The sequence below is a fragment of the Pseudoclavibacter sp. 13-3 genome (assembly GCF_021168475.1).
Taxonomy (GTDB): Bacteria; Actinomycetota; Actinomycetes; order Actinomycetales; family Microbacteriaceae; genus Pseudoclavibacter_A.
The window spans coordinates 57672-112559 of sequence record NZ_JAJOZT010000003.1; the positions used below are offsets into that span (position 1 = coordinate 57672).

At 68.8% G+C, this 54888-nt stretch carries 53 protein-coding genes, 3 tRNA genes and 1 pseudogene (2 of these 57 running past the window's edge); 32 read left to right on the forward strand and 25 right to left on the reverse strand.

Features of this window, described 5'->3' with window-relative positions:
- The 4 genes from LRX77_RS06275 to LRX77_RS06290 all read right to left on the reverse strand — a co-directional run.
- Positions 1-594 carry the 5' end (the start) of an ATP-binding cassette domain-containing protein gene (locus LRX77_RS06275; protein WP_231832065.1) on the reverse strand. The gene continues 1959 nt to the left of window position 1, outside the view, so 594 of the gene's 2553 nt are visible here — the first part of the coding sequence; its start codon is at positions 592-594; its stop codon lies beyond the left edge, outside the window.
- A gap of 65 nt (positions 595-659) precedes the next feature.
- Positions 660-1529, reverse strand: a complete 870-nt coding sequence (locus LRX77_RS06280) for an NADPH-dependent oxidoreductase (RefSeq protein WP_231832066.1) — start codon at positions 1527-1529, stop codon at positions 660-662.
- A 40-nt stretch (positions 1530-1569) separates the two neighbouring features.
- Complete coding sequence (locus LRX77_RS06285) at positions 1570-2760, reverse strand: MalY/PatB family protein (RefSeq protein WP_231832067.1); 1191 nt, start codon at positions 2758-2760, stop codon at positions 1570-1572.
- Between the two features lie 282 nt (positions 2761-3042).
- Entirely contained in the window at positions 3043-3774 is a 732-nt protein-coding gene (locus LRX77_RS06290; protein WP_231832068.1) for a winged helix-turn-helix domain-containing protein, read from the reverse strand.
- A gap of 431 nt (positions 3775-4205) precedes the next feature.
- Here LRX77_RS06290 and tadA point away from each other — a divergent pair, with 431 nt between their 5' ends.
- Positions 4206-4667, forward strand: coding sequence for a tRNA adenosine(34) deaminase TadA (gene tadA, locus LRX77_RS06295; RefSeq protein ID WP_231832069.1), 462 nt, complete (start codon positions 4206-4208; stop codon positions 4665-4667).
- 112 nt (positions 4668-4779) lie between these two features.
- Entirely contained in the window at positions 4780-5643 is an 864-nt protein-coding gene (locus tag LRX77_RS06300; protein ID WP_231832070.1) for a universal stress protein, read from the forward strand.
- A 164-nt stretch (positions 5644-5807) separates the two neighbouring features.
- On the opposite strand, the gene LRX77_RS06305 is transcribed toward LRX77_RS06300, so the two are convergent.
- The gene (locus tag LRX77_RS06305; RefSeq protein ID WP_231832071.1) at positions 5808-6770 is read right to left on the reverse strand and encodes a cation diffusion facilitator family transporter; all 963 of its coding nucleotides are present in this window, start codon (positions 6768-6770) and stop codon (positions 5808-5810) included.
- A 63-nt stretch (positions 6771-6833) separates the two neighbouring features.
- Between LRX77_RS06305 and proC the strand changes: the two genes are divergently transcribed.
- On the forward strand, positions 6834-7769 hold the full coding sequence (gene proC, locus LRX77_RS06310) for a pyrroline-5-carboxylate reductase (protein WP_231832072.1): 936 nt from the start codon (positions 6834-6836) through the stop codon (positions 7767-7769).
- 13 nt (positions 7770-7782) lie between these two features.
- Here the strand turns inward: proC and LRX77_RS06315 are convergent, their stop codons facing one another.
- Together LRX77_RS06315 and LRX77_RS06320 are read right to left on the reverse strand one after the other, a co-directional pair.
- Positions 7783-8451 (reverse strand): potassium channel family protein, encoded by a 669-nt coding sequence (locus tag LRX77_RS06315; protein WP_158030343.1) that lies wholly within the window; start codon positions 8449-8451, stop codon positions 7783-7785.
- Positions 8444-9895 (reverse strand): TrkH family potassium uptake protein, encoded by a 1452-nt coding sequence (locus LRX77_RS06320; RefSeq protein WP_231832073.1) that lies wholly within the window; start codon positions 9893-9895, stop codon positions 8444-8446. The genes LRX77_RS06315 and LRX77_RS06320 overlap by 8 nt, the downstream gene beginning before the upstream one ends.
- Before the next feature lie 162 nt (positions 9896-10057).
- Between LRX77_RS06320 and LRX77_RS06325 the strand changes: the two genes are divergently transcribed.
- Positions 10058-10561, forward strand: coding sequence for an ArsR/SmtB family transcription factor (locus LRX77_RS06325; protein WP_231832074.1), 504 nt, complete (start codon positions 10058-10060; stop codon positions 10559-10561).
- 86 nt (positions 10562-10647) lie between these two features.
- On the forward strand, positions 10648-10746 hold the full coding sequence (locus LRX77_RS06330; protein WP_003792170.1) for a 30S ribosomal protein bS22: 99 nt from the start codon (positions 10648-10650) through the stop codon (positions 10744-10746).
- A gap of 127 nt (positions 10747-10873) precedes the next feature.
- On the opposite strand, the gene LRX77_RS06335 is transcribed toward LRX77_RS06330, so the two are convergent.
- A complete protein-coding gene (locus tag LRX77_RS06335) occupies positions 10874-11578 on the reverse strand; it encodes an HAD family hydrolase (RefSeq protein ID WP_231832075.1) in 705 nt (234 codons plus the stop codon).
- Between the two features lie 80 nt (positions 11579-11658).
- Between LRX77_RS06335 and LRX77_RS06340 the strand changes: the two genes are divergently transcribed.
- A complete protein-coding gene (locus tag LRX77_RS06340; RefSeq protein ID WP_231832076.1) occupies positions 11659-11928 on the forward strand; it encodes a glutaredoxin family protein in 270 nt (89 codons plus the stop codon).
- On the opposite strand, the gene LRX77_RS06345 is transcribed toward LRX77_RS06340, so the two are convergent.
- The 4 genes from LRX77_RS06345 to aspS form a co-directional block, all read right to left on the reverse strand.
- Positions 11907-13526, reverse strand: a complete 1620-nt coding sequence (locus LRX77_RS06345) for an MDR family MFS transporter (RefSeq protein ID WP_231832077.1) — start codon at positions 13524-13526, stop codon at positions 11907-11909. The two genes, LRX77_RS06340 and LRX77_RS06345, sit on opposite strands and share 22 nt — an antisense overlap.
- 54 nt (positions 13527-13580) lie before the next feature.
- Positions 13581-14084: a MarR family winged helix-turn-helix transcriptional regulator gene (locus tag LRX77_RS06350; RefSeq protein WP_231832078.1), complete on the reverse strand. Its 504-nt coding sequence runs from the start codon at positions 14082-14084 to the stop codon at positions 13581-13583.
- Between the two features lie 97 nt (positions 14085-14181).
- Positions 14182-14682 (reverse strand): flavin reductase family protein, encoded by a 501-nt coding sequence (locus LRX77_RS06355; RefSeq protein WP_231832079.1) that lies wholly within the window; start codon positions 14680-14682, stop codon positions 14182-14184.
- Positions 14683-14859: 177 nt separating this feature from the next.
- On the reverse strand, positions 14860-16683 hold the full coding sequence (gene aspS, locus LRX77_RS06360; protein WP_231832080.1) for an aspartate--tRNA ligase: 1824 nt from the start codon (positions 16681-16683) through the stop codon (positions 14860-14862).
- 215 nt (positions 16684-16898) lie between these two features.
- On the opposite strand from aspS, the gene LRX77_RS06365 reads away from it, so the two are divergent.
- From LRX77_RS06365 to ccsB, 5 genes are read left to right on the forward strand one after another with little or no spacing between them, the layout of a single operon-like run.
- Positions 16899-17594 carry a histidine phosphatase family protein gene (locus tag LRX77_RS06365; RefSeq protein WP_231832081.1) on the forward strand — a complete coding sequence of 232 codons (696 nt, stop codon included), beginning with the start codon at positions 16899-16901 and terminating at the stop codon, positions 17592-17594.
- Positions 17591-18235 carry a TlpA family protein disulfide reductase gene (locus tag LRX77_RS06370; protein WP_231832082.1) on the forward strand — a complete coding sequence of 215 codons (645 nt, stop codon included), beginning with the start codon at positions 17591-17593 and terminating at the stop codon, positions 18233-18235. The genes LRX77_RS06365 and LRX77_RS06370 overlap by 4 nt, the downstream gene beginning before the upstream one ends.
- Positions 18236-19048, forward strand: coding sequence for a cytochrome c biogenesis CcdA family protein (locus LRX77_RS06375; protein WP_231832083.1), 813 nt, complete (start codon positions 18236-18238; stop codon positions 19046-19048).
- Positions 19032-20840 carry a cytochrome c biogenesis protein ResB gene (resB, locus tag LRX77_RS06380; RefSeq protein WP_231832084.1) on the forward strand — a complete coding sequence of 603 codons (1809 nt, stop codon included), beginning with the start codon at positions 19032-19034 and terminating at the stop codon, positions 20838-20840. Before LRX77_RS06375 ends, resB begins: the two co-directional genes overlap by 17 nt.
- Before the next feature lie 11 nt (positions 20841-20851).
- On the forward strand, positions 20852-21739 hold the full coding sequence (gene ccsB, locus LRX77_RS06385) for a c-type cytochrome biogenesis protein CcsB (RefSeq protein WP_231832085.1): 888 nt from the start codon (positions 20852-20854) through the stop codon (positions 21737-21739).
- On the opposite strand, the gene LRX77_RS06390 is transcribed toward ccsB, so the two are convergent.
- Positions 21736-22749, reverse strand: coding sequence for an o-succinylbenzoate synthase (locus LRX77_RS06390; protein WP_231832086.1), 1014 nt, complete (start codon positions 22747-22749; stop codon positions 21736-21738). The two genes, ccsB and LRX77_RS06390, sit on opposite strands and share 4 nt — an antisense overlap.
- 172 nt (positions 22750-22921) lie before the next feature.
- Here LRX77_RS06390 and LRX77_RS06395 point away from each other — a divergent pair, with 172 nt between their 5' ends.
- A complete protein-coding gene (locus tag LRX77_RS06395; RefSeq protein WP_231832289.1) occupies positions 22922-24448 on the forward strand; it encodes a DHA2 family efflux MFS transporter permease subunit in 1527 nt (508 codons plus the stop codon).
- Here LRX77_RS06395 and LRX77_RS06400 read toward each other — a convergent pair.
- A complete protein-coding gene (locus LRX77_RS06400) occupies positions 24445-24897 on the reverse strand; it encodes a hypothetical protein (RefSeq protein ID WP_231832087.1) in 453 nt (150 codons plus the stop codon). The two genes, LRX77_RS06395 and LRX77_RS06400, sit on opposite strands and share 4 nt — an antisense overlap.
- Before the next feature lie 65 nt (positions 24898-24962).
- The gene (locus tag LRX77_RS06405; RefSeq protein WP_231832088.1) at positions 24963-26462 is read right to left on the reverse strand and encodes a PspC domain-containing protein; all 1500 of its coding nucleotides are present in this window, start codon (positions 26460-26462) and stop codon (positions 24963-24965) included.
- Positions 26463-26666: 204 nt separating this feature from the next.
- Between LRX77_RS06405 and LRX77_RS06410 the strand changes: the two genes are divergently transcribed.
- Positions 26667-27992, forward strand: coding sequence for an ATP-binding protein (locus LRX77_RS06410; protein ID WP_231832089.1), 1326 nt, complete (start codon positions 26667-26669; stop codon positions 27990-27992).
- Positions 27989-28657: a response regulator gene (locus LRX77_RS06415; RefSeq protein ID WP_231832090.1), complete on the forward strand. Its 669-nt coding sequence runs from the start codon at positions 27989-27991 to the stop codon at positions 28655-28657. The genes LRX77_RS06410 and LRX77_RS06415 overlap by 4 nt, the downstream gene beginning before the upstream one ends.
- A 25-nt stretch (positions 28658-28682) precedes the next feature.
- On the opposite strand, the gene LRX77_RS10390 is transcribed toward LRX77_RS06415, so the two are convergent.
- Positions 28683-29228: an FAD-dependent oxidoreductase gene (locus tag LRX77_RS10390; protein ID WP_331716143.1), complete on the reverse strand. Its 546-nt coding sequence runs from the start codon at positions 29226-29228 to the stop codon at positions 28683-28685.
- A gap of 103 nt (positions 29229-29331) precedes the next feature.
- A pseudogene (locus LRX77_RS10590) lies at positions 29332-29907 on the reverse strand (FAD-dependent oxidoreductase); the annotation flags it as partial.
- A gap of 415 nt (positions 29908-30322) precedes the next feature.
- On the opposite strand from LRX77_RS10590, the gene LRX77_RS06425 reads away from it, so the two are divergent.
- Genes LRX77_RS06425 through LRX77_RS06435 form a run of 3 tightly spaced genes read left to right on the forward strand, consistent with a single transcriptional unit; the run spans position 30323 to position 33493 of the window.
- Positions 30323-31189 (forward strand): 1,4-dihydroxy-2-naphthoyl-CoA synthase, encoded by an 867-nt coding sequence (locus LRX77_RS06425; protein ID WP_231832290.1) that lies wholly within the window; start codon positions 30323-30325, stop codon positions 31187-31189.
- Positions 31177-32526: an AMP-binding protein gene (locus LRX77_RS06430; protein WP_231832091.1), complete on the forward strand. Its 1350-nt coding sequence runs from the start codon at positions 31177-31179 to the stop codon at positions 32524-32526. Before LRX77_RS06425 ends, LRX77_RS06430 begins: the two co-directional genes overlap by 13 nt.
- A gap of 58 nt (positions 32527-32584) precedes the next feature.
- Complete coding sequence (locus tag LRX77_RS06435) at positions 32585-33493, forward strand: 1,4-dihydroxy-2-naphthoate polyprenyltransferase (RefSeq protein ID WP_231832092.1); 909 nt, start codon at positions 32585-32587, stop codon at positions 33491-33493.
- Positions 33494-33504: 11 nt separating this feature from the next.
- Here the strand turns inward: LRX77_RS06435 and LRX77_RS06440 are convergent, their stop codons facing one another.
- Complete coding sequence (locus tag LRX77_RS06440) at positions 33505-33852, reverse strand: DUF4229 domain-containing protein (RefSeq protein ID WP_231832093.1); 348 nt, start codon at positions 33850-33852, stop codon at positions 33505-33507.
- A 112-nt stretch (positions 33853-33964) separates the two neighbouring features.
- On the opposite strand from LRX77_RS06440, the gene LRX77_RS06445 reads away from it, so the two are divergent.
- Genes LRX77_RS06445 through LRX77_RS06455 form a run of 3 tightly spaced genes read left to right on the forward strand, consistent with a single transcriptional unit; the run spans position 33965 to position 36818 of the window.
- Positions 33965-34402, forward strand: coding sequence for a PLD nuclease N-terminal domain-containing protein (locus LRX77_RS06445; protein ID WP_231832094.1), 438 nt, complete (start codon positions 33965-33967; stop codon positions 34400-34402).
- Positions 34399-36054, forward strand: coding sequence for a 2-succinyl-5-enolpyruvyl-6-hydroxy-3-cyclohexene-1-carboxylic-acid synthase (gene menD / locus LRX77_RS06450; RefSeq protein WP_231832095.1), 1656 nt, complete (start codon positions 34399-34401; stop codon positions 36052-36054). The genes LRX77_RS06445 and menD overlap by 4 nt, the downstream gene beginning before the upstream one ends.
- Entirely contained in the window at positions 36051-36818 is a 768-nt protein-coding gene (locus tag LRX77_RS06455) for an IspD/TarI family cytidylyltransferase (RefSeq protein ID WP_231832096.1), read from the forward strand. Before menD ends, LRX77_RS06455 begins: the two co-directional genes overlap by 4 nt.
- A gap of 6 nt (positions 36819-36824) precedes the next feature.
- On the opposite strand, the gene LRX77_RS06460 is transcribed toward LRX77_RS06455, so the two are convergent.
- A complete protein-coding gene (locus LRX77_RS06460) occupies positions 36825-38114 on the reverse strand; it encodes an isochorismate synthase (protein WP_231832097.1) in 1290 nt (429 codons plus the stop codon).
- A gap of 92 nt (positions 38115-38206) precedes the next feature.
- Here LRX77_RS06460 and LRX77_RS06465 point away from each other — a divergent pair, with 92 nt between their 5' ends.
- Genes LRX77_RS06465 through LRX77_RS06475 form a run of 3 tightly spaced genes read left to right on the forward strand, consistent with a single transcriptional unit; the run spans position 38207 to position 41377 of the window.
- Complete coding sequence (locus LRX77_RS06465) at positions 38207-38917, forward strand: demethylmenaquinone methyltransferase (protein ID WP_231832098.1); 711 nt, start codon at positions 38207-38209, stop codon at positions 38915-38917.
- Complete coding sequence (locus LRX77_RS06470) at positions 38917-39951, forward strand: polyprenyl synthetase family protein (RefSeq protein WP_231832099.1); 1035 nt, start codon at positions 38917-38919, stop codon at positions 39949-39951. The genes LRX77_RS06465 and LRX77_RS06470 overlap by 1 nt, the downstream gene beginning before the upstream one ends.
- 28 nt (positions 39952-39979) lie before the next feature.
- A complete protein-coding gene (locus LRX77_RS06475; protein WP_231832100.1) occupies positions 39980-41377 on the forward strand; it encodes an FAD-dependent oxidoreductase in 1398 nt (465 codons plus the stop codon).
- 28 nt (positions 41378-41405) lie between these two features.
- Here LRX77_RS06475 and LRX77_RS06480 read toward each other — a convergent pair whose 3' ends face one another.
- A complete protein-coding gene (locus tag LRX77_RS06480; RefSeq protein ID WP_231832101.1) occupies positions 41406-41897 on the reverse strand; it encodes a DUF4190 domain-containing protein in 492 nt (163 codons plus the stop codon).
- 143 nt (positions 41898-42040) lie between these two features.
- On the opposite strand from LRX77_RS06480, the gene LRX77_RS06485 reads away from it, so the two are divergent.
- The gene (locus LRX77_RS06485) at positions 42041-43162 is read left to right on the forward strand and encodes a hypothetical protein (RefSeq protein WP_231832102.1); all 1122 of its coding nucleotides are present in this window, start codon (positions 42041-42043) and stop codon (positions 43160-43162) included.
- 52 nt (positions 43163-43214) lie between these two features.
- Here LRX77_RS06485 and LRX77_RS06490 read toward each other — a convergent pair whose 3' ends face one another.
- Genes LRX77_RS06490 through LRX77_RS06500 form a run of 3 tightly spaced genes read right to left on the reverse strand, consistent with a single transcriptional unit; the run spans position 43215 to position 44798 of the window.
- Positions 43215-43469, reverse strand: a complete 255-nt coding sequence (locus tag LRX77_RS06490) for a hypothetical protein (protein WP_231832103.1) — start codon at positions 43467-43469, stop codon at positions 43215-43217.
- The gene (locus LRX77_RS06495) at positions 43466-44299 is read right to left on the reverse strand and encodes a tetratricopeptide repeat protein (RefSeq protein WP_231832104.1); all 834 of its coding nucleotides are present in this window, start codon (positions 44297-44299) and stop codon (positions 43466-43468) included. Before LRX77_RS06495 ends, LRX77_RS06490 begins: the two co-directional genes overlap by 4 nt.
- Positions 44300-44309: 10 nt before the next feature.
- Complete coding sequence (locus tag LRX77_RS06500) at positions 44310-44798, reverse strand: YajQ family cyclic di-GMP-binding protein (protein WP_192496571.1); 489 nt, start codon at positions 44796-44798, stop codon at positions 44310-44312.
- Positions 44799-44898: 100 nt separating this feature from the next.
- On the opposite strand from LRX77_RS06500, the gene LRX77_RS06505 reads away from it, so the two are divergent.
- The 3 genes from LRX77_RS06505 (at position 44899) to LRX77_RS06515 (ending at position 45338) form a co-directional block, all read left to right on the forward strand.
- Positions 44899-44980, forward strand: a tRNA-Tyr gene (locus tag LRX77_RS06505).
- 129 nt (positions 44981-45109) lie between these two features.
- A tRNA-Thr gene (locus LRX77_RS06510) sits at positions 45110-45181 on the forward strand.
- An 83-nt stretch (positions 45182-45264) separates the two neighbouring features.
- Positions 45265-45338, forward strand: a tRNA-Met gene (locus LRX77_RS06515).
- A gap of 282 nt (positions 45339-45620) precedes the next feature.
- Here the strand turns inward: LRX77_RS06515 and LRX77_RS06520 are convergent.
- The gene (locus LRX77_RS06520; protein ID WP_231832105.1) at positions 45621-48440 is read right to left on the reverse strand and encodes a cation-translocating P-type ATPase; all 2820 of its coding nucleotides are present in this window, start codon (positions 48438-48440) and stop codon (positions 45621-45623) included.
- Positions 48441-48510: 70 nt separating this feature from the next.
- Here LRX77_RS06520 and LRX77_RS06525 point away from each other — a divergent pair, with 70 nt between their 5' ends.
- The 4 genes from LRX77_RS06525 to LRX77_RS06540 all read left to right on the forward strand — a co-directional run bounded on the left by LRX77_RS06525 (position 48511) and on the right by LRX77_RS06540 (position 53505).
- On the forward strand, positions 48511-49398 hold the full coding sequence (locus tag LRX77_RS06525) for a helix-turn-helix transcriptional regulator (RefSeq protein WP_231832106.1): 888 nt from the start codon (positions 48511-48513) through the stop codon (positions 49396-49398).
- Between the two features lie 101 nt (positions 49399-49499).
- Positions 49500-50384, forward strand: a complete 885-nt coding sequence (locus LRX77_RS06530) for an ABC transporter ATP-binding protein (protein WP_231832107.1) — start codon at positions 49500-49502, stop codon at positions 50382-50384.
- On the forward strand, positions 50381-51436 hold the full coding sequence (locus LRX77_RS06535) for an iron-siderophore ABC transporter substrate-binding protein (protein ID WP_231832108.1): 1056 nt from the start codon (positions 50381-50383) through the stop codon (positions 51434-51436). The genes LRX77_RS06530 and LRX77_RS06535 overlap by 4 nt, the downstream gene beginning before the upstream one ends.
- Positions 51433-53505, forward strand: a complete 2073-nt coding sequence (locus tag LRX77_RS06540; RefSeq protein ID WP_231832109.1) for an iron ABC transporter permease — start codon at positions 51433-51435, stop codon at positions 53503-53505. Before LRX77_RS06535 ends, LRX77_RS06540 begins: the two co-directional genes overlap by 4 nt.
- Before the next feature lie 30 nt (positions 53506-53535).
- Here LRX77_RS06540 and LRX77_RS06545 read toward each other — a convergent pair whose 3' ends face one another.
- Entirely contained in the window at positions 53536-54423 is an 888-nt protein-coding gene (locus LRX77_RS06545) for an alpha/beta fold hydrolase (RefSeq protein ID WP_231832110.1), read from the reverse strand.
- 45 nt (positions 54424-54468) lie between these two features.
- Between LRX77_RS06545 and LRX77_RS06550 the strand changes: the two genes are divergently transcribed.
- Positions 54469-54888 carry the 5' portion of an FAS1-like dehydratase domain-containing protein gene (locus LRX77_RS06550; protein WP_231832111.1) on the forward strand. It continues 72 nt past the right edge of the window, so only the first 420 of its 492 coding nucleotides appear in the window; its start codon is at positions 54469-54471; its stop codon lies beyond the right edge, outside the window.

Here is a 54888-nt window from a genome sequence, read left to right on the forward strand (position 1 = left end):
GGCCGATGCATCCGGCTGCGACTTCGGCGGCTGCGTCTGGGGTGGGTGCTGCACCTGCGCCTGGTGCTGTCGCGGAGGCGGGGCCTGCGGCGACGGCGAATGCAGTGGTCGCGGCCGCTGCGCGGACGGCATTCTCGGCGGCAGTGGCCCCGACGCGGCGGGCAGGCCTCTGGCCTTGACGGTGGGCTCGCCCGGCGTCGACGTCTCTGGCGCCGGGTTGGTGCCGTCGGCGCGAATCAGACGGATCGACACGACCGGCCCCTGCACGGCGTTCCCCAGACGAACGACCGTGTCTGCGGCGATGCCCTCGCGAGAGATGCGCCGGCCGTTGATGTAGCTGCCGTTGCTCGAGCTCAGGTCTTCGACGTACCAGCCGCCGTGGAAGCCGATGAGCAGCTGTCGACGAGAGACCAGCGGGTCGCGAACGGTGATCTGCGCGGCGACGCCTCGACCGATGATCGCGAACTCCTGCGGCTGCAGCGTCACCGTGCGGTCGCCGGCCGTCACGACCAGCGATCCTGATGCCACGTCAGTCGTGGCTGCGACGACACCATGCTGTTCGCCGGTGTGCGCGCTCGATTGGTGTGCCAGCATCCGCCCCCCTCAGGCCTCAGCCAGTCTACCGGAGCCGCCAGTCGGCGAGCACCAGACCATAGCGATCAGTCAGAGGGCAGCCCGAGGTCGCGCAGGGCCTCGCGCAGTCGCTCGCGGCCGAAGAAGTCGGCGTCGTCGGCGAAGTGCTCGGTGATGTAGGTCTGCCAGTCGAACTCTCGCCCGTATTCGGCGAAGAAGGCGTTGATGCGCTCGGCGTAGGCGTCGAGCCCGGGCAGCACGTCGGCGTCGTACTGCTCATGATGCACGACGATCTCGGGCAGAGGCCGCGGGCGGATCTTCGCGCGATCGGTCGGACTCGGCCACCCCAGCGTCATGCCGAAGGCGACGGCTGTGTGCGGCGGCAGCGCGAGGGCGGCGGCGGTCTCTTCTGGATGGTTTCGCGCACCGCCGATGTAGGTGATGCCCATGCCCAGCGACTCAGCGGCGACCGTGGCGTTCTGCGCGGCGAGGGCGGCGTCGACGAAGGCGACGAGGGTGGCCTCGAGCAGCGCACCGCCGGCGAACGGCCGTTCGGCGCGCTCTGCCAGCGCCGCGGAACGGTGCAGGTCGGCGATCCAGAAGAGCAGCACCGGCGCCTTGTCGATAAAGGGCTGGTTGCCGATCAGCGGCTTCAGCTGCTCTTTGCGGGCCTGGTCGCGCACGACGATGACGCTCCACGAGTGCTGATTCGAGCTGGTGGATGCGGCCTGTGCGGCCGTCAGAATGGCGCGCAGCTGGTCGTCGGTCACGTCTCGGTCGCTGAATCGGCGCACCGAGCGATGCTGCAGCTGTCGCAGGATCGTCGGGTTCACGGCGTCGAACGCCGGTGCCCCGTCGCCGCCGAAGCGCACGCGCAGGGCCTCGACGAGCTCGTCGCGCGTCGGCTGGTGCAGGTCGGGGTTCTGACTGGTCGGTGCGTCTGCAGCTTCGCTCATGCAGTCATGCTATCGGTCGCCGCAGACATGCGCGCCCGGCTCAGTGCGACTCGGCGTTCACCGCAGTGCCGATGCGTTCGAAGATCTCGGTGAGAATCGGCAGCGGCGTGGCGAAGTTGACGCGGATGAAGTCGGCTGCGGCTGGTCCGGTGGCGGCGCCGTCGGTGATCGCGACGCCGGCCTGCTCGAGCACGAAGTCTCCGAGGGGCCGCGGCAGGCCGTAGTCGCCCAGGTCGATCCAGGCGAGGTAGGTGCCCTCGGGGCGGCGGTACCGTGCTCGGGGCAGGTGTGTGGCGACCAGCTCGTCGATCGCGCTGCGATTGCGGTCGAGGTAGGCGACAAGGTCGTCGAGCCATCCGCGACTCTCGTCGTAGGCGACGGTGTTCGCGACGACGCCCAGGGGGCTCACCGCGTCTTCGGGCCAGTAGCGCACCTGCTGCCAGGTGTGCAGATCGTCGTCGTTCGAGAACAGCACCTGGGCGGTCTTGAGCCCCGCGAGGTTCCACGCCTTCGACGCACTGGTCACCGTGACGGTGTGCGCGGCCGCGGCCTCGTTCACCGAGGCGTAGGGCACGTGACGGTTGGGGGCGTAGACCAGGGGAGCGTGGATCTCATCGGCGAACACCCGGCCGCCGTGGCGCTCGACGACCTCGCTGATGGCCACGAGTTCGTCTCGAGTGTAGACGTGCCCGGTGGGGTTCTGCGGGTTGACCAGCACGAGCACCTCGCCGCCCGCGCGAAAGGCCTGGTCGAGCGCGTCGGGGTCGAGACGCCCGTCGGCTTCGAGCGGCACCTGCACGGTGTCACGCTGCCAGGCCTGCTGCGGCAGAAAGAGGAAGGGCATGTACGCCGGCGTCGGCAGAATCACTTTGCTGTCCGAGCTGCGTGTGAAGTGCTGCAGCGTCACCTCGAGGCCGCTGACCACGTCGGAGAGACGGCCGACGTGCTCGGCGTCGATCTGCCATCCGTAGGCGTCGCCGTACCACTTCGCCGTTGCCTCCTGCATCGCCAGCGCCTGGTGCGGCACCAGGTAGCCGAAGCGGCTCTCGCGCACCCAGCGCTCGAGCACCGCCGTGATCTCGGGTGCCGCACCGAAGTCAGACTCGGCGATGAACGCGCCCACGGCATTCGGATAGTGCGCCCACTTGCGGCCGCCGATGGCGCGCAGCCGGTCGATCGTGATGGCGTCCCAGCGGGCGGTGAGCTCGGCGAAGGCGGATGCGTCGGTCATGTGGTTCCTCTCGGGTGCAGTGCTCGGTCTGCTGCGGATCTCAGTGCGGTACACGTTCAATGATGCGCCCGACACGACGTGACTCGATTCGATGAGAGGGGTGGCGCTGCGAGATGAGGTGGAATGAGCCAGCTGCCCCAGGGGAAGAGGGCAGCCGGCCCGCACTCAGAAGAGTGCTGCGCCACAGCAGGCGCTGTGCGTCTCCGCACGCCCACAGCACTTGCAGATCGTGGTGTGGACTCCACCAAAGATACCGATCGGCAGGGTGTCAGAGCAAGCGATTCAGTCGGCTTTGACCGCCACGTCGGCGTGTCGGTCGAAGCGGTAGCCGATGCCGCGCACGGTGCGCACGATCTCTTGGTAGTCTCCCAGCTTCGCGCGCAGTCGCCGCACGTGCACGTCGATGGTGCGCTCGTTCGGCACGCCCTCGGCCTCTTCGTCCCAGAGGTCGGCGAGCAGGTCGTTGCGGTGCACGGTCTCGCCCTCATGCTCGACGAGGTGCCCGAGCAGATGGAACTCCTTGTAGGTCAGCGCGACCTCTTGGCCGTCGACGAGCACGCGCTGGCGAGAGAAGTCTATGACGACGCCGCGGCGCTGCGTCTGGCGCTCCTGCTGGCGAGCACGCTGGGCCGCGGGGTCGCGCAGGGCCAGGCGCACGACATCCACATCGCGGCCGCCGGCGCCGCGCGGGGCGATCGCGAGCGTCGCATGCGTCTTGATGGCGGGCACCAGCGCCTCTGCCGTCTCTTTGAGGGCCGCGACGAGCTGCTGCAGGCTGACGCCGCTGGCGGCCGCGCTGACCTCGTCGAAGCCGACGTAGAGCGCGAAGCCGCGAGCCTCGACGTTCTCGTCGCGTCGTGCGTGCGGATGCTGCCCTCGACCCGCCTGGCGGGAGGCCGGTCGGGTGGTGTGCGCGCTCTGGGTGTGTGCGCCGGCGGCGGGAGCGCCGTCGTGTGCAGCGTCGGTCTGCAGGTCGTCGGCTGCGAAGCGGTGGTGGTCGTATGAAGTGGTCATGAGTGAGTCCTCGGTGTCGTGAGCGATGTCTGCATGCGGGTGGTCGCGCGCTGCCGTGTGATCGGGCGCGGGATGCTCTGCAGAGTGAGAGCCGTTGTGGTGTGACCGATGAGGATGCGTGGCCTCTGACGGTGTGTCAGGTCGCGCGTCGAAACGGTCGGGCTGCTCGGAAGGGTGCCGGGTCAACGACACATTCGGGACGTATCGGCCGTCGTGCGCATCATCGAACGGCAGCCTGCTGCCACCTCGATGTGTGCTGCGCGGGTGCGGTCGAATGTGCTCATAACGAACAGTCTGCGATATCGGCAGGGGCGAGTCAAGGCTGGGGCGCGTCGAAGCCTCGGACATGACGAAACATGACGACTGTGACGCTGCGGTAAGTTGGACGTGGCGCCGCCCAGTCGACCATGAGTGAGGAATCTTTCGTGAACATGCCTGTCTCCCCCGTTTTCGAGCAGTGGATGGACGCAGCACTCGAGGAGTCGCATGGTGCGCTTGAGACCGGCGACGTGCCGGTCGGGGCGATCATGCTCGATGCGCTCGGCAACGTCATCTCGGTGGCGCACAACGAGCGCGAGAAGCTCCAAGACCCGACCGCTCACGCTGAGGTGCTGGCAATTCGCCGTGCGGCGAAGGCCTGGGGCAGCTGGCAGCTGCCGAACACGACGCTTGTCGTGACGCTTGAGCCCTGTGTGCTCTGCGCCGGTGCGATTCTCTCGGCGCGCATCCCGCGTGTCATCTTCGGCGCTTGGGACGACAAAGCGGGTGCTGCAGGGTCGGTCTACGATCTGCTGCGCGATCGTCGGCTCAATCATCAGGTCGAGGTCATCGGCGGCGTCTGCGAGCGGCGCAGCAGTGGGCTGCTGCAGGATTTCTTCCAGCCCCGCCGTTGATCTCCGATCGTTTATCTTTTCGACGCAGGCTCGAAGCGTCAGCGGAAACAGGTAGCCTGAGTGTGAAGGCGGGGGCAGTTGGCTCCGTCGAACTTTGAGGAGGCAGGCCAGAATGACTAAGAAGATCGTGATCGGTGTCGACGGCTCAGAACCGGCTCGCGCAGCGCTGCGCTGGGGCGTCGGTTACGCCCAGCGGGCGAAGACCGAGGTCGAGCTGTTCTACGTGATCGACCTCACCCCGTTCTCTGACACCCCGGTGTTCGAGAGCGAGGCGCTTGCTGAAGGGCAGAAGCTGCTCGATCAGGAGGTCGCATACGCGAAGTCCGTCGCACCCGATGTCACCTACACCACCAACCTCGCACCCGGCACGCCGACGGCCGTGTTCGAAGAGGAGTCGAAGGGTGCCGAGCTGATGGTGGTCGGCACGCACAAGGGCAGCAAGCTGCCGAACGTGATCTTCGGCTCGAAGCCGATTCGTCTGGCCGCGTCGGCGCATTCGCCCGTTGCCGTCGTGCCCACCTATGAGCTGGGCGAGCGCCACGGGGTCTACGTCGCTGTCGACGGCAGCCCCACCGCCAACGTCGCTCTCGAGTACGCGGCTCGGGCTGCAGACGCGCTGGGCGAGACCCTGCACATCGTCTCGGCCTGGACGATTCCCGCCATGCCGGCGACCGATGTCGCGTGGAGCGCGCAGATCATCGAAGAGGTGCGCAACGAGTCGCGAGCCGTGCTTCAGGGGGCGAAAGATCTCGTGTCGGGCGTGCTGCCCGATCTCAAGATCGAGACGCAGCTCATCGAGGCCGAGCCTGTGCGCGGCATCGTCGAGGCCGCCAAGCATGCCGCGCTGCTCGTTGTCGGCAATCGTGGGCGCAAGGGTCTGACGCGTCTGTTCCTCGGCTCGGTCAGCCATGGTGTGCTGAACAACATCCCTGCCCCGGTCATCATCGTCCGCGCTGACGAGAACCTCGACAAGTAGTCGGTTCTGCAGCGCCTTCGGGCGCTCTCTGAGAACGGGCCGCCCCACATGCGTGGGGCGGCCCGTTCTGCGTCTGACCCGGAGCGGGCTTCATCTCTCTGCCGCCGCGTCGCATGGGTCCACGCGATCAACCCGGGACAGAATCGCTCGAACGGCTGCTACGCCTATGCCGACGCGCGCAGGATGTCGGGTTCGATGAAGATCGTCGTGGCGATCGGAACCTGTGCGCGAATGCGTCCTTCGATCGCATCGATGGCCCGGGCCAGCTCGCGAGCCGACTCCGTCGGGGGCACCGCCACCTTCATCGCCACGAGCAGCGCGTCGGGTCCGAGGTACAGGGTGCGCAGATGGATGATCTGGTCGACGTCGTCGCCCGCGAGCACGGCGGTGCGAATGCGCTTCAGGTCGGCGTCGGTCGCGCCTTCGCCGATGAGCAGGCTGCGGGTCTCGGCACCGAGCACCAGCGCCACCACGACGAGCAGGGTGCCGATGGCGATCGTTCCGACGCCGTCCCAGACGCCGTCGCCGGTGAGCACTGTGAGCCCGACGCCGAACAGCGCGAGCACCAGGCCGGTCAGCGCGGCGGTGTCCTCCAGAATGACCACGGGCAGCTCCGGAGCCTTCGCTCGTCTCACGAACTCGAAGACGCTTCCGTCGCCACGTGCGGCTTTCGACTCGCGCAGTGCGGTGCGCAGCGAGAGCGATTCCAGCACGATCGACACCACGAGCACCGCTATCGGCAGCCACCAGTTGTCGAGCGGATGCGGATGCATGATCTTCTCGAAGCCCTCATAGACGGCGAAGAGCCCGCCGAGGCTGAACAGCACGATCGACACCACGAATGCGGCGACATAGCGTTCGCGCCCGAAGCCGAAGGGATGCTCGGGCGTGGGCTCGCGGCGCGCCTTGCGCCCGCCGATGAGCAGCAGCAGCTGGTTGCCGGTGTCGGCCAGGGAATGCACGGACTCGGCGAGCATCGAGCTGGACATCGAGATCAGGTAGGCGACGAACTTCGTGACGGCGATGCCGAGGTTGGCCAGGAGCGCCGCGATGATCGCGCCGGTGCCCTCCTGGTGCGGCTCGGGCGTGCGGGCGGATGTGCGGGTCGCTGACGCGTTCGTGCTCATTCGCCCAGAATACTCGCCGTGCCGCGTCAGGCTGTGGGCTCATGCGCTACTACACTGACGACCATGACTGAGCGTGCACCTGAGACCCCGCATCCGACATCTCCCGCGACATCTGACACGAGCCTGCCGTCGGCATCCGCGCCGACCGAGTTTCCGGCCATCGCCTTTCTCGGCGTCGGCTCGATGAACGGAGCGATTCTGCACGGTCTGGTGGCCTCGGGCCTGTCGGTGGCCGGCGGCGCCGGTGACGGCATTCGCGCGACCAACCGCTCGGCGGCGAAGGCCGACGCCCTGGCCAGCGAGTACAGCGGCCTGGTGCACGCGCTCAGCGGTGAACGCGAGGCTGACGCCAACTCGACGGCGGTGCGCGGGGCGGGCATCGTCGTGCTCGGCGTGAAGCCGTACCAGGTGTCAGAGGTGCTGCGAGACATTCGCGGCGAGCTCGCGCCCGGCGCGATCGTCGTGAGCGTTGCCGCGGGGGTGACCATCGCCTCCATTGCCGGTGCGCTGCCGAACGGCACGGCAGTCTTCCGCGCCATGCCGAACACCCCGGCTCGGGTGGGGGCGGGCGTGACGGGACTGGCCGCCGGCCCCGGCGTGACCGACGAGCAGCGAGCGCTGGTGAAGTCGCTCTTCGAGACGGTGGGCGCGGTGCTCGAGCTGCCCGAGTCGCGCATCGACGATCTGTCTGCGGTCTCGGGGTCGGGGCCGGCGTATCTGTTCGCCTTCGTCGAGCAGTTCGAGCAGGCGGCGCAAAACATCGGCTTCACCGCCGATGAGGCCCGGCTGCTGGCCGACCAGACCGTGATCGGCGCCGCGCGACTGCTCGACGAGAGCGGGCAGACCGCCGAGCAGCTGCGCATCGCGGTGACCAGCCCGGGCGGCACCACGCAAGAGGCGCTCGCGGTGATCTCGCGCGGCGGCCAGGTCGAGAACCTCACCGAGGCGCTGCGCGCCGCGATCGATCGGGCACACGAGATGGCGGCCGATAACGCCTGACGACCGCTGAGCCTCAGCGGTCGAGGTTGGCGAAGCGCTCGATGTCGGCGACGCGCCCTGAGACGATCACGAGATCGTGATTGGTGATCACGGTGTTCTCGGTCGCATAGGTGAACTCCTTGCCCGGCGACTTCACCCCCACGACGGTCACGTGATACTTCGACCGCACGATCGAGCGTCCCAGCGGCTTGTCGCGGATGATCTTGGGCGGGTACAGCTTCACGATCGCGAAGTCGTCGTCGAACTGGATGAAGTCGAGGAGTCGACCGCTGACCAGGTGCGCGACGCGATTGCCGGCCTGCGCCTCGGGGTAGACCACATGGTTCGCGCCGATGCGCGCGAGGATCTTGCCGTGCGACTGCGTCGACGCCTTGGCCCAGATCTGCGGCACTTTCAGGTCGACGAGATTCGCAGTGATCAGCACGCTCGCCTCGAGCGTGCCGACGGCGACCACGACGATCTGAAAGTGCCCGATGCCGATCTGCTTGAGCGCTTCGGGGTTGCGGGCGTCGGCCTCGACGGTGTGCGTGACGCGCTCCGACCACTTCTGCACCAGAGACGGGTTCGTGTCGACCGCCAAGACCTCGCGATCGAGCCGGTTGAGCTGACCGGCGGTGGCGGCGCCGAACCGCCCCAGGCCGATCACGGCCACTGGTGCGTCGACGGCGATTCTCTCAACCAACGATCGGCCTCTCTTCCGGGTGCTTGTACAGCTGGCGACGTGACGAAGACGCGATCGCCGCTGCCAACGTCACTGTACCAACCCGGCCGGCCCACATCGTCGCCGAGAGCACGACGATCGCCGGCGTCGGCAGGTCTTGCGTCACGCCGGTGGAGAGCCCGCAGGTCGCGAACGCCGAGATGACGTCGAAGAGCACGTCGGCCAGTGGCCGTTCGGTGAAGGGCAGAATCATGAGCGTCGAGGCCAGGACGATGGCGGTGCCCCACAGCACGATGCTCACGGCGACGCGCAGCACGTCGTTGGGGATGCGGCGGTCGAAGGCCTGGATCTCGCCCTGGCCGCGGGCCTCGGCCAGCGCCGCCAGCAGCAGCACCGCGACGGTGGTCACCTTGATGCCGCCGGCGGTCGAGGCCGAGCCGCCGCCGATGAACATGAAGAGCTGACTCACCAGCAGACTCGAGTCGTTCAACTCGGCCGGGTCGAAGAGTGCGAACCCGCCCGAACGGGTCATGGTGGTGTAGAAGAGCGCTTCGAACGGACGGCTCCAAGCGGCGTTCTCGCCGAACGTCGCGGGGTTGCTCCACTCGGTGAGTGAGAACGCCAGCGTGCCCAGCAGCGCCATGGCCGCCGTGGCGACCAGCGTGAGCCGCACGTGCAGGCTCCAATGCGGGTGCCGGGTGTCGCGCTTCAGCACCGCGCGCAGGTTGCGGATGATGGTGTAGACGACCGGGTATCCCAGCGAGCCGGCGAACACGCCGAACACGAGCATCCCCATCAGCCATGAATTCGACTCATGCACTGCCAGGCCCTCGGCAAACGGCGTATACCCGACGTTGTTGAACGCGCTGACAGACAGGTAGATGCTGTCATAGACGGCCGTGCCGAACGAGGCACCGCCGATCAGCAGGTTCGGCAGGATGCCGAGGAAGAGCACGAACTCGACGATCAGCGAGGTGAAGAGCACGGTGGTGAGCAGCCCGCCGACCTCGCCGAGGCGGATGGCCTGGCCCTCGCTGACCGGGCCGGCGTGCGTGCGCAGCGGGTTGGTGTCGCTCGCCGCGATGAGTCGCTGGCGCAGGCTGAGCCGCCGCGTGACGACCATGCCGAGCATCGAGGCCATCGTGAGCACGCCGATGCCGCCGATCTGCGCGCCGATCAGAATCACCGCGTTGCCGAACGGAGACCAGTGTGTGGCCATGTCGACAACCGACAGCCCGGTGACGCAGACGGTGCTGGTCGCCGTGAAGAGCGCCTCGTGCAGGGGCGTCCAGGTGCCCGTCGCGCTGGCCATCGGCGTGCTGAGCACGATCGTGGCGACGAAGATGATCGAGGTGAACGCCAGGATCGCAAATCTGGAGGGGGAGCGACCCGCGTAGGTCTTGAGGCGGTCGGTCAGCCGACGCAGGCGGGTCTGCCCCGCACCGATGCCGGCTTCAGCGGCCATGTCTGCTCCCGTGGTTCGTGATCGGCCGCACTGAGCCGATGCCACCCAGCCTATCTCTCATGTCGCAGCGCAGACGTCTCGTCTGTGTGGGGCTGCGACCTGATGCCCGGGCCGTGCCCGGGATCGGTGTCGCAAGCGCGGCCGATTGGCTAGCCTAGAGGCATGAGCTCGGTATTCGAAGCCGTCAGCGAGCAGACTCGACGGCGCATCCTCCAGACCTTGCACGATGCAGGGGCAGAGTTGAGCGTCTCCGAGCTGGTCGACCAGCTCGAGGTCAGCCAGCCGACCGTGTCGAAACACCTCAAAGTGCTGCGCGACCACGACCTGGTCGAGGTGCGCGAAGAGGGCCAGCGGCGGCTCTACCGCATCAACGTCGAGGCGCTCGGGCCAGTGCGCGAGTGGGTTGACGAGTTCTTTCCCGAGCCTGAGCCCACGGGCCTGGCAACGGTGACCGTCGGCGCGACCGGCTCAGGCGAGGCGGCATCCCCATGCCCGCACGACGCTGCGCAGTTCAAAGGCGACGACCCGCTGGCCGCACGTCTCGGCACGACCGAGCACCCGATCGAGCGCGGGGTGGCGCAGACGGTGGGGCAGGTCGCCGCTGCGGTCGCATGGCCGTTCATCGCCGGTGCGCGGCGCCTCGGCCGGGCGTTCGGGCGCCGCTGAGGTAGTGCCGGCGTGCTGCTGCTGGTAGAATAACCGGGTTGAGCAAAAGGTCGGCACCCGACCAGAACATTCAGTGAGGTTTCCCTATGGGTTCAGTGATCAAGAAGCGCCGCAAGAGGATGGCTAAGAAGAAGCATCGTAAGCTTCTGCGCAAGACGCGCCATCAGCGTCGCAACAAGAAGTAGGTCGCAGGCTTCGCGATCGGTCGTCGACCGCGCGGAAGCGTGTCGATCAGGGCGTCAGGATTGTCTCCTGGCGCCCTTCTTCGTGCCCTGCCCGTGCGATGGGGCGCGTGCCCGGGCTGCGGGGAGGCTAGGCTTCGGGGCGCTGCCGGCGGGCGAACCGGCGGATGCCCCATCCGCTCTGCACGGCCAGCGTGCGCAGGTGGGCGTCGGGATTCACCGCCACGGGATGCCCGACGAGCTCGAGCAGGGCGCGGTCGTTGATCGAGTCGGTGTAGGCGTATGACGCGGCGAGGTCGTAGCCGTGCGTCTCGGCCAGCTCGCGCACGGCGACCGCCTTCTGCGCGCCGTGACGCACCGGGCCGGCGAAGCGCCCGGTGAGCTCGCCCGTCGGCGTGAGCTCGAGCTGCGAGGCGATGGCGCCGGCGCAGCCGAGCCGCTCGGCGATGTAGTCGGCGATGAGCGACGGGGATGCTGTGGCGACCCAGACGTCGCGTCCGGCCGCCTTGTGGCGTGCGATCAGGGTGGGGATCTGCGGCCAGATGCGCTTGACGATGTACCGGTCGTAGATCGAGGGCATGAGCGCGCGCAGATCGCTGAGACGGTGCCCGGCCGCGATGCCCAACGCGCGATCCTGGATGTCGCTGAGCTTGCCGGTGTTCTCGCCACGATGAGAGAAGCGGAACTGCTGCCAGGCGAACGACCAGATGTCGCGATAGCGGATGACGCCCTGTTTGACGGCACCCTGCCCGAAATGGAAGACAGCGGAGCCGCGCACGATGGTGTTGTCGAGGTCGAAGACGGCGATCTCGGCAGAGGGGGAGGCGGATGACATCACCGCATATCCTACCTGTCCGTGCCGGGATGAGACGTGTCGAAGCCTCGATGACTCGCCGAGATTCCTAGAATCGAGACATGACCATCGACGTGTTGCTGCTCGGCCGACCAGGATGCCATCTCTGCGACGACGCCCGCACGATCGTCTCCGACGTGATCGAGCAGGCACGGGCCGCGGGCGAGCCGGTCGCACTGCGCGAACAGAGCATCGTCGATGACGACGACCTGCGGCGGCGCTTCGGCGAGCTGATTCCAGTCGTCTTCGTCGGCGACCGGCAGGTCGCGCAGTGGCGCGTCGACCCGGTGCGACTGCGAAGGCAGATCGATCAGGCGGTCTCAGGCTCCTGAAGGTCCAGGGTCTTGCGCAGCGGCCGGTTCGGAATGAACAGCACTGCGACGACGGTGAGCACCGACAGGCAGGCGGAGATCAGGAAGATGCGGCCGGTGGCATCGCCATAGGCGCCGGTGACGATGTCTCGCGCGAAGTCGGGCAGCTGAGACAGGTCGAGCCCGGACGGCGTGCCCGAGGTCGCACCCGACGCCTGAGCGTCGGGGCCCAGAGCTGCGAAGCCGCTGCTCACCAGGTCGCTGACCCGGTTCGAGAGCACGGTGCCCAAGACGGCGACGCCGGTCGCCCCGGCGAAGGTGCGGATGAAGGCGACCATGCTGCTGGCCGCGCCCACGTCGCGCACGCTCACGGTGTTCTGCACGACGAGCACGAGGTTCTGCATCAGCATGCCCATGCCGAGGCCGAGCACCGCGATGCGGCATCCGGTCTGCCACATCGGCGTCTCGTGCGTGGTGAAGGCGAGCATGGTGAGTGCGGTCGTCACCAAGAGGCTGCCGACGATGAGGAACACCTTCCAGTGACCGGTGCGGCTGATGAGCACGCCGGTGCCGATGCTCGCGGTGATCATGCCGATGACCATCGGCAGCTGCAGCAGGCCTGCAGCGGTCGGGGTCTGCTGCAGCGCGATCTGAAAGTACTCGCCCAAGTACGTCGACGCGCTGAAGAGTGCGACGCCGATCGGAATCGAGGCGATGAGCACCAGCGCTGTGGCACGGTCGCGCAGCAGACCGAGCGGGATGATCGGCTCGGCGACCTTCGACTCGACGAAGAGCGTGGCGATCAGCAGCAGCGCCCCGCCGCCGACCATGGCGAACGAGGTCGGCGACACCCAGTCGAACGAGCCCTTCGGGCCGACGAACGAGATCCAGATGAGCAGCACACTGACACCTGAGGTGAGCAGCAGCGAGCCGGCCCAGTCGATGTGCACGCGGCCGGTGCGCACACTCGGCACTCTCAGCGTGAACTGCAGCAGAATCAGCGAGGCGATCGCGAAGGGCACGCACACGAAGAACGTCCAGCGCCAGCCGAGCGCGCTGTCGACGATGAGCCCGCCGACCAGCGGCCCGCTGGTCTGCGCGACGGCGATGACCGCGCCGATGAGACCCGTGTAGCGCCCGCGGTCTCGCGGAGGGGTGATGGTGGCGATGATGGCCTGAGCGAGGGCCATCAGGCCGCCCATGCCGAGGCCCTGCAGCACGCGGGCGCCGATCAGCCAGGGCATTCCAGGTGCGAACCCGCAGGCGACCGAGCCAAGCGTGAAGATGATGATGGCCAGCTGAACCAGCGTCTTCTTGTTCAGCAGGTCGGCGAGCTTGCCCCAGATCGGGGTGGAGGCGGCGTTGGCGAGCAGGGCTGCGGTGATGACCCAGCCGTACTGCGACTGCGACCCGTGCAGGTCGCCGACGATCTCGGGCAGCGCGTTGGCCACGATGGTGGTGCTGAGCATGGCCGTGAACAGCGCGAGCAGCAGGCCGACGATGACCTTCGCCACCTGCCTGAACGTCAGGTTCTGCGTGGCGCTGTCGGGCACGGCTGCATCGGTGCGGGGTGCGGCGGATGCCGTGGAGCCGCCGGGTGCGTCGGGTGTGAGAGACAAACAGGCCTCGGTTCGGGGTTCGGGGGTCGTGTGGCGTCGTGGTGCAGATGCGGGTCAGTCGTCGTCTCGACGCGGGGTGTCGTCACCGGATGTCGGGGTGGTGGCTCGGGGTGCCGCTGCCTCTGACCCGCCGCGTTCGAGCCGGTCGCTGACACGACTGAGCGCCTGCACCGCCCCGGCGGCCTGTGCTTCGTCCCAGACTCCGATGCGGTCGATGAGGCGCTGCGCTCGGAGCCGTTGCGACTCGTGCAGGCGCGTGCGACCGCGCTCGGTGACGGTCACGATGCGGGCTCGGGCATCGTCGGGGTCGGCGATGCGCTCGACGAGGCCGTGCTCTTCGAGTTCGGCGATGTGTCTGCTCAGTACCGAGGGGGTGAAGCCGATCTGCTCGCCGACCTCTGCGGCTCGGCAGCTGCCATGAGTCATCAGGGCGTCGAGCACGAGGCTGAGGGGCACGTTGAGCGCCCCGGCCTTGGTCGCCTCGTACGACACCGCGCGGGCGTTGCGCATGAAGCGAGCGGTCTCATGCACAAGCGCGATGGCGGTCTGGTTCTGCATGGCTCTCAGTATAGAAAGTTGGTTGCAGAATGCAACTAATTGCCTGTGAGCTGTCGTCCTGAACCATGATCCGGTCGCCGGCGTGGCGGCGCGGTGTTCAGGAGCGCGCGACGGCTGCGGTGTCGGCGAGCGTGAAGTAGCGCCGGTCGCGATACATCAGCGGCCCTGCCTCGGGGCCGTCGTAGACGCCGAGTACCTCGGCGACGATGAGCTGCGACTGTCCGACCGTGAGCGTGTCGAGCGCTCGGCTGCGCAGAGCGACAGGGGCGTCGACCAGCACCGGCTCGCCGGTGGGCAGCGTGCCCCAGTGCTGCTCGGGAGTGAAGCGGGGCTCTCCGCTGCGGGCGAAGGCGTCGGCCACGTCGGCCTGGCCCTCGCCGAGCAGGTGCACGACGAAGGTGTCGGCGCTGAGGATCTGCCCGGCCGACCCGCTCGACTTCGTCACCGAGAAGACGAGGGCCACGGGGTCGACCGAGACCGAGGCGACGCTCGAGACGGTCAGCCCGAAGCGTCCGTCAGCCGATTCGGCGGCGACGATGGCGACGCCAGCCGGATGCTGGCGGAAGGCATTCTTGAAACCCTGGACGAGATCGGTCATGAGCGGCTCCTTCGTAAGACGTCTGCCCGCTGTGACGACCGGCTGCTCTGCCGCGCCCGGGCTCGTGCTGTCTGCTCGGCACAGTACTCGCCGACTCTAGAACACGAAAGGGCCGGAGTGGAACGTCTCGGTCATGAGGCGCAACACTCCGGCCCGTCGGGTCACCGCCGAACTGTGCTACTCGGCGGCAGCCTGCTTCTCGCCGCCCTGCGTCGCCTCGCCCTTCTTCTCGGGCTTCGCGTCGACGCCGGCCTCCTTGCGCTGCTGGGCCGAGATCGGGGCCGGGGCACCGGTCAGTGGGTCCTGGCCGTTGCCCGACTTCGGGAACGCGATGACGTCGCGAATCGAATCGGTGCGCGAGAGCAGCGCGTTGATGCGGTCCCAGCCGAAGGCGATGCCCGCGTGCGGCGGGGCGCCGAAGGAGAAGGCGTTGAGCAGAAAGCCGAACTTCTCCTGTGCGTCTTCGGGCGTGATGCCGAGGAACTCGAAGATGCGCTCCTGCACATCGGTGCGGTGGATGCGCTCGGAGCCTCCGCCGATCTCGTTGCCGTTGCAGACGATGTCGTAGGCGGTCGAGAGCGCGTGTGCGGGATCCTCCTCGAAGCGGTCGATCCACTCGGGGGTCGGCTTCGTGAAGGGGTGGTGCTCGCTCGTCCAGGCGCCGGCGCCCACGGCCACGTCGTCATCGCCCTCTTCGCCGACGCGCTTGAACATCGGGAAGTCGACGATCCAGACGAACGAGAACTCGTCGTCGTTCAGCAGACCGTTGCGACGGGCGATCTCGACGCGCGCAGCGCCGAGCAGCTCCTGCGACGGCTTAATCGATCCGGCGGCGAAGAAGACCGCATCGCCGGGCTTCGCCCCGACGGCGGCGGCGAGGCCCTCGCGCTCCGACTCCGAGATGTTCTTGGCGACGGGGCCGGCCAGGGTGCCGTCTTCTTTGAACGTCACGTAGGCGAGGCCGCGCGCACCGCGCGAACGGGCCCAGTCCTGCCAGGCGTCGAACTGACGACGCGGCAGCGAGGCTCCGCCTTCGTAGACCACAGCGCCCACATAGGGGGCCTGGAAGACCCGGAACGGCGTGTCTGCGAAGAAGTCGGTCAGCTCGGTGATCGGGTTTCCGAAGCGCAGGTCTGGCTTGTCCGAACCATAGAGGCGCATGGCATCGGCATAGGGCAGGCGAGCGATCGGACGGGGAATCTCGACGCCGATCTCGGCCCAGACGGCGGCCAGCACATCTTCGGCCAGGGCGATGACGTCTTCCTGCCCGCCGAAGCTCAGCTCGGCGTCGAGCTGCGTGAACTCGGGCTGGCGGTCGGCGCGAAAGTCTTCGTCGCGGTAGCAGCGGGCGATCTGGTAGTAGCGCTCCAGACCGGCGACCATCAGCAGCTGCTTGTACAGCTGAGGCGACTGCGGCAGGGCGTACCAGCTGCCCGGCGACAGGCGTGCGGGAACCACGAAGTCGCGGGCTCCCTCAGGCGTCGACCGCGTCAGCGTGGGGGTCTCGACCTCGACGAAGCCGTGCGCGTCGAAGACGCCGCGGGCAGCACGGCTGACCGCGGCGCGCAGTCGCAGGGCCTTCGCCGGTGCCGGACGACGCAGGTCGAGGTAACGGTACTTGAGCCGCACGTCGGAGCTGACGCTCTCGGTCTCTTCGGTGCCGGCCAGGGCAGTGGAGACCTGGAAGGGGAGGGCGGCGGAGGGCGCGAGCACCTCGACCTCGGTGGCGACGACCTCGACCTCGCCGGTTGCGAGCTTCTCGTTCGCGTTGCCCTCGGGACGCAGACGCACATCGCCCACGACCTTGATCACGAACTCGCTGCGCAGCGGGTGCGCGACGGCCTCGTCGTAGATGACGACCTGGGCGATGCCGGTCGAGTCGCGCAGATCGATGAATGCGACGCCGCCGTGGTCGCGCCGACGATCGACCCACCCTGCCAGCGTGACGGTCTTTCCTACCAAGTCTTTGCCGAGCGACCCGGCCTCGTGCGTACGCAGCACAGATGTCCTTCCGAAGAATGTGATGTCTCGTCGATTCTACTGTGCCCGGCCGCGCCCAGCTCGGTCTCGCCTGCGGGGATCGCCCCCCTGCCGCCGCAGACTGCGCCTCGTCGGCCCCTTCGCGGGTGATCGCGGCAGACGACGGCGAGTGGTCTCCGCCGTCGGCGCGGCTGACCGACTCGCACGCGCGCGCAGGGTTGCGTAGAATGCCGCATATGTCTCCCAGACGCATCCATCTGGTGCGCCACGGCGAAGTCTTCAACCCTGACGGCGTGCTCTACGGGCGGCTGCCCGGGTTCAGGCTGTCCGACCGCGGCGAGCTGATGGCGAAGACCACGGCCCGGGCGCTCGTCGACGACGGCCGCCCGATCGCCGCGCTCTACGCGTCGCCGCTGCAGCGCGCGCAGGAGTCGGCCGCACCCTTCGTCGACCTCACCGGCCTGCCGCTGCAGACCGACGAGCGGCTCATCGAGGCCGGCAACCAATACGAGGGTACGGCTCGCAAACCGGGTCTGCACCTGCTGCGAGACCCCAAAGAGTGGCGCCGGGTCTACAACCCCTTCCGTCCGAGCTGGGGCGAGCCCTACCGCCACATCGCCAATCGCATGATCGATGCGATGCGCGACGCCTGGCTTGCGCGTCAGCGTCGGGTCGACGACCACCGGGCGCAGGATGCCGGCCTGGACGCCGACCCCGACGCCGACATCGTGATGGTCAGCCATCAGTCGCCCATCTGGATGGCCCATCGCGCGATCGCCGGCGACGCGCTCTTCCACAACCCCGCACACCGCCGCTGCGCGCTCTCGAGCGTGACCAGCTTCGAGTACGACCCAGAGCACGATGAGTTCCACGAGGTCGACTACTGCGATCCGGCGGCGGATGTGCCCAGCATCGACCAGGGAGCCGTATGACCCCGGGCAACCGTCAGACTCAGAACCGTTTCACCGAGCGCGGCATCCGCCGTCTGGCCGCCGCTGCGCTCGCAGCAGGCGTCGCCCTTGCTCTCACGGCGTGCTCGAACGCCGATCCGCTCGCCGAGCAGCAGTACGGCGACTCGTCTGACAAGGGCTACATCTCGGGCACCGGGGCGGTGAAAGAGTTCGCAGTCGACCAGCGCCCGGCGCCCGTCACGTTCTCGGGCACGACCGAAGACGGTCGGCAGGTCACCCAGGACGACCTCTCTGGCAAAGTCTCGGTGGTGAATTTCTGGTACGCGGCCTGCCCACCGTGCCGCGCTGAGGCCGGCGACCTGAAGACGCTGCACAGCGAGTTCGAATCGCAGGGCGTGCAGTTCTTGGGTGTGAACGTTCGCGACGGCGGCGAGACTGCGCAGGCCTTCGAGCGCAACTACGGCATCGACTATCCTTCGGTGCTCGACGCCGAGGCGGCCGGAGGCACCGTCCAGGCCGCCTTCGCCGCGGCCGGCGTGCCGCCGAAGGCCGTTCCGACGACCGTGGTGATCGGTCGCGACGGCCGGGTCACCGCGACGATTCTCGGGCAGCTCGACGCCGGCACGCTGCGGGCGCTGATCAAGACTGCCGTGGCCGAGTAGATGGGCGGCTCTCTCGCCGAGATCGTGCTCTCGGGGTCGCTGTGGGCGGGCGTGCCGATCGCGCTGCTCGCGGGGCTGGTCAGCTTTCTGTCTCCGTGCGTGCTGCCGCTGATCCCGGGATACCTCGCCTATGTGGGGGCGGTGACGCCGGGGCAGCAGGCCTCGGCTCGGCCCTCGATACCCGCCTCGACCCCCTCCGCGACTCAGACCGCGACTCAGTCGCCGACATCATCCAGCCGCTCGCGCACTCTCGTCGGGGCGCTGCTCTTCGTGCTCGGCTTCGCCCTGGTCTTCGTGATCGTGGGCGGGGCCATCGGCACGCTCGGTATGTTTCTGATCTCGTACGAGAAGATCGTGACTCGGGTGCTCGGCGTGCTGGTGATGGCGCTCGGTCTGGTGTTCGTCGGGCGGTTCGGCTTCATGCAGCGCACGATCAAGCCCGGCTGGCAGCCGCGGCTCGGGCTCATCGGCGCGCCCCTGCTCGGCATCGTGTTCGGGCTCGGCTGGACGCCGTGCATGGGCCCGGTGCTCGCGGCGATTCAGACGCTGAGCTTCACCAGCGGCGACTCCTGGGTCGGCGCCGTGCTCAGCTTCGCGTTCGCGCTCGGGCTCGGCGTGCCCTTTCTGCTGATCGCCGCCGGGTGGAGGTGGGCCAACCGTTCGCTGGGCTGGGCCCGTCGACACGTGCGCGCGATCAATCTGGCAGGTGGCGCGCTGCTGATCGTGCTCGGCCTCGCTCTCACCACCGGCCTGTGGACCGCGTGGATCAACACTCTGCAAGGATGGATCGGTGCATATGTCACGCTCATCTGAGAACTCCGCCGCCGACCGCGCTCGGGCCGAGGACGACGCTCGCGCGACCACGCTGACGACCGGTCGACAGACCGAGGCGCTGCCGCAGGATGTGCAGCTCGGCTTCTTCGGCTGGCTGCGGTTTCTCTGGCGGCAGCTGACCAGCATGCGCATCGCCCTGTTGCTCCTGCTGCTGCTGGCGATCGCATCGGTGCCCGGGTCGATCGTGCCGCAGCGCGGCGCCGACCCCAACGGCGTCACCAAGTACTTCAACGAGCACCCCGACCTCGCACCGGTGCTCGACAAGCTGAGCCTCTTCGACGTGTACGCGTCGCCGTGGTACTCGGCGATCTACCTGCTGCTGTTCATCTCGCTGATCGGCTGCATCGTGCCGCGCATCAGGCTGCACGCCAAGGCGCTCTTCTCGAAACCGCCGAAGACACCGGTGCGGCTGAACCGCCTGGCCGGCTACCAGCGCGTCGAGCTGCCGTCGACGGCGGATGCCGTGGTCGCGACGCCGGAACAGGTGATCGCCACAGCCGACCGGCTGCTGGCCGGGCGCCACTACCGTCGTGCCCGCTACGACCGGCCCGAGACGAAGCGCCGGCCCGCTGCGGTCAGCGTGAGCGCGGAGCGCGGTTATCTGCGCGAGACCGGCAACCTGCTCTTTCACATCGCCCTGATCGGCGTGCTGATCGCCGTCGGCGTCGGCGGTGGCATCTCGTATCACGGCCAGCGTGTGATCGTGCAGGGGGGCACCTTTCCGAACACGCTGAGCAGCTACGACTCGTTCAGCCCGGGCCGCTGGTTCTCGTCAGAGCAGCTGAAGCCGTTCGCCATCACACTCGACTCGTTCGAGACCACGTACGCCGAGACGCTGGCCGACATCAAGAGCGGCGCCTACGGGCAGCCGCTCGACTACACCGCAGACGTGACGGTGCACCACTCCGACGGCAGCGAGGAGCCCGGGCAGATCAAGGTGAACCAGCCGCTGAACGTCGACGGCACCGACGTCTTTCTGCTCGGCAACGGCTATGCGCCCAAGATCACCGTGCGCGACCCGCAGGGGCAGGTCGTGTTCTCCGACCCGGTTCCGTTCCTGCCGCAGGATGCCAACCTCACGTCGATGGGCGTGGTGAAGGTCACCGACGTGGCCCCGCAGCAGATCGGCATGCTCGGCTACTTCTATCCGACCGAGGCGTCGGCGCACGAAGGCATGTCGACATCGGTCTACCCCGCGCTGGACAACCCGGTGCTCAGCCTCAACGTCTACGTGGGCGACCTCGGCGTCGATCAGGGGCAGCCCAAGTCGGTGTACACCCTCGACCCCGACGGTCTCGAACAGATCGCCGGCGGGCCGAACTCCGGCGACGGCGGCAGCGTGGCCAAGTCGCTGCGGCTGACGCCCGGGCAGACCGTCGACCTGCCGGGCGGCCGCGGCACGGTCACCTTCGACGAGGTGCGGCCGTACGTCAGCCTCGAGATGCGCCGCGATGCGAGCCAGATCTGGGTGCTGGGCTTCGCGCTGCTCGCCGCTGCAGGACTCATCGCCTCGCTCTTCGTGCCGCGTCGCCGCATCTGGGTGCGCGCGTGGAGCGAACCCGTGCCCGCGGCCGGGCCGAACCCGGCAGGCGAAGGCGATGAGGCATCCGCCGAGGGTGTGCGCACGGTCTTCGAGATCGGTGGTCTCGCCCGCGGCGACGACCACCTGCTCGACGACGCCGTGCGCAGCATCGCCGACCGCCTCGCACACGAGCACGACGACACGAACGACGCCCAGCGCGACGCTGGCGACGAGCCGAAGAAGGGCTAGGGTAGGCAATCATGGATCTGGCGCAACTCGAGGAATGGTCGATGACCGCGGTCGTCACCGCCGGCATCATCTTCGGCCTCGCATTCATCTTCTACGCGTACGACTTCGCGGTTCGCACGTCGGGGCGGGCGTCAGCGCGCACACGCAAGAGCCTGCGCATCGGCACGTCGCTGTCGTGGCTCGGGTTCGTCGTCATCGTGGCGGCAGTCGTGCTGCGCGGCATCGCGGCCCAGCGCGTGCCCTGGTCGAACATGCACGAGTTCTCGATCACCGCGGTCGCGATCATCGCGGGCGTCTACCTGTTCGTGAACCTCTGGCGCGACGTCAGCTTCACGGGCATGTTCGTCACCGGCTTCTTGGTGCTCGTGCTGCTGCTGGCGACGACGGTCTGGTACACCGCGGTCAAACCGCTGATGCCGGCCCTGGAGTCGGCCTGGATCGTGATCCACGTGCTGGTGGCCATTCTCGCAACGGGCTTCTTCGCCGTGGGTGCCGCGCTGAGCGGGCTGCAGCTGGTGCAGGCGCGCCGTGAGGCCAAGCCGAAGGAGCAGCGCCGCAAGAATGCCTACCTCGACGCGCTGCCGTCGAGCGAGAAGCTCGAGCAGCTCTCGTTCACGGTGATCATCATCGGCTTCGTCCTCTGGACGTTCACACTGATCTTCGGTGCGATCTGGGCGCAGAAGGCCTGGGGTCGCTACTGGGGCTGGGACGTCAAAGAGACCTGGACGCTCATCATCTGGGTGGTCTACGCGGGCTACCTGCACGCCCGTGCGACGCGCGGCTGGCGCGGCACTCGTGCGGCGGTGCTCGCCATCATCGGGTTCGCCTGCGTGCTGTTCAACTTCGGCGTGGTGAACACGCTGTTCAAAGGGCTGCACGCCTATTCCGGGCTCGGCTAGCGATCGCCCTGCGCAGCAGCGAGCTGCGCGTAGCAGTCGGTGATCCGCTCGCGCCACCATCCGGTGCGCGCCGTGCCGGCATCGAGCCGGCGCAGCGCATCCGCATCGACCTCGGGCCGCCCCGGGGCGATCGCGAAGTCGTGCACCAGCGGGCCGGCCACGACATCCTGATCGAAGAACGCGCCGGTGCCGAGCCCGCAGGCGTGCTCGAGGGTCGGCAGCGCGGCCGCCACACGTGCGCCGAAGGCGATGCCGACCGCCGTGTCGAGCGCCGATGAGACGACCGCGGGCAGCCCCGTCTCGCGCACGATGTCGAGCACCCGGCGTGCGCCGCCGAGCGGCTGGGCCTTCACGATGATCAGGTCGGCCGCCCCGAGTGCGGCCACCCGCAGCGGGTCTTCGGCCTTGCGGATGCTCTCATCGGCCGCGATCGGCACGGTGACTGCCGCGTTCGCGAGCATCTCGCGCAGTCGGGCGAGCTCTTCGACAGTGGCGACCGGCTGCTCGGCGTACTCGAGCCCGAAGCGCTCGAGCTGGGTCAGCGCGGCGAAGGCCTCGTCGAGCGACCAGCGGCCGTTGACGTCGATGCGGATGCGCACCTCGTCGCCGACGACCTCGCGTACGGCCCGCAGGCGGGCTCGGTCGTCTTCGAGAGCCTCGCCGCGGGCGGCCACCTTCACTTTGACCGTGTTCAGCCCGGTCAGGTCGCCGAAACGCGCCAAGACCTCTGGCACCTGCGAGGCAGGCACGGCGGGCATCGTGGCGTTGACCGGCACGCTGCGCCGCACCGGCTCGGGCTGCGGCTGCCAGCCGGCGTCGAGTGCGGCGGCCAGCCACGTGCTCGCCTCAGCGGTCTCGTACTCCAGAAACGGTGAGAACTCGACCCAGCCGCCGGGCGCCTCGAAGAGCGCGGCCTCACGCACCGTGACGCCGCGAAACGGCGTGTTCATGGGCAGCGAGACGACTCGCAGCGTCTCAAGCAGCTCGTCGAGCGAAGGCAGTATGCTCATGTGCCCACGTTACTCCACGGGCCTGAGATGATTCGACACGGACGCATCGAAGCGGAGTATGCTCACGTTCGTCGTTCTGCGGCGTGCTCCGACGCGCATCCTGACACCCCCACACCGAGATTCCTGAACGGGAGAACCAGTGAACACCGCACCTTCGTCTGACCAGCACGTCATGACGCCGCCCGAGACCCCGCACGGTCCGTGGCCGGCGCTGTGGGCGCTGATCATCGGCTTCTTCATGATCCTGATCGACACGACCATCGTGTCGGTCGCCAACCCGAGCATTCAGCACGGCCTGGGCATCGATGTCAACGAGGTGATCTGGGTCACCTCGGCGTACCTGCTCGCCTACTCGGTGCCGATGCTGGTGGCCGGTCGTCTCGGCGACCGCTTCGGCCCGAAGCGGGTCTATCTGGTCGGGCTCGTGATCTTCACCCTCGCCTCGCTGTGGTGCGGTCTCGCCGGCTGGCTGCCGGGCAGCGGCTTCGTCAACATCATCGTGGCGCGAACGATTCAGGGTCTTGGCGGGGCGCTCATGACGCCCCAGACGATGGCGGTGGTGCAGCGTGTGTTCCCGCCGCATCGCCGCGGCAGCGCCATGGCGGTCTGGGGGTCGGTCGCCGGCCTGGCCACGCTGGTCGGGCCGCTGCTGGGCGGTCTGCTGGTCGACGGCCTCGGCTGGGAGTGGATCTTCGTCGTCAACGTGCCGATCGGCGTCATCGGCTTCGTGCTGGCCGTCTGGCTGGTGCCCGACCTCGCCTCGCATCGCGAGAGCTTCGACTGGCTCGGCGTCGTGCTCTCGGCGATCGGCGTGTTCCTGCTGGTCTTCGGCATCCAGGAGGGCAACCGCTACGACTGGAACGGCTGGGTCGTGCTGTCGATCATCGGCGGCATGGTCTTCCTGATCGCGTTCGTGCTCTGGCAGCGCGCAGAGCGTGTGGCTCCGCTGGTGCCGCTGAAGCTCTTCCGAGATCGCAACTTCTCGGTCTCGACCACCACGATCACGCTGATCGGTCTGGGCATCACCGCGATGTTCATCCCGTTGATCTACTACTTTCAGATCGTCCGGGGCCTCACACCGACTCAGTCGGCGCTGATGACCCTGCCCGCTTCGGTGCTCGGCATGCTGCTGGCCCCGATCTCGGGGCGGCTGACCGACCGGGTGCACCCGCGCCTGCTCGCGGCGACGGGCACGCTGTGCTCGGCGCTGGGTATGTGGGCCTACCTGCTCGTGGTGCACATCGACACGCCGTGGCTGCTGCTGCTCGTGCCGTCGATGATTCTCGGTCTCGGCAACGCCTTCATGTGGGGGCCGGTCAGCGCCACCGCCACCCGAAACCTGCCGATGAAGCTGGCGGGAGCGGCATCCGGCGTCTTCAACACCGCCCGTCAGCTCGGCGGCGTCATCGGTGCTGCGGCGATCGCCGCCGTCATGACCTCGCGGCTCGATCACTACCTGCCCGGGGCGTCTGAGGCTGCCGGCGCCGGGGGCGCCTCCGGCGCGCTGCCCGATGTCGTGGCGACCGGCTTCACCAGCGCGATGTCCGACTCAATGATCCTGCCGGCGGCGGCTCTGACTCTGGCCGGGCTGATCGCCCTGCTCTACCAGCGCCCGCAGCACTTCGGCGGTCGGGGCACGCCGAGCGTCGAGACCGACGGCAGGCCTGCCGCAGCGGCTGCTGCCCGGCAGGCCGACTAACGTCGATCTGCGCGCTGACTGATCGCGGCCCAGATGCCCCCGATGATCAGCAGCGCGCCGAAGCCGATCAGCACCGAGATGATCGCGATGGTCGGGTCGATCGTGAACGGCAGTGTGAGCGAGGCGACCACGAGCACAGCCGCCACGATGACGATCAGCCCCCAGACGACGGTGCCGATGCGCGGGCCGGGGCGTCCCGGCGCCTGCTCCGGTGTCTGCACCTGAGTCGGTGCGTCGGTGGGCGCAGTGGGCGCACCAGCCTCAGGGGGCGCTCCAGTCTCAGGGGGCGCTCCAGTCTCAGGGGGCGCACCAGCTGCGGCGGATGCCGTGGTCGCGCCGAGCGGCTCGTCCAGCGGCTCGTGCAGCGGCAGAGTGTCGTGCATGTCTTCGGGGTTCGTCTTCGGCCGCTGGTCGGGATCGTGCGGTTCGGGTGTGGTGGGAAGTGACATCGGAATGACCTTTCGAGAAGAGGATCGGGGAGCGGGCTCAGCACGTTCGTGCGGGTGGCCGAGGGTCATCGTGCCGGCTGCAGGCTCATCGTCGAGGCGATCAGATGCGCGTTGACGGTCACGCCCGCAGAATCGTCGGTGTCGCCTGACACGACCCGCCCGTCGCGCACCACGGTGATCGAGCTGAAGCCGAGACCCGAGCGCTGCTCGGGCTCACCGCCGGGCAGCGCGTCTTGGTTCAGCGTGCTGACGGTGGCCGTCGTCACGATGCGGAACGTGCCCGAATCGGGAATCATCAGAGACAGCGTGCCGGCCGTGCTTGAGACGTCGATCGGTGCCGGGGTGTGAGAAGCGTCGTCGAGCGCCCGAAGATCGAGCCGGCCGGTCGAGGCGACCATGGAGAACGACGGAGCCGACGCCTCGTCGACCAGGTCGCTCGGCTGCACACTCCAGTGCGCGTCGCCTGCGACCGTTATGGGTCCGGTGCGCACGACGGTCAGCGGGCTGAGCGTCAGCGTGGCGGCAGCGGCGACTACGGCGAGAAAGCTCAGCACGCCGCCGCGTCGACCCATCAGCCCGAGAACCGTGATCGTGATGCCGAGCACGAGCAGTGCTGCGGCGAATCCGAGTGCGACGGCGGTGAGCGCGCTGATCTCCGAGCTGATCATCGGCGCGAGACCGCCGACCGCCCCACCGACGACGAGCGCGATGCCGAAGCCGATCGAGACGGCCGCGCTGCCCGGCCGGCTGCGTTCATGTGCGAGACGTGCGCGTTCCGCTGCCGCCTGACCCTGCATCCGCGCCTGCTCGGCCTGCTGCCGCCCGCGTGCTCGGGCCTCTTCGTGCGCTGCTCTCGCCTGCGCACGACCTTGGGCGTTCGCGGCGGCGAACGCGGCCTTCGACTGCTGTGCGGCGTCAGAGAAAGCGTCACGGGTCTGCTGCGCAGCGTCGTCGTATGCGGTGGGCTGAGGGCCGCCGCCCGACCGGGTCGCGCGCCGGATCAGCCAGACCACCAGCCAGATCAGCGCGGCGGTGACGGCGATCGTCCAGATCACGCGCAGGGCGATGGCGAGGCCCGACAGGTGCAGCACATCGTCATCCCAGAACCAGCCGATGCCGAACCCGTGACCGCCGATCGGGGTGAGCAGCAGCAGCACGACGGCGCCGAGACCCACCCACACCCCGGTGCTCGCGCGGCCCTGCAGTGCCTCTTCGAGATGGATGCGACCGTCGGCCGCTGGCAGCAGCAGCCAGGCCGCCAGGTAGGTGAGCACGCCGATGCCGCCGACGAAGAACAGTGCGACGGCGATGCCGCGTACGATCAGCGGGTCGATGCCCAAGCGATGCGCGATGCCGGAGCACACGCCCGCGAACCATCGGTCTTCGCCACGGGTCACCCCGAGGCCGCGCAGCCAGGGGAAGAAGCCGGTCTGCCGGCTCTGGTCGCCGCGGTCGGTCTGCGCACCGTGGTCGGTCTGGGCTCCATGGCCTGTCTGGGCGTTGTCGCCGGAGTGGCCGGCGTCGGCAGGGCCGTCGGGCGCTGGAGGTGTGGGGTGAGCGTTCATGTTCACCAGTGTGCGTGCCGAGCCGGGGCCGCCGCTATCAGGGATCACCCTGATTTCTACTCAGGGCACTCTCCCCTGCGGGGGATTGTGCTTTGCCGCCACGGATCGCTCCCCGCCGCCACGGATCGCTCCGAAACGGCCGTTGACGAGCCATCGCGGCAGAGAACGAGCGATCCCCGCAGGCGTCCGTGGTTGGATGGAGGCATGAGCCCACCCGTCTCGCAGCGCCGGATGCTGCGCACGCGCCCGCGTGTGCTCGGCGGCGTGTGCGCGGGGCTCGCGGAGCATCTGCACGTCTCGGTGCAGGCTGTGCGCATCGGCATGGTGGTCGCGGCCCTCTTCGGCGGCGCCGGCATCGTGCTCTATTTCTGGCTGTGGCTGCTGGTGCCGGATGCCGACGACCCGGCACGTCAGCCACCCGCCGCCTCGGTCGCGGGCAGCATCCTGCAGCGACCCGGCGATGCAGCTCGGACAACGTCGGATCCGGCATCTTCCACCAGCCGTCGTTTCAACCCGGCCGTGCCGCTGCTGATCGGCGGCGGGCTGCTCGCGCTCGCCATCGCCGTGGCGACCGGCAGCGTGCCGCTGCAGATTCTGATTCCCGCCGCGATCGCCGTCGTGGGGCTGGTGCTGGCCTGGCGGCGGCTCATCAGCGACGGCGCAGCCGGAACGCGGGAGGTGACCTGGCAGGTCATCGGCGGCGCGGCGCTCGTCGTGGTCGGTGTGATCCTGCTCGTGCTGCCGGGCGGCGAGGGGCGACCCACCGGCGTGCTGGGCGGCGCGCTCGCGGTGCTGGCAGGTGCCGGCGTCGCACTGGCGCCGTGGGTCGTCAAAGTGATGCGCACCCTGGCCAACGAGCGGGCGGAGCGTGCTCGGGCGAACGAGCGAGCCGACATCGCCGCGCATCTGCATGACTCGGTGCTGCAGTCGCTGGCGCTGATCCGGCAAAAGTCTGCCCCGGACAGCGACGTCGCACGCATCGCCCGACGCCAGGAACGCGAACTGCGCGACTGGCTGTTCGTGCGCGACACCGGGCTTACAGACGAGGAGCGCGCCGAACCGAGCGACGTCGGCGCACGGCTGCGCGCGATCGCAGAGCGGCTGGACGAGGAGCACGGCTGCACCTTCGACGTGGTGACGATCGGGGATGTCGTGGTCACCCGGGCGCTGCGCGGGAGCGGCGGTGCCGACGCCCTGGTGGCAGCCGCAAACGAGGCGATGACGAATGCCGCCCGGCACGCCGGCGGGCGCATCTCGGTGCTGGTCGAGGGCGGCGTCGACGCGAGTGCGGCGGCTGCGGATGCGATGCCACGTCGCCGGCTGAGCGTGACGGTGACCGATCGCGGCCCGGGGGTCGATCTCGGTGCGATTCCCGATGACCGACATGGCATCCGCTCGTCGATCATCGCGCGCATGCGGCGGTCTGGCGGGCAGGCGCGCATCACCGCAGGCCCGGGCGGTCACGGTACGCGCGTGGTGCTCACCCTCGACGAGCAGGACGCGATGACGACGGAGCGGGGCGGCAGATGAACGAGACGGACGAAGCACGTATCAGCGTCGTGCTGGTCGAAGACCACTCGATCTTTCGGGCGGGGCTGCGCGAGTCGCTCGCCGACGACCTGGCAGTGGTCGGCGAGGCTCCCGACGTCGACGCCGCCATACGGGTGATCGGTGAGACCCAGCCACAGATCGTGCTGCTCGACGTGCATCTGCCCGGTGGTCAGGGCGGTGGCGGAGCAGAGGTGATCGAGCGCTCGCAGCGTTCGGCGCCGAACACGCGCTTTCTCGCGCTGAGTGTCTCGGACTCGGCCGAAGACGTCGTGCGAGTGATTCGCGCCGGTGCTCGCGGCTACATCACGAAGAGCTCCTCGGACGAAGAGGTCTCTGATGCGGTACGGCGGGTGGCCGACGACGACGCGGTCTTCTCGCCGCACCTCGCCGGGTTCGTGCTCGACGCGTTCGGAGCGGCCAGCGGAGAGACCGCGCAGGCCGACGACGAACTCGACCGGCTCACCCGGCGCGAGCAGCAGGTGCTGCGCCTGATCGCACAGGGCTACACCTACAGAGAGATCGCGGCCGACCTCTTCATCTCGGTCAAGACCGTCGAGACGCATGTCTCATCGGTGCTGCGCAAGCTGCAGATGTCGTCGCGGCACGAGCTGACCGCGTGGGCGCTCGCCCGCCGGCTGCTCTGACCGAGCGCGACCGGCGGCATGCGGTTCAGCCCACGGGGTCGGCGTGATGCGCCAGTGTAAACTCCGCATCCTGCCACGGGCTCGCACCGGTGAGTGCCAGATCGGCGAGGGCCTGACCCCAGACGGGAGCGAACTTGAAGCCGTTGCCCGACATGCCGGCGGCGATCGAGATCCGTCCCTCGCCGATGGTGTCGATGATCGGCCGGCTGTCAGGGCTCTGAGAGTCGGGGTGCACCGACCACCGGACGGGCTCGGGGTCGAGACCGGGGAAGATGCGCTGCGCCTGAGTGCCGAGCCAGCGCAGCTGCTCTCGCGGGAGAGTCATCGGGCGACGGGCCGGATTGGCCACCGTCGGCAGGTGCGGGCTGACCTTCACGCTGAAGCCGTCGATGCTCGGCGCGCCGAAGGCGTGCATGTCGCCGAAGTCGCGCATGAACCCCGGCAGCCTCGCGGGCAGAAAGGCCGAGATGTCGGCGGGCATGAACCAGGCCAGGGCAAAGTTCGCGACCGTCAGCATCCGGCTCAGGCCCGGCACCAGACGAGCCGTCCACGGGCCGGCCGTCACGATCACGTGACCGGCTTCGACCGCGCCGGCAGAGGTCTCGATGCGAACCCCCGGTGCCCGTCTGACTCAGCGAGGTCACGACGGTGTTGTACAGCACCTCGGCGCCGTCGGCCTGGGCCTGTCGTGAGGCCGCGAAGACCGCGCTCTCCGGGCGCACGACGCCGGCCAGCTCGTCGAGGAAGCCCTCGTCGCCGTGGTCGACTGCGAACTGAGGGTACTGGCGTCGCAGGTCGTCGGCGTCGAAGTGTCGATGGGGCAGGTCGAACTCCTCGGCGGCGCTCAAGGCCGTGTGAAGATCCGGGTGCCCGCTGGGAGCGATGTGGATGGCACCGGCCGGAATGAGGAGATCGCGAGCTGCGAGTCGCCCGAGCTCTAGCCAGCGGGTGCGCGCTTCGAGCAGCGCCAGGGTGAGATGACGTCCCTCTTTGGCGGCGACGCGGAACAGTCGGGACTCTCCGGTGAAGGCGCCGTGGGTGTGCACCGTGCCGTACTGCTCGATGCCGAGCACGCGCAGCGTGCTCGCGGATCGCCGTCGTGCAGTGGAGAGCGCCCAGAGCGCCATGGAGCCGATCGTGCCGACGCCGACCACGGCGACGTCGACGACTCTGGCAGCTGGTGTGGTGTGCTTGCTCATCCGGGTGCCGGCCTTTCGCCGAGGTTCGGCACGCTGCCGTCTCCGCTCCATCGCCGGGTCGGCTGCAACGGCACATGAAGGGCAGACAACGCCATTGTGAACCTCTTCTGCCGAACGGGACGTGAAGCCGTGTTGCTCGAACCTGCACGGAATAAGAACCCACCATTGTTATACGAACGTATTGTTTCGGCGTTCTTCCAAGCATGTTTCCACTGGGAAACACGGCTGTCCGCCGGCCGGGACGCCGCATCCGGGTGACTCGGCGCAGTGACGACGCCGAGCCGGTCGCGGGAGCCCTCGCCGCTCTGCGCGGGGTGGTGCGCGGTGCAGCTCGGCCAGACCGACCGCTAGAATCGGCGTCGTGAACGACGCGACCAACTCGACCCCGGCATCCACCCCAGAACACGCAGCAGAGCATGCGACGGCAGCGGTCTCTGAGACCTTCGACACGACGCAGTGGCGCGCCGTGCCGGGCTTCGACGGGCTCACCGACGTCACCTACCATCACGACACGAGCGGGCGCATCGCCCGCGTGGCCATCGACCGGCCCGAGGTGCGCAACGCCTTTCGCCCGCGCACGGTCGACGAGCTCTACCAGGCCCTCGACGACGCCCGGCAGAACCCGCGCATCGGCGTGGTGCTGCTGACCGGCAACGGTCCCAGCCCCCGAGACGGCGGGTGGGCGTTCTCATCGGGAGGCGACCAGCGCATCCGCGGCCGCGACGGCTACAAGTACTCCGATGACGAGACGCACGTCGACGCCGCAGACCAGGCGCGCTCGGGCCGCCTGCACATTCTCGAGGTGCAGCGGCTCATTCGCTTCATGCCGAAGGTCGTGATCGCGGTCGTCGGCGGCTGGGCGGCCGGCGGCGGTCACTCGCTGCACGTGGTCTGCGACCTCACCATCGCGAGCCGTCAGCACGCCCGCTTCATGCAGACCGACGCCAACGTGGGCTCGTTCGACGCCGGCTACGGGTCGGCGCTGCTGGCCCGGCAGGTGGGGCAGAAGAACGCCCGCAGCATCTTCTTCCTGGCCGAGGAGTACGACGCCCAGCGCGCCTACGAGATGGGCGCCGTGAACACCGTGGTCGACCATGAGCAGATCGAGGTCGAGGCGCTGCGCCAGGCGCGGGTGATCCTCACGAAGTCGCCGACCGCCATCCGCATGCTGAAGTTCGCGTTCAACGCCGCAGACGACGGCATGGTCGGTCAGCAGATCTTCGCCGGCGAGGCCACCCGGCTGGCCTACGGCACCGACGAGGCGGTCGAGGGCCGCGACTCGTTCCTGCAGAAGCGCGACCCCGACTGGAGCCCGTTCCCGTGGCAGTTCTGACGCCGATCGCTGCGGCGCCGGCGCCGGGCTCGGCGCGGCCGCTGGTCGTGGTCGACGCCGATCCGATGTCGCTGTTCGCCGCGCTGCCCGACGCGCTGGCCGGTCACGGGCCGGCGCTGCTGCCGGTGAGCGCTGAGACGGCGGATGCCGAGCGTGCGTTCGTCGAGCAGGCCGGCGGTCTCGAGGGAATGGAGGTCGCGGTCGACTCCGACGTCGCCGTCGTCATTCGCACCTCGGGGTCGACGGGGCGCCCCAAGCGGGTCGGTCTCTCGGCGCGGGCCCTGGTGTCGAGCGCGCAGGGCACGAATGAGATTCTCGGAGCCGGGCACTGGCTGCTCGCTCTGCCGGCGCACTACATCGCCGGGCTGCAGGTGCTGGTGCGCTCGTTGGCGGCAGGCACGACTCCGGTCGTCGCGCATCACCTGCGCAGCGATGCCGTCGACCGGCACTTCGCGCCCGCGGCGTTCGTCGCGGCGACGAACGAGCTGGCGGCGCAGGCCATCGACGGCGCGCAGGCGGGCGCGCCCACAGCATCCCCCGCTCGTCTGCTCACCGCGCTGGTGCCCGCGCAGCTGCACGTGCTGCTCGAAGACGCCGTCGCGCACCCCGAGACCCTCGCCGCCCTGCGTCGCTACGCGCACATCATGATCGGCGGTCAGCGCCCGGCGCCCGGTCTGCTGCAGGCGGCCCGAGACGCCGGCGTCGATGTGGTGACCACGTACGGCAGCTCTGAGACGGCCGGCGGCTGCGTCTACACGCTCGCCGACGGTTCGCAGCGGCGGGTGGGTGACACTACACTGGCAGTCAGAGACGGCAGCGTGTACGTCTCGGGGTCTGTGCTCGCCAGCGGCTACGTCGCAGATCCTGAGCGCACTGCACAGACGTTCGTCGAGCACGGCGGCAGCCGGTGGCTGACCACCGGTGACCTCGGCGACCTGACCAAGGGAGTGTTGACCGTGACCGGACGCGACGATCAGACCATCATCACGGGTGGAGTCAAACTCGACCTCAACGAGGTGCACGACGTGCTGCACAGCCTGCCGGGTCTGGTCGAGGCCGTGGCCGTTCCCTTCGACGACGAGAAGTGGGGCACCCGCTTCGCCGTCTACGCCGACGGGCGCAATCGAGTCAAGCGCATGACGCGTGAAGAGCTCAACAGCGTGCTGCGCGAGCGCCTCGGGCGTCACGCCGGCGCGGCCGCCATCACGTACTTTCCCTTCGGCCTGCCGCGGCTCTCCAGCGGCAAGGTCGATCTGCACTCGCTGCACGACACTGCCGAGGCGCTGGCGGGCTCGGCGCTCGCTGCGCAGCGTCCCGCACCCAAAGACTCCATCTGACCGAGACGACCGGTCGTCTCACGACTGTGACGACCTGACAAGAAAGATCCCCCGCTGCATGAACTTTCAGGATCCCTCTGGTTCCCTGACCCGCCGAGCCACCTTCGGCGACTGGCTCGAAGGCGCACGTCTGCGCACCCTGCCTCTGGCGATCGCCCCGGTCGTCGCGGGCTCCGGCGTGGCCGGTCACGACGGCCGCTTCAATCTGCTCTTCGCGGTGCTGGCACTCGCGGTGGCGCTGCTGCTGCAGATCGGGGTGAACTACGCCAACGACTACTCCGACGGCATCCGCGGCACCGATGAGCAGCGCGTCGGCCCTGCCCGTCTCACCGGCGGCAAGCTGGCGAAGCCCCCGGTGGTCAAGGCTGTGGCCTTCGTCTGCTTCGGGCTGGCGGCCGTGCTCGGCCTGTGGCTGTCGTTCGCCTCGGGCTTCTGGTGGTTTCCGATCATCGGCCTCGTGGCCATCGTCGCGGCCTGGTTCTACACCGGGGGCTCGCACCCCTATGGCTACGCAGGGCTCGGCGAGGTCGCCGTCTTCGTCTTCTTCGGGCTGGTCGCCACGATGGGCACCGAGGTAGTGCAGACCGGCGCACCCAGCTGGGTCGGCTTCTGGGCCGCTGTGGCCATGGGGCTGTTCTCGTGCGCGGTGCTGATGATCAACAACATCCGTGACATCGAGACCGACCGCGTGGCCGGCAAACGCACGCTCGCGGCGCGTCTCGGGCGTCGCAACGCGAACATCGCGTACCTGCTGATGTGCGGGCTGCCCTTCGTCATCGCGGCGTTCGCCCTGCATCCGGATGCGTCACTCGGCTGGATCTCGCTGGTCGCGGTCGTGCCGGTCGCCTTCGCCGTGGTGCGCGGGCTGCACCCGCGATCGCCGCGAGACCAGATCGCCGCGCTCAAATTCACCAGCCTCGGGGCGCTGGCCTTCGCGGTGCTGCTCGCCGTCGGCCTGCAGCTCTGACGCGCTGACGCTCAGGCGTCGGGCTTCGCCGCGTCGTCTGACTTCGCCGCGTCGCCCGCAGTGCCGTCCGCCTGCCGCTCGGCCTCGTCGAGCTCGGCGTCTTCGATGTCGTCGGCGACTCGGCCGAGACGCCGCTTCGCCCGCACCTCTTCGGGGTGCGCCCTGCGGCGGGCGAGCTCGTCGCCGAAGGCCTGGCGCTGCCTGCCGAGCGCGAGGTACGAGACCAACAGCCCGACGACGACGGCGATCAGCGCGGCGACGAACGGGTTGAACCCCAGAAGCAGCAGAACGATGAGCGCGACGAGCACGACGCCGACGCGCAGCAGAGTGTAGACGAGCCAGGCGGGAAGCTTTTTCACGCCCCCGAGTCTAGAGGCTCCGCTCATGACGAGCCTGTGCGCGCACACTGCGAGGCGCGCGGTCAGATCGTCGCCCAGCTCGCTGACAGTGGTCTCGCGTACGATAGAGCGCATGGTACGCATCGGAATCGTCGTCGCTCTCATGGCTCTCGCCGCCATGGTGGTGGCGTTCATCGATGCCGCTCTGACACCCCGCGGCACCACCGGCGTGATGCCGAAATGGGTGTGGCTGATCGTGATCGTGCTGCTGCCGATCGTCGGCGCGGTGCTCTGGTGGTACGCGGGTCGTCCGCGCACCACCGTGACCGCTGACGGCTCGGCGGCTTCCGCGCAGCCGGGGCAGCCGATCGGCGGCGTTGGGTCGCGGCCCGACGTCGGCGGCGTGCGCCCGAGCATCGAGCTGCCCGACGACAGTGCGATGCACGGCATGACGGCCGACGAACGCATCACCTGGCTCGAGCAGCAGCTGGCCGATCTCGAAGACGAGAACGATCGGCCCAGTGACGAGGGGCCGAGTGGCGAGGGCAAGACCGCGAAAGACGATCAGTGACCGCCGCCGTGGCGGCATCCAGCGAATTCGCAATGGCCCTGCTGCTGGCGTTCGTCGAGCGCGGCGTCGAGCACGTCGTCGTGAGCCCGGGGTCGCGGTCGCAGGCGCTCGCGCTCGCCGCCGCCGAGCTCGAGACCGCCGGTTCGATCAGTCTGCATGTGCGCATCGACGAACGTGATGCGGCGTTTCTGGCGCTTGGCATCGGCATGGCCACACGCCGCCCGGCCATCGTGATCACGACCTCGGGCAGCGCGGTCGGCAATCTGGTGCCGGCTGCGATGGAGGCCGCGCGGGCGCAGGTGCCGATGCTGCTGCTCACCGCCGACCGGCCGGCCGAGCTGCGCGGCACCGGGGCCAATCAGACCACCAGACAGGCGCACATCCTCGGCGACCTCGCGACGCTCGATCACGACCTGGCAGAGACCGACTACGCACCTGATCCCGTGGGGCTCGCGGTGCGGCTCGCGACAGAAGTGCTGCCCGACCCCGAGCTCAACCGTCCCGGCGTCGACGCCGAACACGTGTCGCTCAGCGGGCCCATGCAGCTGAACGTGCAGTTCGACGAGCCGCTCTCGGGGCGGCACACCGAGACGAGCGCACTGCAGGCGCTGGTGCGCAGGCGCATCGATGCCGAGCGACCACGGCATCCGCTGCTGAACGCGACGCGCAGAGAGACGGTGAGCGTGCCCGCCAGCGACGCCGTGCTGGTGGCCGGGCTGGGCGCCGACCTCGATCTCGTGCGCGCCGCGCATGCGGCAGGGGCACCGGTCATCGCCGAGATCACGTCTGGCGCACGGCAGTGGCACAGCGTCGACGAGTACCGAGACTGGCTCGAACAGGGAGCCGACGGCGCGCGCACGATGGTGGTCACGGGGCTGCCGTCGCTCTCGCGGCAGGTGTGGCACTTCGCCGAACGCGACGACGTGCAGGTGATCGCGGTGGCTCCGGCCGGGCGTGAGCACTTCTCGCCCGGGCACCGGGCGCGTCGCGTCGATCTGCTGCGATTCGATGCGGCTGCGCAGGGCGGCGATCGGCCGGCCGGTGTCGCAGCAGATGTCATCGAGGCACCCGCCGTCGCCGGTGTCGCAGCGCCGATCTGCGCGAGTCTCACCCGCGAGGCGGTGGTCGACGCGGTCTGGCGGCACAGTCGCCGCGGCGCCTCGGGCGCTGATGCGATCTATCTCGCCTCGTCGCACATGGTGCGCGTGGCCGACGAACGCGTGGGTGCAAGCGACGTTCCCGTGTTCGGGCATCGCGGGCTCGCCGGCATCGACGGCACCGTCTCTGCCGCCTCAGGGGTCGCCGACGCACGACGCACGGCTGGCACCGGCGGCCTCACCCGCCTGATCATCGGCGATCTCGCCTTCGCGCACGACGTCGGCGGCCTGCTGCGCCCGGAGTGCGAGACGGCACCGCCGCTGCAGATCATCGTGGTCAACGATCACGGCGGCAGCATCTTCGCCGGCCTCGAGGTCGCGACCGCCGACCCGGCGCTCTACGAACGGGTCGTGCGCACGCCGCAGCCCCTGCGCGTGCGCGAGACCGCAGCGGCCTACGGGTGGGGTTACCGCCAGGCACGCGACGCCGCCGAGCTCGACCGCCTGGTCGCCGCCGGCGAGCCGGGCATCGTCGAGGTCGTGATCGCCGCATGACCGCGGCCCCCGAACCCGATGTGGTGCGCGTCGGGGTGCTGCTCGCCGGGGGAGTGGGCGCTCGCGTGGGTGCCGGCCTGCCCAAGCAGCTGGCCGAGGTCGCCGGTCGGCCGCTCATCGAGCACACCATCGAGGCGTTCGAGCGCAGCGGGCTGTTCGACGAGCTGCTCGTCGTGATGCACCCCGATCATGTGGATGCGGTGCGCGCGCTGGTCGGCGACGACGGGTCGGGCGGTCGCCGGCATCCGCTGGTGCAGGCGGTGATCCCGGGCGGCGCCGAGCGCAGCGACTCCTCACGTCTCGCGGCCGAGCATCTGGCCGGCCGGCTGCCCGAGAGCACTCGCGTCTTTCTGCACGACGCCGCACGCCCCTTCGTGAGCCCCGACGTGCTCAGACGGGTCGATGCCGGCCTCGATCGGGCGCATGCCGTGGTCACCGCGGTGCCGAGCGCCGACACTGTGATCGAGGTGCGCGACGAGACGATCGGCGGGCGCCCTTCAGAGGTGCTGGCGGTGACGCCGGTGCGGTCGCGCATGCGCCTGGTGCAGACTCCGCAGGCGTTTCGTCTCGGGGTGATCGTCGATGCGCATCGACGTGTGCGGCATGATCCGGCGTTCGCCCCCACCGACGACGGCTCGGTGGTGCGGCACGGCCGGCCTGACGTCGCGGTGCTGGTCGTCGCCGGCGATGCGGCGAACGGCAAGATCACCACGGCGGCCGACCTGGCCGAGGCGCGTCGCCGTCTCGCCGCTCAAAAGGCCTGAACCCGCTCAGCCCGCGAGGGCCTGCCGAATCGGCTGCAGCTTGGCGCTGGTCTCGTCGAACTCCTGTTCAGGCACCGACCCGGCCACGATGCCGCCGCCCGCCCAGGCCGTGATCGTCGAGCCGATGCGCTGTGCCGAGCGCAGCCCGATGGCCCATTCGCCGTCGCCGCTCGCATCGATCCAGCCGACCGGGCCGGCATAGCGTCCTCGGTTCGCGCCCTCGATCGAGCCGATCGCCTGCAGCGAGGTCTCACGTGGAACGCCGGCCACCGCAGCCGTCGGATGCACCGCGGCCACCAGGGCCAGCACGTCTGCGCCGTCGGCGAGCTCGGCGTCGACGTCGGTTGCCAGATGCAGCACGTTGGGCAGCTCCAAGATGCCGGGGCCGTCGGTCTGAAGGCCGCGCACGTGCGGCGCCAGGGCGTCGAGCAGGCTCTGCGCGGCGAGCGCGTGCTCGTGCTGATCCTTGGCAGAGGTCAGCAGGTCGTGGCCGAGGTCGTCGACGGCGGAGCCCGCGCCACGCGGCCGAGTGCCGGCGAGCACGCGAGCGTGCACCTGCCCGTGGTGGGCTTCGACGAGCGTCTCGGGGCTGGCGCCGAAGAACCCGTCGACGCAGAAGTTCCAGCACGAGGGATAGACGCTCTCGAGTCGCTGCAGCACGGTCGACAGGTCGAATCCCGCCGGCAGGCTCGCCTGCTCTGACCGAGCGACGACCACCTTCTGCAGCGTGCCGCGGTCGATCAGATCGAGCGCCCGCCGAACCGCGGCGACGTGCTGCTCGCGTGCGTCGGCGTCGGCGTGGAGCGTCGCGACCGAGTCGGCGGCGAGGGCCGTGGCGCGGCGTGCACGTCGGCCGGCGGATGCGGCCAGCAGCTGGTCGACCTCGGCTCTGATGCGATCGGGGTCGAGCTGGTCGTCGACGGACGACCCGGCACTTGAGTCGACCACCCGGGTGGCCCACGTGCACCCGCCTCGCCGGGTGATCAGCAGACTCGGCACCACCAGCACGCTGGGCACGGCCGCAGAGTCGTCGAAGGCGAGCGCTCCGAAGGCGACCAGGCCGGTTCCGGGCTCCGCTGCGGCGCCCAGCTGGCGGGCCGAGTCGGCCACCGACATCCAGACGCGACGGGCCTGATCGAAGCGATCCGGGCCCGAGAACGTGAGGGTCAGCGCGCGGCCGACGCCCAGCATCCCCTCGCCGTCTCGCCACCAGAGCAGCGGGTCTGCGGAGTCGAGCAGAGGGAAGGGAGTGCCGAATGCGTGCACCTGGACCGTGCGGGTGGTGAGTTGAAGCACGTGCAAGATCCTAGCCCGGGACCGTCCGCTGTTGGCGATCTGGCGAGTCGCCGTCGTGCCCTGCTCGGTGAAAGTCAGTACACTGGGGCGTTGTGACGAGCGCAGATCTCAGCAAACGACCCGAAGAGGTCTCGGCGATGTTCGACCAGGTCGCGCCGGGCTATGACCGCACCAACACGGTGATGACTTTCGGGCAGGTCGGGCAGTGGCGACAGGCCACGACGCGTGCCGTCGCCCCACGGCCGGGAGAACGCGTTCTCGACCTCGCGGCCGGCACCGGCACATCGAGCGTGCCGTTCCATCAGGCGGGCGCCGACGTGGTCTCGGCAGACTTCTCAGAGGGCATGCTCGCCGAGGGGCGCCGTCGCTATCCGTTCCTGACCTTCGAATGGGCCGATGCCACGGCGCTGCCCTTCGACGACGACAGCTTCGACGCGGTGACCATCTCGTACGGGCTGCGCAACGTGGTCGACATGGACACAGCGATGAGCGAGGCGCTGCGCGTGCTGAAGCCGGGCGGCCGATACGTCATCTGCGAGTTCTCGACGCCGACCTGGCGCCCGTTCGCCACGGTCTACGACTGGTGGCTCGGCAACGTCCTGCCCCGGCTGGCGCAGCTGGCCAGCACCAATGACGCCGCCTACCCCTATCTCAGCGAGTCGATCGAGGCGTGGCCCGATCAGCGTTCGCTCGCCCGGCATCTGCGCGCAGCCGGGTTCGAGCATGTGCAGTGGCGCAATCTCAGCGGCGGCATCGTGGCCCTGCATCGTGCATGGAAGCCGGCGGCGAAGGACGAAGACTGATGGAACGCGGCAAGGACACCACCCGGCTGGTCAGCGGCCCGAAGCGCTTCTTCCTGCGTTCTGAGGATCGCCAGCTGGTCGGTCGCATGGAGCAGGGGCTCGAAGACGTCGAACGGCGCATCGTGAAAGAGTCGACCTCAGCCGACTCCGTGACCAATGCGGCCACTCGATATCTGGTCGAGGCAGGTGGCAAGCGCGTGCGCCCGCTGCTCGCGCTGCTCGCCTCCGAACTCGGCGAGGGCGTGAACGACGGGGTGCTCGAAGCGGCGACCGGGGTCGAGCTCACGCACGTGGCGAGCCTGTACCACGACGACGTCATGGACGAGGCCGACACCCGTCGCTCGGTCACCAGCGCGCATCGCATCTGGGGCAACAACGCCGCCATCCTCGCCGGTGACATCCTGTTCGCACGCGCGTCGATGATCGTCAGCGAGCTGGGCCAACAGGCGATCCTGATCCAGGCGCGCACCTTCGAGCGCCTCTGCCTGGGGCAGCTGCACGAGACGCTCGGCCCGGACGAGGGCGCCGATCCGATCGAGCACTACCTGCAGGTGCTCGCCGACAAGACCGGGTCGCTGATCGCCGCGGCAGGCGAGCTCGGGGTGCTGCTCGGTGGTGCGCCAGACGAGTACCGCATCGCGGTGCGTCGCTTCGGCGAGTGCATCGGCGTGGCCTTCCAGCTCGTCGACGACGTGATCGACCTGCGCAGCACGAGCGACGAGCTCGGCAAGACGCCGGGCACCGATCTGCGAGAAGGCGTGCCGACACTGCCGTGGCTGCTGCTGCAGCGACAGGCCGAGACCGATCCGCAGGCCGAGGCCGTGCGAGACGAGGTGCAGCGCCTGCTCGCCTCCGACGACACGCTCGGCCAGGCCCTCGCGACGCTCGCCTCGCATCCGGTCACCGACGAGGCGCTCGCGCAGGCGAAGGCCTGGGCGAAAGACGCGACCGACGCACTCGAGGCGCTGCCCGCCGGCCACGTGCGCGACCTGTTCGTGCGGCTGGCCGACTACATCGTTAGCCGAAGTCACTGAAATCGAGATTCAGCAAGGAGTCGCACGCATGTCAGAGTCGTCAGCGAGACAGCCGAAGAAGATCCGGGTCGCCGTCATCGGTGCCGGCCCGGCCGGCATCTACGCATCCGACATTCTGCTGAAGGCCGAGCGGGACTTCGACGTGTCGATCGATCTCTTCGAGCGTCTGCCCGCCCCGTACGGGCTGGTGCGCTATGGCGTGGCGCCCGATCACCCGCGCATCAAAGGCATCATCAATGCGCTGCGTGAGACGCTCGACCGCGGTGACATCCGCATCTTCGACAACGTCGACTTCGGGCGCGACATCACGCTCGACGACCTGCGCTCGCACTACCATGCCGTGATCTTCGCGACCGGTGCGCTCGAGGATGCCCCCCTGCGCATTCCGGGCATCGACCTGCCCGGGTCGTATGGTGCGGCCCGTTTCGTCAACTGGTACGACGGGCACCCGGATTTTCCGCTGGAATGGTCGCTCGACGCCCCGCACGTCGGCGTGGTCGGCAACGGCAACGTGGCGCTCGACGTGGCGCGCATGCTCGCCAAACATGCCGATGACCTGCTGCCGACCGAGATTCCGGCGAACGTCTATGCGGGGCTGCAGGCATCGAAGATCACTGATGTGCACGTCTTCGGGCGCCGCGGCCCCGCCGACGTGAAGTTCACGCCGCTCGAGCTGCGCGAGCTGGGCGAGGTGCCCGACGTCGACATCGTGCTCGATCCGGCAGATTTCGTCTACTCCGAGGCCGACGAGGCTGCGATCGCGAAGAACAACCAGAAGAAGGTCATCCGGCGCATCTTCGACAAGTGGCTGCAGCGGGAGCCGGGCACGGCCTCGCGACGGCTGCACCTGCACTTCTGGCAGCGCCCGGTCGAAGTGCTCGGCGACGATCACGTCGAGGGCCTGCGCCTCGAGCGCACGCAGGTCGACGGCGAAGGCCACGTGGTCGGCACCGGCGAGACGCATGACGTCGAGCTCGGTCAGCTCTACCGCGCGGTCGGCTACTACTCGTCGCCGCTGCAGCAGGTGGCCTTCGACGAGGTGCGCGGCGTGATTCCGAATGAGGGCGGTCGGGTCATCGACGAGGGGCAGGCCGTGCTCGGCGAGTACGCGACAGGCTGGATCAAGCGCGGCCCGGTGGGGCTGATCGGGTCGACCAAGTCGGATGCGCTCGAGACGATCACCAATCTGATCGACGACGTGCACGCCGGTCGTATCTGGCAGCCGACGGTCGCCGCCGAAGAGACCATCCCCGAGCTGCTGGGCGACCGTGGCGTCGACTTCACCACGCTGGAGGGCTGGCACAACCTCGACGCTGCCGAGCGTGCGCTCGGCGAGGCGGTCGATCGCGAACGCGTGAAGATCGTCTCGCGTCAGGGCATGCTCGACGCGAGTCGCGCTGCGAAGGGCGCCGATTCGGCCGAGTAGCCGTCAGCTTCTGCCGCCAGGCGTCGCCTCAGTAGTTGTAGGTGGCCGTGTTGGCGATGACGATGAAGATGAACGCGAACCAGAGCGCCGTCAGACCGAGACTGATGTAGCTGATGATCAGCCCGGCGAGAGCGAGACCTCTGCCGCCTTCGCCTCGAGTCTTGATCTGGTTCATGGCGATGTGCCCGAAGACGATGCCCAGCACGTTGAACACGAACGCGAAGATCAGCGAGAGAATCGCCATCGTGTTGGTCGGCGGCGTTGGCGTGTAACCGTACTGGCCCTGACCTGGCGCGGCGGGATAGCCCGGTGCGGCAGGGTAGCCCGGGGCCGCAGGGTAGGCCGGGGCGGTGGGGTAGGCCGGTGCTCCGAGCTGGGGCGGCTCCGTGGGGAGGCCGGGAACTGCGTCGTAGCCATGCACTGCGTCGTAGGCGGGGGGATTCTGCGGAGGGGTGCCGTATGGCCCAGAGCCGGCCTGATACCGGTTCTCATTCGGGCTCGGGGTGGACGGATCTGGCATGTCTGCTCCTCATTCGAACGGTCAGCGGGCTCTCTGACTGTATCGTGTGCGGGTGTCGCTGTCTGTACCGGTGACGCCTGTCGCCAGATGCCGACCCCGGCTAGGCTTGAGATGGCAGCCCGAACCTCTGAGGTCAGGAGACAATGATGAACGCGCCCAGCCCGCAGGATCCCCAGCTTGGCCAGCAGACGCCACTGCCGCCCGTGAATCCGTCCCCTGCCGACCAGCCGCGGCCTGCATCTGCGCCGCCCTCGGCGCCGGTCTCGCCGGTCTCCGGCTTCGGCGACACGCTGCGGCCGCGAGCGGCGAACAAGATCCCGACCAACCTCTGGATCGCCATCGGCGCGCTCGTCGCGGTCACCCTCTTCGTGATCATCTCGCTGTTCTTCGGAGACGTTCCGGCCAAGGGCGGCAAGGTGACGGTCACGGTGGTCTATTTCGCGGCGTTCATCGGCATCACGATCGGCGAGCTGAGCATCGCAGACCGTGACCGCTTCTATCCGGTGCCGTTGGCGATCGTGAGCAGTGTCTATGTCGTCGCATTCGGTGTGATGCTGACCTGGATCGAGCCGGTGCGTCAGATCAGCGACGTCTACCCCTACCGCAGCAGCGTCTCGACCGCGGGCCAGAACGCCGCATTGGCGATCGGGCTGCTGATCCCCCTGATCATCGCGGCCAAGGCGCCGGTCGCGGCGGCGCGATTCACGTTCAAACAGGCCGGTGAGAACGCCGTGCTGAAGTTCCTGGCCTTCGCCTCGGCGGGGCTGTTCTCGCTGTTGGCCGTGATCCTGTTTCTGCCGACCCTGCTGCAGCGCTCGTTCCGCGTCGACGCCGGGGAGTGGTTCGGGCGTGTCATCGTGATCGTGCTGATGCTCGCGTTCCTCGCGATCAGCGTGTTCATCCTGCTGGCCTGGACGTTCAACGCCGACGACCGCCGCGCACGACGTCTGGAACGTCAGCAGAGCCTGGCCCGGCAGCGGCAGCAGCCGTACAACTCAGAGACGCCCCAGCAGCCCGCTGCAACCCAGCCCGCTGTCGTGCCCGAGGCCTCAGCCGCACCCGAGTCTCTTGTGTCGCCTGCTGCTGAGTCGACGCCGCACCTGCCGTGGCCCGTCTTCGAAGACGGCTTTACCCCGTTGCCGGTCGACCCCTACGGCAGGCCGGCGTTCAGCGTGCTGCAGCCTTTTGCCGGTCGCACTGAGCCGGTGGTCGAGGGGTCGCCTGAGGCCGATGCGGCGATCGAGCGGGCACGGCGCGGGAACTGAACGGGCGCTGGCACTGAGCCAGACACGGCGGGAGGGGCCGTCGGCGCCTCGGTCACCGTCGGCGCCGGGCTCCTCTGCCATTCTCTCGGTCTCGATCGTCTTTGGCCTTTGACGGTTGGATGACGAGGCCGCTGATCAGACCGATGCCCAGCCCGACCAGCGAGTACAGCCATTCGCCGGTGATCGCGAACATGATCAGCCCGACGATCGCGCCGATGATCAGGCCGAGAATGATCTGCCTCTTGCCGATCGCGCGTTCTTGCTCGGTCGGCTTCGTCACCGGCTTCTTGGCCCTGCCCTGGCTCATCTCGTTCCTCGGTTCTTCGCTCGGGGGGCGGCGCTCTCACGACTGCCGCCGTCTGCAGCGTCATCGACGGGCTTCGAGTGCTTGGGCGCAGGTCTCGATGCCTCGGCCGGCCGGTCTCCCGGCTGATCTGCCGGGCTCGCCGCCGACGGGGGAGCCTCCCGCAGGTCACGGCGGCGCACGGATGTCATGGAGCGGCGTCCCGGTCGGCGTGCGGTCTGCTGAGGGCGTGCACGGCTCTCGGCTGACCCTGCCGACTCGCCTGAGTCGACATCCATCGACTGCACACGCAGGTCGCGACGCCGCAGGGGTGCTCGCACTCGGTCGGTCGGGTCGGTCTGGGGCGGCACCGAGTCAGACGGCTTCGGCGGCTGGCGCAGCTCGGCTGGCATGCCGAGCAGACCAAGCGCCATGTCGACGACCTCGTCATGTCGACCGAGATCGGCGAGCGTGCGCACCTTGAGGGCGGCGAACCAGCGCCCGGGTTCTTCGCCGGGGTACTCGGCGAGGCCGAAGTCGAGCCAGCGCAGAGCGTCTTCACCGCGGCCGAGCGAGCGCAGCGAATCGGCCATCTGCAGAATGGCCAGCGGGCGGTTCTCTTCGCTGAGGCCGCGCTTGATCACGAACTCGAGGAAGAGCTGGGCCTTGAAGTGGTTGTTGGCGTAGTAGTAGGCGCTGGCGAGCTGGAAGACGTCGTCGGGATCCTGGGCGTCCATGAACGGCACGAGCTCTTCGAACAGGCGCACGGTCGACTCGGGGTCGGTGTCTTTCGCGACGTTCCACGCCTGCTCGGCGATCCGTCTCCACAGATGCTCCGTGGACTCACTATGCATACAGGAACCTCTAGCGGTAGTTCGTGAACTGCAGCGCGACGTCGAGATCGGCGCCCTTCAGCAGTGCGATGACCTCTTGCAGGCTGTCGCGGCTCTTCGACGACACCCGCAGCTCATCGCCTTGGATCTGGGCTTTCACGCCTTTGGGGCCGTCGTCGCGAATCAGTTTCGCGATCTTCTTCGCCTGATCTTGGGCGATGCCTTCGACGAACGAGCCCTGGATGCGGTATTCCTTGCCGCTCGCGGCAGGCTCGCCGGCGGTGAAGGCCTTGAGTGAGATGCCGCGTTTGATCAGCTTGGTCTGAAAGACGTCGAGCACCGCGCTGGCGCGCTCTTCGCTGTTGGCGATGATGAGCACGTCTTCGCCGCTCCAGGCGATGGACGCGCCGGTGCCGCGAAAGTCGTAACGCTGTGAGATCTCTTTCGCCGCCTGGTTCAAGGCGTTGTCGGCCTCTTGACGGTCGATGGAACTGACGATGTCGAAAGAGGAGTCTGCCATGTGACCGATCATACAGAGAACGACTGTGGATTTGTTTTGCGAGTGGGGGATGCTGCTAGTATCCTTATCTGGTTGCGGTCTTCTTCGAATGCCGCAGCACGGCGGGTTACCCGAGCGGCCAAAGGGAGCTGACTGTAAATCAGCCGGCACAGCCTTCGCAGGTTCGAATCCTGCACCCGCCACGCCGAGCAGTGAATCTGGCAGGACGACTCAGTCGTACAGCCGGTTCGCCGCTCGCACTCCGGTTTGTCGACTGGGGGCCTGAAGATGTTATTGTCTTATGGTGCCTCGGCCGGTCGGCCAGGGTGCATGCCTCGATAGCTCAGTGGTAGAGCACTTCCATGGTAAGGAAGGGGTCGCGAGTTCAATCCTCGCTCGAGGCTCACAGTGCGGGTGTGGTTCGGCTGCAGCGGCCGCTGGTCCTTTCGAACTTTCCCCACCTGGATGCGGCCTCCGCATCTTCCCTGGCTGGGTAGCTCAGATGGTAAGAGCGCACGACTCATAATCGTGAGGTCGAGGGTTCGATCCCCTCCCCAGCTACAACAGACGCAAGGCCCTGCTCCCCGCAGAATCACTGGGGAGCGGGGCCTTCTTCATCGGCCGCGATGGGGCCCTTATGACACTCCAGGCTGCATTTCTCTCTCTCGCCCACGGCGAAATCTGACGGGCATCGTGCTGTCGTCGCGACCGGCGCGGTCGATCTGCATGTGGTCGGCGTGGTGCGCTTCGACGTGCGCCCGGGGCTGGGCAACGTCTCGGGCGACACAGTCTTCGCCTGAGCCCAGCCGTGACCGAAGTGAGCAGTCGGGTGTCAGACGCTGCTCACACCCGATGCCCGGTGGCCCGGGCGAAGCCCTCGCGTGCCAGCCCCATCACGACCATCGCGCAGATCGGCGGCAGCCAGAGCGCCGGCGTCAGCGGCGCGGTGCCGAAGAAGGCACCGACGAACGGCACGTAGACGATCACCAGCATCACCACGATCGCGAGCAGGCAGGCCAGCCAGAACCAGCGGTTGGTCAACTGGTGTCGGCTGAAGATGCCGTGCACGCTGCGCCGGTGCACGATGTTGACCAGCTGCGTCAGCAGAATCGTGGCATAGGTCACCGTGGTGGCCGCGGCGATCTCTGCGGCGCCGCCACCGCCGAGGCCGAGCCCCTGCAGCGGGTAGGCGACGAGATAGGCGAGTGCGGCGAGCACACCCATGACCGTGCCGCTGAATACGACGTCGGTGATCGAGTGCCCCTGCAGAATGCGCGCCTTCGGGTCGCGCGGCGGGCGGCGCATGTTCTCGCCCTCGGCCCGGTCGGAGCCGAGCGCCGAGATCGGGATGATCTCGCCGAGCACATCGACCGCCAGAATCTGCAGCACGTTGATCGCGAGCGGCAGACCCAGCAGCGTCGTCAGCGCGAGGCTGATCATACTGACCACGAACTCGCCGACGTTCGAGGTGAGACAGCTGAGCACGCCGCGCGAGATGTTCGTGTAGATCGTGCGGCCCTGCCCGATGGCATGCACCAGGGTCGCGAAGCTGTCGTCGAGCAGCACGACCTCGGCGGCCTGCTTGGCCACGTCTGTGCCGGTGCGCCCCATGGCCACGCCGATGTTGGCGCTGCGCAGTGCGGGTGCGTCGTTGATGCCGTCGCCGGTCACAGCGACCACGTGCCCGCTGTCGCGCACCAGGGTGACGATGCGCATCTTGTCTTCGGGAGCCACCCGGCTGAACACCACTCCGCCGCCCAGCGCGTGCCGCAGCACCTCGGCGTCGGCCATGGTGCGCAGCTGGTCGCCGGTGACGACGGCGAGGCGGCCGGCCTGATCGGCGAGGCCGGCCATCTTCGCGATCGCCGCGGCGGTGAGCGCCGAGTCGCCGGTCACGATGCTCACGTTGATGCCGGCGGCCCGCGTCTCGGCCATCGCACCGGGCACCTCGTCGCGCAGCGGGTCGCGCATGCTCACGAACCCGAGCAGCAGCAGGTCGTGTTCGACGTCTTCGATGCCGAGTGCAGTGAGCGTCGAAGCGGTCGTGTCGGCAGGTGTCGTCGCAACGAGCGAGGTCACGTCGCGCACGGCGAAGGCGAGATTGCGCAGCGCCTGTCCGGCGGCCCGGCGCTGGGCCTCGAGAAAACGACTGCGGTCGTCGTCGGTGATCGGGCGCACAGTGTCGCCGTCGAGCACACGCGTGCAGACATCGAGCAGCGACTCCGGCGCGCCCTTGACGTAGGCGACGTGGCGGGCCGGGCCCGCTCCGACCACGCGACGCACCGATGTCATGCGTTTGCGCTCCGAGTCGAAGGGCAGCTCATGCTCTTCGACGCGGTTGCGCTGCAGCGCTTCGAGGTCGACGCCGGCCTTGACCGCGAAGGGCAGCAGCGCGCCCTCGGTGGGGTCGCCGAGCACATGCCAGTCCGGGTGCTCGTCGTCGGGCCGCAGCAGGCGCGCGTTGCCGGCCAGCACCCCGGTCTCGGCGAACACTCGCTGCCAGTGCGTCGGTGTGATGCGAGCACCCTGAACATCGTGGATCTCGCCGTCGGGCGCGTAGCCGCTGCCGGTGACCGTGAACGGCGCGAACCCGATCTCTGCGCTCACCACGGTCATCTCGTTCCGTGTCAGTGTGCCGGTCTTGTCGGTGCAGATGACGTGCGTCGCTCCCAGCGTCTCGACGGCGCTGAGCTTCTTGACCAGCGCGCGGCGGCGCGCGAGCGTCTCTGAGGCCTGTGCCAGAGCCGTGTTCACCTCGGCCGGCAGGCCTTGCGGCACGAGTGCGCAGGCGAGGCCGACCGCGAAGAGCAGCGCCTCGCGAAAGGGCATCTGCGCGATCACGGCGAAGACCAGCAGCACGGCCGCGAGCACGGCGACGGCGATGCCGATCACGCGTGCGATCGTCGACATCTCGCGCTGCAGCGGGCTGGGCGTCGTCGGCGCCTGATCGCTGAGCCGGGCGATGCGCCCGAGTTCGGTGCGCATGCCGGTGGCGATCACGACGCCGAACGCCTCGCCGGTGCCGATGTCGGTGCCGGTGAAGAGCAGGTTGCGCCGGTCGGCCAGGGGCACCGGATACTCCAGCGCGGCGACCGTCTTGCGGGTCGGATTGCTCTCACCGGTCAGTGCGAACTCGTTGGCGCTGAGCGCCTGCGCCTCGATCACGCGCATGTCTGCGGGCACGGAGTCGCCCTCGGCCAGATGCACCACGTCGCCGGGAACCAGCGTTGCCGTGTCGACCTCGGTGATGCGACCGTCGCGCAGCACGTCGGTCGTCGGGGTCACCAGCGCCTCGAGCGCCTGCATCGTGCGTTCGGCGCGAGCCTCTTGGACGAACCCGATAGTGGTGTTGATGAGCACCAGCACCACCAGCACGACAGCTGTCGACCAGTCCCCCAGGTAACTGACCACGACGGCGCATGCGAGCAGCAGCAGCACGAGCCAGTCGCGAAACTGCGCGAGGTAGCGCATCACCGGGCTGACCCGGCCGACTCGAGCGATGCGGTTGGGGCCGGTCTCGGACAGCCGGTCGGACGCCTCTGCCGAGCTGAGGCCGGAACGTGAGGCGTCGAGCGTGCTCAGCGCGGCGTCGGCAGAGATGGTCGAGAAGTCGGTCGTCGCGGCGGTCGTCGCGCCGGTTGCAGAGGAATCATCGTTGCGCATCGGATCAGAACCTCTCTCCCAAGTGTTCAGTCATCATGCTAGCGAGGCGAGGATGACGTAGTCTGCAGCGATGATCAGCACACAGACGGCGGGCACAGTCGTGCCCGATCAGTCCGGGCTGCGACGTCTCCGGGCAGATCGATCGAGTCGCGGCACGTGGCGCAGAGAGCCGAGCACCCACGTGCGCACCGGGACGACCACGGTGCCGACCGAACCCGGCGCATTCACCATTCTGGCCGAGCTCGAGGTGCCGCATTCCCCTCAAGAGTGGGCTCCGCACTCGCACCCGCACCACGAGTTGGTCTGGGGCCGTGGCGGCACGGTGACCGCACGTGTCGACGATGCCGTGTTCACGGTCTCGGAGGGCTGCGGGCTGTGGATCCCCGCCGGCATGGTGCACGCCGGGCGGCTGACCGCCGAGCTGGAGTTCCACGACGCCTTCTTCGCGGCGGGCCGCACCCCGGTGGCCTTCGCCGAACCGACGGTGATCGAGATGAGCCCGCTGCTGCAGTCGCTGCTCTCGCACCTGATGAGCCCCGGGCTGACCGATGACGCGCGCGCACGAGCAGAAGCCGTCGTGTTCGACGTGCTCCGGCCGGCGCATCGACAGCTCACGCTGCGCCTGCCGGCCGACGGGCGCATCGCCCCAGTGGCCGAGGCGCTCATGCTCGATCCGGCCGACGGGCGTTCGCTCGACGAGTGGGCGCTCGCTGCGAAGATGAGCGTGCGCACACTCTCGCGGGCGTTCCGGGCTTCGACCGGGCTGTCGTTCGGGCAGTGGCGGCAGTCGCTGCGCATTCACCATGCGCTCGCCCTGCTCGATGAGGGGCATGACGTGCAGCGGGTGTCGGCGCGGCTCGGGTATGCGCAGCCGAGCACATTCATCGCGGCGTTCCGACGTCTGATGGGTGTGACCCCGGGTGTCTACGTGACCGAAAAGCCGTACTCCCTGTCGTGAAATCCTGATTGCGGCCAGTTCGTCGCCGACTCTATCCTGTTCTGCGTGCAGGCAACCCTAACCTCCCTCAGACGCAACCATGTCATGGCTGTGATCGGCCGATGACGTCCGCGAAGACCCTGCACGGCGATCGGCTCGTGCTGAGATACGGTCGTTCGGTCGTGGTGCACGGCGTCTCGGTGCGTCTGCGGCCCGGTCGGGTCACTGCACTCGTCGGCCCCAACGGCAGCGGCAAGTCGACGCTGCTGCGCGCACTCGCTCGTCTGCACGACGTCGCCGACGGTCAGGTGCTGCTCGCCGAGGGCGCGGGCGCAGACGGCGCAGGCGCAGCGGATGCCGTGGGCACGCCCGTCTCCCTGCTCACCCGTCGCGATTTCGCGCGCGAGGTGACGCTCTTCGCGCAGACCCATGCCGCCCCGGAAGGGCTCAGCGTCGCTGAGATCGTGGCCTTGGGCCGGCACCCGTACCGTCGCAGGCTCGGTGGCCTGAGCGACGACGACCGTCGGGCGATCGACCACGCGATGCGGGTGACCGGTCTGCAGCACAAGACCCGGCATGCCGCGGGCGAGCTGTCGGGCGGTGAGATGCAGCGCGTCTGGCTGGCCGCGTGCCTGGCGCAGAGCACCGGCGTGGTGCTGCTCGACGAGCCGACCAACCATCTCGATCTGCGCTATCAGGTCGAGACGCTCGACCTGATGCGCGAGCTCGCCGACGCGCACGGCGTGGCCGTGGGCGTCGTGCTGCACGACCTCGAACAGGCGGCGAGCGTGGCCGATACCCTGCTGCTGCTCGACCATGGTCGCGTGCATGCAGCAGGCGAACCTCGCGAGGTGCTCACCGCCGAGCACATCCAGGGGGTCTACGGCATCCCCGTCGAGGTCGGCGTCGACCCGCGCAGCGGCGCGCTGCACATCGACCCGGTCTCCAGCCGCCGTCGGCCGCGCACCTCCATTCCCCGAGAAGAAACCCGAAAGGATCACGAATGATCTCCGCCCCCAGAATCGCCGCCGCTGCGGCAGCCCTGATCGCGGTGTCGCTCACCGCGGCCGGTTGCGGCACCACGACGGTCGATCAGAGCGACGCAGCCGCATCCCCGGCCTCCCAGAGCTGCGCAGATGACACGACCACGACATCCACCGGCCCCGTCGACCTGACCGACGGCGTCGGCCGTCAGGTGCACCTCGACAAGCCCGCCGAGCGCGTCGCCGTGCTCGAATGGCAGCAGACCGAAGACCTGCTGAGCCTGTGCGCCTCGCCCGTCGCCGTCTCAGACCCGGAGGGCTACGCGACCTACGTGAGCGCTGAGAGGCTGCCCGACCAGGTGACCAATATCGGCGAGCGGGGTGAGCCCGACCTCGATGCACTGTATGGTGCCAACCCCGATCTGATCGTGGTCGAGGCGTTCAGCGCCGACGACGAGCTGATCGGCAAGCTCGAGCAGCGCGGCGTGCCGGTGCTGGCGACCCTGGGCGCCGACGCGGCAGACCCGATCGGCAACATGAAGCAGGTGTTCTCGCAGATCGGCGAGGCCACCGGTCGCACGGAGCGCGCCGATCAGGTGATCACCGAGTTCGACGAGCACCTCGCTGCGGCGAAAGACAAAGTGGCCGACGCAGACCTGCCCACCAAGAGCTTCCTCTTCTTCGACGGCTGGATCGAGGGCGGCAACGTCGCGATCCGTCCCTACGGCAAGGGCGCGCTCTTCACTGCGCTCGGCCAGCAGCTGGGCCTCGAACCGGCGTGGACCGACGAGATCGACGCGGCCTACGGCAGCGGCGGCGTCGACCCGGCGTACGGCCTGGCTCAGACCGACATCGAAGGCCTCACCGCAGTGGGCGACGCGAACCTGTTCTACGCCAGCGACGACACCCCCGACAGCTATGTGACCGAGCTCGAGAAGAGCCCGATCTGGTCGTCGCTGCCCGCTGTGCAGCAGCACCGTTCGCATGCCTTCCCCTCAGGCGTCTGGGGCGCCGGAGGGCCGCGCTCGAACGAGCAGGCGATCGACGCCTTCGTCGACGCGATCACCCAAGGGTGACCGAGCCGCGTCAGCACACGACGACCCCGTCCGGCATCGCCGGCGGGGTCGTCGTGCTGGTCGGGCTCGCCATCGCGGTCGTGGCAGTCGGCGTCTGGCACCTGACGCAGGGCACCTCGGGCGTCGGCGCCTGGGATCTGCTGCGGGCGCTCGGCGGCTCTGGCCAGACGGTCGGCGGCGTTCCCCTCACCGACGTGCTCACCGGGTCGCGCCTGCCCCGACTCTTCGCCGGCATCGCAGTGGGCTTCGCGCTCGGAGTCGCCGGTGCGCTGCTGCAGTCGATCACCCGCAATGCACTTGCCTCGCCCGACACCATCGCAGTGACCTCCGGGTCGTACTTCGCGCTGGCGGTGGTCGCCGCCTTCGGCATCGCCGTGCCGCTCTGGGCGTCGGGGCTGGTCGCGTTCGCCGGCGGGCTGCTGGCGGCTGCCGTCGTGCTCGGGCTGGCCGGCAGCGCTTCGGGCGCGGCCACCACACGGCTGATCCTGGCCGGATCGGCCATCGCCATGGCCCTCGACGCCGCGACCGGCATGCTGCTGATTCTCTTCAAAGAGAACACCACCGGACTCTTCGCCTGGGGCAGCGGCTCGCTGGCGCAGCTGAACCTCGACGCCGCGATGCGCGCGATGCCGATGATCGTCGTCGTGCTCGTCGCAGCGCTGCTGCTCTCCCGGCATCTTGACGTGCTGCGGCTGGGCGACGACACCGCCGCCTCGCTCGGGGTCTCGGTGCGTGGCACGCGCAGCGTCGCAGTGGTCTGCGCCGTGCTGCTCGCCGCCGTCGCCGTCACGCTCGCCGGGCCGATCGCCTTCGTCGGGCTGGGTGCGCCGGTGGTCGCACGCCTGGTCTCGAGCCGGATGCCGGCGTTGCGCCGACACGCGCTGCTGCTGCCCGCCTCGGGGCTGCTGGGCGCCCTCCTGCTGCTCGCGGCCGACGCCCTGCTGCGAGCCCTGATGGGGGCCCAAGCGGCGGCGTCGATCCCGACCGGCGTGCCCACCGCGCTGCTGGGCGCGGTGGTGATCGTCGTGCTCGCGATGCGTCTGCGCGATGCCGGGGCCTCACGGCCGCAGCAGCGTGCGCGTTTCGGCGTGCGCAGCAGTCGACGGTTCGCGGTGGTCGTGTGCGGCAGCCTGGTGCTGCTCGTCATGGCGGTCGTCGTCGGCCTGCTGGCGGGCAGTCTCTGGCTTCGGCTGGGCGATATCGTGCTGTGGGTGCAGGGAGCCGCGCCCGACCTGATCGAGCGCGCGCTCGACGAGCGGATGCCCCGAGTCGCCGCCGCCGTGCTGGCCGGTGCCGCACTGGCGCTCTCCGGATCGGTCGTGCAGGCCACGGTGCGCAACCCGCTCGCCGAACCCGGCATCCTCGGCATCACCGCCGGAGCCGGGCTGGGCGCGGTCTGGGTCGTGACCAGCGGTGCCGGCGGTCGACCTCTGCTGATCGGCATGGCGGTGCTCACCGGTCTCGCCACGTTCGCACTCATCGCCGTGCTGGCCTGGCGGGGCGGGCTGCGACCCGATCGATTCGTGCTGATCGGCATCGGCTGCGGCTACGGGCTGACCGCGATCACCACGTTCCTGCTGCTGCGGGCGGATCCCTGGGACACTCCGCGCATCTTCACCTGGCTCTCGGGCACGACCTACGGGCGCACGCTTGTCGACGTGCTGCCCGTCGCGATCGCTCTGCTGCTGCTGACGCCGGTGCTCGTGGCCATGCGCCGCCAGCTCGACGTGGTGTCGATCGACGACGACACGCCGCGCCTGCTCGGCATCGCACTCGAACGCACCCGACTGCTGCTGCTCACGATGGCCGCCGTGCTCGCCGCCGTCAGCGTGGTCTCGATCGGCGTGGTGGGGTTCGTCGGTCTGGTGGCGCCCCACTTGGCGCGCTCGATCGTGGGTGCGCGGCATGGCCGCATCATTCCCGTGACGATGATCTTCGGGGCGCTGCTGGTCGCGATCGCAGACACGCTCGGTCGCTCTCTGATCGCTCCTTCGCAGATTCCGGCGGGCCTCATGATCGCGCTGGTCGGAGCGCCCTACTTCGCCTGGCTCATGCGCCGGTCGCGCTGAGCGCCGCGCCGGGGCAGGCCGCGCTGGGCCTCAGCGCCCGCGCAGAAAGTCGCCGATGATCGTGCTGATCAGCTCCGGGCGTTCGGCGACCAGTGCGTGTGTGGCACCCGGCACGATGCACAGCTGGGCGTTGGGAATCGACCTCGCGATCAGCAGCGTGTGCTCGACGGGAACGGCATCGCGATCGGCGGCCATCACGAGGGTCGGCGCGGCGACGGCGCCGAGGTCGGTCGCAGCGATGTGCGGCTCGGTGCGCCAGAGCGCCATGAGCTTGTCGAGCACCACGTCGACGTGCTCCGGGCCGTCTGGCGAGAGCCGCTGGTACCAGTCGCGCTCGCTGCCCGGTTCGACCGTCGGCTGCTCTGGCTCTGTTGCTCGTTCTGGCGAGGGCTCTGGCTCTGGCGACGAGTCCTCCTCGTCACCCATGTCGAAGGCCGAGGGGTCGAGGTTCGCGCTGATGGCCACGAGCGAGCGCACCCGCTGCGGATGCCGCATCGCGAGCAGCAGCCCGATGATCGCGCCGTCGCTGTATCCGACGAGGTGAGCCTGCGCGACGCCCATCGCGTCGAGATAGGCGAGTGCATCGTCCACGCCCCGGTCGTAGTCGAACCCGCCGGGAATGTCGGCGCTTCGGCCATGACCGGGTCGCTCGAACGCGAGCACGCGATGCTCCTCGGCCAGGGCATCCGCCTGCGGGCGCAGCGATTCGAGTGAGCAGAACCCGCCATGCAGCAGGAGTACCGGGGCGCTCTCGGCCGAGACGTCGTCTTCGCGCGCGATGTTGTGGGGGCGGGCATCTTCGGCGTACATCTCGTGGCTGTTGACCGTGAGGAAGCCGTTCGTCGTGCGCGTGCTGACGCCGATGTCGGGCCCGGAACGGCTGGGACGCTCGCCGGCCTGCGGTGCATGTTCGGGCATGGCGACCATTATCGCGTGCCCGACCGGCATCGGTACACTGAACACGTGGTGAATCTCAACATTGCCGGCAAGACGTATCCGGCCACAGAGCCCTATCTGGTGGGACGCGAAAAAGTGCGCGAGTTCGCCTCCGCCGTGTTCTCGAACAGTGCGCTGAGTCGTGACCCGCAGGTCGCCCTCAGCAGCGGATACGCCGGAGTCGTCGCACCTCCGACCTTCGCCGTGATCATTTCGCAGCGCGCCGAGCAGCGACTGCTCTTTGACCCCGACGCGGGCATCGACTTCACTCGCCTGGTGCACGGGGACCAGCGCTTCATCCATGAGCGGCCGATCGTCGCCGGCGACGAGCTGACGGCTCAGCTCACCGTCACCGCGGTGCGCAAACTCGGACACAACGCCATGGTCACCACAGCCACCAAGATTCGCGATCGCGACCAGGCGCTGGTGTCGACGGCCATCGCGACG

Coding starts and splice junctions, on each gene's coding strand:
- LRX77_RS06375 (WP_231832083.1), top strand. CDS start 18,236: ATGGGCGGCTCTCTCGCCGAGATCGTGCTCTCGGGGTCGCTGTGGGCG.
- tadA (WP_231832069.1), top strand. CDS start 4,206: ATGCCTGTCTCCCCCGTTTTCGAGCAGTGGATGGACGCAGCACTCGAG.
- LRX77_RS06485 (WP_231832102.1), top strand. CDS start 42,041: ATGATGAACGCGCCCAGCCCGCAGGATCCCCAGCTTGGCCAGCAGACG.
- LRX77_RS06365 (WP_231832081.1), top strand. CDS start 16,899: ATGTCTCCCAGACGCATCCATCTGGTGCGCCACGGCGAAGTCTTCAAC.
- LRX77_RS06520 (WP_231832105.1), bottom strand. CDS start 48,440: ATGCGCAACGATGATTCCTCTGCAACCGGCGCGACGACCGCCGCGACG.
- LRX77_RS06535 (WP_231832108.1), top strand. CDS start 50,381: ATGATCTCCGCCCCCAGAATCGCCGCCGCTGCGGCAGCCCTGATCGCG.
- LRX77_RS06305 (WP_231832071.1), bottom strand. CDS start 6,770: ATGAGCACGAACGCGTCAGCGACCCGCACATCCGCCCGCACGCCCGAG.
- LRX77_RS06395 (WP_231832289.1), top strand. CDS start 22,922: ATGACGCCGCCCGAGACCCCGCACGGTCCGTGGCCGGCGCTGTGGGCG.
- proC (WP_231832072.1), top strand. CDS start 6,834: ATGACTGAGCGTGCACCTGAGACCCCGCATCCGACATCTCCCGCGACA.
- LRX77_RS06330 (WP_003792170.1), top strand. CDS start 10,648: ATGGGTTCAGTGATCAAGAAGCGCCGCAAGAGGATGGCTAAGAAGAAG.
- LRX77_RS06350 (WP_231832078.1), bottom strand. CDS start 14,084: ATGCAGAACCAGACCGCCATCGCGCTTGTGCATGAGACCGCTCGCTTC.
- LRX77_RS06490 (WP_231832103.1), bottom strand. CDS start 43,469: ATGAGCCAGGGCAGGGCCAAGAAGCCGGTGACGAAGCCGACCGAGCAA.
- LRX77_RS06545 (WP_231832110.1), bottom strand. CDS start 54,423: ATGCCCGAACATGCACCGCAGGCCGGCGAGCGTCCCAGCCGTTCCGGG.
- LRX77_RS06410 (WP_231832089.1), top strand. CDS start 26,667: ATGAGCCCACCCGTCTCGCAGCGCCGGATGCTGCGCACGCGCCCGCGT.
- LRX77_RS06495 (WP_231832104.1), bottom strand. CDS start 44,299: ATGCATAGTGAGTCCACGGAGCATCTGTGGAGACGGATCGCCGAGCAG.
- LRX77_RS06435 (WP_231832092.1), top strand. CDS start 32,585: ATGAACTTTCAGGATCCCTCTGGTTCCCTGACCCGCCGAGCCACCTTC.
- LRX77_RS06500 (WP_192496571.1), bottom strand. CDS start 44,798: ATGGCAGACTCCTCTTTCGACATCGTCAGTTCCATCGACCGTCAAGAG.
- LRX77_RS06400 (WP_231832087.1), bottom strand. CDS start 24,897: ATGTCACTTCCCACCACACCCGAACCGCACGATCCCGACCAGCGGCCG.
- LRX77_RS06370 (WP_231832082.1), top strand. CDS start 17,591: ATGACCCCGGGCAACCGTCAGACTCAGAACCGTTTCACCGAGCGCGGC.
- LRX77_RS06290 (WP_231832068.1), bottom strand. CDS start 3,774: ATGACCACTTCATACGACCACCACCGCTTCGCAGCCGACGACCTGCAG.
- LRX77_RS06415 (WP_231832090.1), top strand. CDS start 27,989: ATGAACGAGACGGACGAAGCACGTATCAGCGTCGTGCTGGTCGAAGAC.
- LRX77_RS06530 (WP_231832107.1), top strand. CDS start 49,500: ATGACGTCCGCGAAGACCCTGCACGGCGATCGGCTCGTGCTGAGATAC.
- LRX77_RS06355 (WP_231832079.1), bottom strand. CDS start 14,682: ATGACCGATCTCGTCCAGGGTTTCAAGAATGCCTTCCGCCAGCATCCG.
- LRX77_RS06475 (WP_231832100.1), top strand. CDS start 39,980: ATGTCAGAGTCGTCAGCGAGACAGCCGAAGAAGATCCGGGTCGCCGTC.
- LRX77_RS06405 (WP_231832088.1), bottom strand. CDS start 26,462: ATGAACGCTCACCCCACACCTCCAGCGCCCGACGGCCCTGCCGACGCC.
- LRX77_RS06470 (WP_231832099.1), top strand. CDS start 38,917: ATGGAACGCGGCAAGGACACCACCCGGCTGGTCAGCGGCCCGAAGCGC.
- LRX77_RS06390 (WP_231832086.1), bottom strand. CDS start 22,749: ATGAGCATACTGCCTTCGCTCGACGAGCTGCTTGAGACGCTGCGAGTC.
- resB (WP_231832084.1), top strand. CDS start 19,032: ATGTCACGCTCATCTGAGAACTCCGCCGCCGACCGCGCTCGGGCCGAG.
- ccsB (WP_231832085.1), top strand. CDS start 20,852: ATGGATCTGGCGCAACTCGAGGAATGGTCGATGACCGCGGTCGTCACC.
- LRX77_RS06325 (WP_231832074.1), top strand. CDS start 10,058: ATGAGCTCGGTATTCGAAGCCGTCAGCGAGCAGACTCGACGGCGCATC.
- LRX77_RS06285 (WP_231832067.1), bottom strand. CDS start 2,760: ATGACCGACGCATCCGCCTTCGCCGAGCTCACCGCCCGCTGGGACGCC.
- LRX77_RS06320 (WP_231832073.1), bottom strand. CDS start 9,895: ATGGCCGCTGAAGCCGGCATCGGTGCGGGGCAGACCCGCCTGCGTCGG.
- LRX77_RS06335 (WP_231832075.1), bottom strand. CDS start 11,578: ATGTCATCCGCCTCCCCCTCTGCCGAGATCGCCGTCTTCGACCTCGAC.
- LRX77_RS06480 (WP_231832101.1), bottom strand. CDS start 41,897: ATGCCAGATCCGTCCACCCCGAGCCCGAATGAGAACCGGTATCAGGCC.
- LRX77_RS06445 (WP_231832094.1), top strand. CDS start 33,965: ATGGTACGCATCGGAATCGTCGTCGCTCTCATGGCTCTCGCCGCCATG.
- LRX77_RS06300 (WP_231832070.1), top strand. CDS start 4,780: ATGACTAAGAAGATCGTGATCGGTGTCGACGGCTCAGAACCGGCTCGC.
- LRX77_RS06280 (WP_231832066.1), bottom strand. CDS start 1,529: ATGAGCGAAGCTGCAGACGCACCGACCAGTCAGAACCCCGACCTGCAC.
- LRX77_RS06525 (WP_231832106.1), top strand. CDS start 48,511: ATGATCAGCACACAGACGGCGGGCACAGTCGTGCCCGATCAGTCCGGG.
- LRX77_RS06340 (WP_231832076.1), top strand. CDS start 11,659: ATGACCATCGACGTGTTGCTGCTCGGCCGACCAGGATGCCATCTCTGC.
- LRX77_RS06455 (WP_231832096.1), top strand. CDS start 36,051: ATGACCGCGGCCCCCGAACCCGATGTGGTGCGCGTCGGGGTGCTGCTC.